The sequence below is a fragment of the Actinoallomurus sp. NPDC052308 genome, from assembly GCF_040679195.1.
Taxonomy (GTDB): Bacteria; Actinomycetota; Actinomycetes; order Streptosporangiales; family Streptosporangiaceae; genus Actinoallomurus; species Actinoallomurus liliacearum.
On the sequence record NZ_JBFAUM010000010.1, the window covers coordinates 168,601 to 223,413 of the forward strand.

Sequence of the window (54,813 nt, forward strand, 5' to 3'; positions counted from 1 at the left end):
ACCCGAACACCGAGGAGCGCACGGTCCAGCCGTCGCTCGACCAGTTCCTCACCGTGGTGAAGGACGGCGGTGGCAGCGTGGAGAAGGTCGACGTCTGGGGCCGCCGGCGCCTGTCGTACGACATCGCCAAGAAGTCCGAAGGCATCTACGCGGTCATCGACCTGACGGCCACGCCCGCCACGGTCAAAGAGCTCGACCGGCAGCTGAACCTGCAGGAGTCCATCCTGCGCACCAAGGTCATCCGCCCCGAGGCCCACTGACCGTTCCCCGGTCAGCCCACGACACGCACCGATCTGTAACCGGAGAGCCGCATGGCAGCAGGCGACACCCAGATCACGATCGTCGGCAACCTGGTCGCCGATCCCGAACTGCGCTTCACCCCGAACGGGCAGCCGGTCGCGACCTTCCGCGTGGCCTCCACCCCCCGCTTCCGTGACCAGCAGTCCGGCGAGTGGAAGGACGGCGAGAGCCTCTTCCTCACCTGCAACGTCTGGCGGCAGGCGGCGGAGAACGTCGCCGAGAGCCTCCAGCGCGGCATGCGGGTCATCGTCCAGGGCCGCCTGAAGCAGCGGTCGTACGAGACCCGCGAGGGTGAGAAGCGCACCGTCTTCGAGCTCGAGGCCGACGAGGTCGGCCCGTCGCTGAAGAACGCCACCGCGAAGGTGAACAAGTCGCAGCGCCAGGGCGGCGGCGGCGGTGGCGGCGGCTTCGGCGGTGGCGGAGGCGGCGGCTACGGCGGCGGTGGCGGCGGTGGCCAGGGCGGCTACGGCGGCGGCCAGGGCGGCGGCGGCTTCGGTGGCGGTCAGGGCGGATCGGGCGGCGGAGGCGGCGGCTTCGGCGGCGGCAACGCGCCGGCCGACGACCCCTGGGCGACCGGGGGCGGCGGCTTCTCCGACGACCCGCCGTTCTAAGCCCGTACGGGCATCACTCATCATCCGACCGACCATTCCCGCGTGAGCGGGGCTCTCTTCTAAGGAGCACCACGATGGCGAAACCGGCACCACGCAAGCCGAAGAAGAAGGTTTGCCTGTTCTGCCAGGAGAAGCTCTCCTACGTCGACTACAAGGACACGGCGCTGCTGCGCAAGTTCATCTCCGACCGCGGCAAGATCCGCGCGCGCCGGGTGACGGGCAACTGCACCCAGCACCAGCGTGACGTCGCCACCGCGATCAAGAACGCGCGTGAGATGGCGCTGCTGCCGTACACCAGCACGGCCCGCTGAGAAAGGAGTCACTCGTCATGAAGCTCATCCTGACTCAGCAGGTCGCCGGTCTCGGCGCTCCCGGCGAGGTCGTCGAGGTCAAGGACGGCTACGGCCGTAACTACCTGATCCCGCGCGGCTTCGGGATCCAGTGGACGCGCGGCGCGGAGAAGCAGATCGACTCGATCCGCAAGGCCCGCGCGGCCCGTGAGATCGCCAGCGTCGACCAGGCGGAGGCCATCCGCACCGACCTGCAGAAGCTCAAGGTCCGGCTGCGGACGCGCGCCGGTGAGAGCGGTCGGCTGTTCGGCGCTGTGACCCCGGCCGACATCGCCGGTGCCGTCAAGGCGTCCGGTGGCCCGGAGCTGGACAAGCGCCGCATCGAGGTGAAGAACCCGATCAAGACGGTCGGCTCTCACGAGGTGGCGGTGCGCCTCCACCCCGAGGTGAGCGCCAAGATCTCCCTTGAGGTTCTCGCCGGCTGACGTTGCTTCAGCGCAGGTGAAGGGCCGGGTCCGATGGGGCCCGGCCCTTCGCCGTATCCGGGCGTGTCAGGTGGCGTTCCACGTGAAACACCCAATCCGGCCTCCTCGCATTCCGCGTCGCGATCACTACGCTTAGCGATCAGTCGTCCACGGGGGGTGGCCGCGATCGTGCGTGAGGGGACGCTGCGCCGGGATGTGCTGCGGGGGATGCTGGGCATCGTGGCCGCCGATGTCATGATGGCCGGCGGGATGATGTGGGCGAACGCCGACGTGACACCGAAGGTGTACACGCGCAGAGAGTGGGGGGCGGTGCCGCCGAGGCGGCCACCGCGGGTGCTGGACCGCGCGCCGGACCACATCATCGTGCACCACACCGCCTCGCCCAATGCTTCTGATCTGTCCCGTTCGCACGCGTTCGAGCTCTCCCGGCAGATCCAGCGCTACCACATGAAGAGCCAGGGCTGGGACGACATCGGAGAGCAGCTGACGATCAGCCGTGGCGGTCACGTCATGGAGGGACGGGCGGGCTCCCTGCCGACCATCCAGCAGGGCCGGCTCGTCGTCGGCGCCCAGTCGCTGCACCACAACGACCACACGATCGGCATCGAGAACGAGGGCACGTACGAGAAGGAGGACGTGCCCGGCCGGTTGTGGGACGCGCTGGTCGGCGTCTGCTTCTGGCTGTGCACGGCCTACCGGCTCGATCCGTCCGTGGCGATCATCGGTCACCGCGACTACAACGACACGGACTGCCCGGGGGACGTGCTCTACCGCCGGCTGCCACGCCTGCGCGCGGAGGTGGCGCGGGCCCTGGACGACGCCGCGTCGCACGCCGACCCGCCGCACGGCGACCCGCCGCACGGCGACCCACCGCACGCCGACCCGCCGTCCGACGCACGACGTCGCCTGACGTCCCGCCACCAGCGCCGGCTGCACGGCCACGAGAAGTAGACCCTCCGGCCGCCGGCGACCGGCGCCAGGACGCCCGGGGCGGTGTCTCCGCCTGCGGGTGCTCCGGGCGAGGCCTCCGTGTGTGGGCCGGCGTGACGCGTCTGCGGGTGGGGTTTCCATGGTGGGCGTCCCCGTGTGGGGCGCCCGGCGTAAGGCCTCCGCGCGCGGACGCCGGGACGGGCGACGTCCGCACGCGGGCGTCGTTCAGGACTCCAGGGTCGAGTAGCAGGCGCGGCGGCGGGCGAGTTCGGGATCGAGGCCCTCGACGAGGGCCCAGATGCCGGCCACCCGCTCCGCCCAGGCGTCCGGCGGAAGGCCGCCGAGGCCTTCGGCGGCCAGGTCGTCGATCGCTCGGGTGAGGTGAGCCAGACGCTCCCCTTGTGTAGAACACATGTTCGAAGTCTAGCGCCCCGGGCCGACACGGGAGCGGATTTCCGCCGTACTTCGTCACGCGCGCGGCGCGCCGAACCACCGGGTGCAAGCCTCCCGCAGGCCACCGACATCCTCACCGGCCCAGGCCACGTACCCGTCCGGGCGTACGAGCACGGCGGCGGCCGGAGCGTCGTCCGTCCGCGCCGTCACCGCCTCGACGCGACCGGCCCACGGCCGTACCGCGTCCCGTACGCCGGGCCGGTCGTCGAGATCGAGCAGCAGCGCGCGCCCGCTCCGCGCCAGCCGGGCCACGCTCGTCGCCGTACCGGAGACGGTCAGGGCCAGGTCGGGGCAGTACCGGCCCGCGAGCGGGTGGTCGGCGGCCACGTCGTACCGCAGGTCGAGATCGGCCATGAGGTCGGTGAGGAGGCGGTTGGCCTCCTCGGTCGACGCGAGGGCGGTGAAGACGTCGCGCAGCGCGTCGACACGCGGGCCGGGGGCCGGCAGGAGGACTAGCCGCGTACGGCGCCCGCGACCGACCACGCGTCGGTACGGGCCCGCAGGCCCAGCGTGACCAGCCGGGCGGCCATCCACACGCCCATCGCCAGCCAGAGCGACACCAGGCCGCCGCCCAGCGCGTACGCGAGCCAGGCCACCGGCAGGAACGCCGCGGTCTGGAGCACGCCCGCCACCGCCAGGTACGCCATGTCGCCCGCGCCGATGAGCACGCCGTCGAGCACGAAGACCACCCCCGCGATCGGCTGCAACAAAGCGACGATCACCAGCGCGCCGAGCAACTGGGATCGTACGGCGGCGTCGGCCGTGAACGCGTCCGGCAGCCAGGGGCGTACCGCGAACAGCAGGAGCGCGAACACCACACCGCAGGCGACGCCCCACGCGACCATCCGGCGGGTCGCGGCGCGCGCGGCCGCGACGTCGCCCGCGCCGAGCTGGCGCCCGGTGATGGCCTGCCCGGCGATCGCGATGGCGTCGAGGGCGAACGCCGTCAGCGTCCAGACGTTCGCCGCGATCTGGTGCGCGGCGATCTGCGGGTCCCCGAGGCGGGCGGCGACCATCGTGGCGACGACGAGGACGACGCGCAGGCTGAGCGTACGGATCAGCAGGCCGACACCGGCCGTCGCCGACGCCCGCAGCCCGCCGAGGTCCGGGCGGAGCGGCGCGCCGTACGTCCGCGCGCCGCGCAGGACCATGACGACATAGGCGGCGGCGCCGCCGGTCTGCGCCAGGACCGTGCCCCACGCCGAGCCCGCGATGCCCGCCCCGAGCACCAGGACGAACAGCGCGTTCAGCCCGGCGTTGACGACGAACATCCCCACCGAGACGACCAGCGGCGTCCTCGTGTCCTGCATCCCGCGCAGCACCCCGGTGCCGGCCAGCACGATCAGCATGCCCGGGACGCCGAGGAGGCTGATGTGCACGTACGTCTCCGCCTGCGGCGCGACGACCGCCGACGCGCCCAACGCGCGGACCACCACGGGGACGAGGGGCCGCCCGACGACGATCAGGGCGATCCCGATGAGGGCGGCGAGCCAGATGCCGTCGACGCCCTGCCGTACGGCGGCGCGGTGGTTGCCGGCGCCCACCTGGCGGGAGACGGACGCGGTCGTGCCGTACGCGAGGAAGACGCACAGGTTCACCAGCGTGTTGAGGATCTGCCCGGCGACCCCGAGCGCGCCGAGGGAGACCGTCCCCAGATGACCGACGATCGCCGAGTCGGTGAGGAGGAACAGCGGCTCGGCGACGAGCGCGCCGAACGCGGGGATCGCGAGGCGGAGGATCTCCCGGTCATGGGGGTGCCGGAACGTCATGATGTGCCACTGTAACCGGCAAACGGGACTTAACGCTTACCTGCTCCTGTGGGCGACCCTGTGGATGACCGTCGTCCGAACTTTCTCGCGCCCACAGGTGGTGGACGAAGTATCCCCAGGTCAGCGCACTGATTTGGATGGCCGATCCGAGTATCCACAAGTTATCCACAGGAGATGTGCACAGCCGGATCGGCGTGTATGCACAGGTGGTCCACAGTGCCCTCCACAGATCATTTTGCCTTCCCTCCCCGACCGGCCGCAGACTGTCAGACCTGTGGGATAGACGTGGAAGACGTGAGCGACTGAGACCGTTGGGGGTGTCGGAATGAGCGTCACCGATATGCCCTCACACGAGCAGGAGTTCGAGCGCACCCCGCCGCACGACCTGGCCGCCGAGCAGTGCGTCCTGGGCAGCATGCTGCTGTCCCAGACGGCGATCGCCGAGGTCATCGAGATGGTCCAGAGCCGCGACTTCTACCGGCCGGCGCACCAGACCGTCTTCGATCGGATCCTCGACCTGTACGGCCGGGGCGACCCGGTCGACGCCATCACCGTCAAGGACGAGCTGCTCAAGCGCGGCGAGCTCAGCCGCATCGGCGATGCGCCGTACCTCCACACCCTGGTCGCCTCGGTGCCCACCGCGGCCAACGCCGGCTACTACGCCAAGATCGTGCAGGAGAAGGCCGTCCTGCGGCGGCTCGTCGAGGTCGGCACCCGTATCGCCCAGCTCGGCTACAGCACCGACGGCGCCGACGCCGACGCCCTCCTCGACCGGGCCCAGGCCGAGGTCTACGCCATCGCCGACAAGCGTTCCGGCGAGGACTACGCGCCGCTCAGCGACATCATGCCCGGCGCCCTGGACGAGATCGAGGCGATCGGCAGCCGCGGCGGCCAGATGGTCGGCGTCCCCACCGGCTTCACCGACCTCGACGCCCTCACCAACGGCCTCCATTCCGGGCAAATGATTATCATCGCCGCTCGCCCAGCCATTGGCAAAAGTACGCTCGCTCTAGATTTGGCCCGAGCTGCGGCAATTAAGCACCAATTGGCGACCGTGGTGTTCTCGCTGGAGATGGGGCGCAACGAGATCACGATGCGTCTCCTCTCGGCCGAGGCGCGGGTCGCGCTGCACGCCATGCGGTCCGGCTCCATGAACGACGAGGACTGGACGCGCCTGGCCCGGCGGATGAGCGAGGTCGCCGAGGCGCCGCTGTTCATCGACGACTCGCCGAACATGTCGATGATGGAGATCCGCGCCAAGTGCCGGCGGCTGAAGCAGCAGCACGACCTGCGTCTGGTCATCATCGACTACCTCCAGCTCATGCAGTCCGGCAAGCGGGTGGAGAGCCGCCAGGTCGAGGTCTCGGAGTTCTCCCGGTCGCTCAAGCTTCTCGCCAAGGAGCTCGAGGTTCCGGTCATCGCGCTCTCCCAGCTCAACCGTGGCCCAGAGCAGCGAACCGACAAGAAGCCCATGGTGTCCGACCTGCGCGAAAGTGGGTCGATCGAGCAGGACGCGGACATGGTCATCCTGCTGCACCGTGAGGACGCCTACGAGAAGGAGTCCCCACGGGCCGGCGAGGCGGACCTGATCGTGGCCAAGCACCGTAACGGCCCCACCGCCACCGTGACCGTCGCCTTCCAGGGCCACTACAGCCGCTTCGTCGACATGGCCCACTGAGCCGGGCGACTGTTGTAGCGTTTCAATTTTGGTGTCGTAATTTCAAAACCCGAGCTCTACGCGGCCCTGGCCTGAGCCCCCTGCAGGACGGCCTGCGCACCGCCCTGCACAGCGACTGACCTCCTCCAGAGCCGCAATGGCCGGATGGGGGCGGGCCCCCATCCGGCCTTCGTGCGGGGTCAGCCGGTGTGGCGGGTCTGGTCGGGGACGTTGAAGCCGTTGACGCGGACGTCGGGCTTGGCGGGCGTGGCGGAGTAGCGGGCGGTGATGGTCTGCTGCTCGCCGGGCCAGAGCGTGACGTCGTTGTCGCTCCAACGGATCGGCAGCACCTGCTTGCCGCCGGCGAACAGGTCGGCCCGGGTGAACAGGGCCGGGGTGCCGCCGTGGCCGACGTTGCGGACGGTCACGCTCGTCACCATCTCGCGGCCCTCGCGGCGGGTCGTCGCGCTGACCCGGATGTCGGCGGGCTTGAGGGCGCGCAGGCCGGTCAGGTCGGCGTAGCCGTCCTTCTGGAAGACCGCGAACCCGTTGGACGGGGTGTACTGGCCGGGCGCGTGCGTCTTCGGCCAGTCGACCTGGTCGGCCTTGGTGGACAGCCAGTACACGTTGCGGCTGACGACCTCGGACCCGCGGGTGAGGGTGAGCTTCTCGAAGTAGGTCTTCGAGGTCCCGGCCGGGACCTTCGGGTGCAGGACGGTCCGCACGTCCTGGCTGCCCAGCGCCCCGACGGGCGCGGTGGCGGTGGCGCGGACCTTGCCGTCGAGGTCGATGATCTGCGCGGTGGCGCGCAGGCCGTCCTGGCGGGCGCCGGTCAGGTTGGCGACCTTGATGGAGCCGTCGTCGTAGGAGTACATGACGTGCACCGGCTCGTTGGCCTTCTTCGCGCCGAAGTAGACGCCCGGCTGGTCGAAGTCGGAGCCGTACATGCTCCACTGGAGCGACGGCCACGCCTTGTTCAGCATCCAGTAGATGATCCCGGTGCTGGGGTTCGCCTTGTCGGTGGAGTTGCCGATGTACGACTCGAACTGCGCGCGGGTGACCTCGTACTCACCGATCTGGACGGTCTTCTGGTACGAGCCGGCGTCCTTCCAGGGGCCGTACCGGTGCCACAGCGGGGTGTTGTAGACGCCCATCCGGGACAGGCGCGTGTAGTCGGCGTAGAAGAAGGTGTGGTACATGTCCTGGCCGGCGGTCTGGCCCTGTGCGGTCGCCGGGTCCCAGATCTTCTTCTGCTCGTCCGAGGTGAGGAAGCGGTTCAGCGAGTCCTGCGTCGGGATGGTGTTCCCCGTGCTGACCTCGGTGTCGAACCCCCAGGCGCTGCCGGTCATGCTGAGCGTCGGGTCGTTGGTGTTGACGGTCTCCCGCCTGTTGTTCCACAGGGCGCCCGGCGGGAAGTAGTTGTAGCCGCCCTCCTTGGTGCCGGCCGGCCCGAGCTTGGGCGACGACTTGTACTCCGCCGCGGCGACCTGTGGGAGGCGGAAGTCGGCCTGCTCGAACGCCTTCAGGAAGAGGGCCTCCTTCTCTGGGTCGGGCGCGTCGTCGCTGCCCTGGAAGAAGGTGAAGACGCTCGGGTGGTCGCGGAGCCGCTCCGCCATCGTGCCCGCCTGGTTGGACGCGTTGGCCTTCACGTCGTCCGACCAGGTCGACGACTTGCTCTCCCAGAGGGCGCAGCACTGCCAGCCCGGCATGGCGAGGACGCCCGCCCGGTCGAGCTGGGCGAACATGTCGTCGGGCGGGAAGTTGCCCTCGAACCGGACCGCGTTCAGACCCATGTTGCGGATGTAGGAGATCTGGTCGGAGACGTTGGACGGGGAGTAGCGCAGGAACAGGTCCGGCGACCATCCGGCGCCGCGGATGACCAGCGGCTTGCCGTTGACGATGAACTGCCGGTAGCCGTCCTTGCCGTGGGTCTTGCCGGGGACGGGCTTGGTGAGCCGCGACGTAACCGTCCGGATGCCGAAGTCCTCGGCGGCGGCGCTGGACACCGTTCCGCCCACGGACGCGTCCAGCGCGAGGTGGTAGAGCGGCTGGTCGCCCATCTGGTAGGGCCACCACACGGCCGGGTGCTCCAGGTGCAGGCCGGGGCAGTCCGCCTTGGTGATGGCAACGGTGCGGGTCGCGTGCGCGGGCACCGTGACCGTGGCCTCGCAGGCGACGCGGGTGGAGCCGTGCGTCACCGTGCCGGACACGACCACCCGCTGCGCCGACCCGGTGTTGTTGCGCACGTCGGCCTTGACGGTCAGGTCGGCGCTGGACAGGTCGGGGGCGTCGTCCTGCAGGACGTGCGCGTTGCGGACCGAGACCGGGCCCTCCTGGACGATCTGCGGCGCGTAGTGCAGCCCGGTGTTCTGGTCAGGTGCCATGGGGTTCCAGTCGACCTGGTTTTGGGTCAGGTACCGCATGGGCGTGTCGAACTTGGTGATGTCGGCGTCGTTGCGGGAGACGTCGAGCGCGATGGCGTTCGCCCCGTCCCGGACGTAGGGCGTGATGTCGTATTCCAGCCGGGCGTACGAGCCCTGGAGCTGCGCGCCTCCGGCGATCTCCTTCCCGTTGATCCAGAGGTCGGCCTTCCCGGAGACGCCGTGCAACACCAGGAACGTGCGGCCGCCTTTCCGGGGGTGGACAGTGAGTTGCTCGCGGTACCACCAGTTCACGTCGAACTGCTTGGCCGGGACCTTCGCCATGTTGTCGTTGTGGAAGATGTTCGGGTACCGGCCGTTCTCCAGCAGGCCCGCCATCAGCGTCTCGGGCCGGGACAGCGGCAGCCAGCCCTTCGTCGAATAGTCCGGCTTGGAGATCTCGGCGCCGGTGTCGCGGGTGTCGGCGGACGACCGGATCGCCCAGCCGGAGGTCAGTTCCGTGGTCCCGGAGGACCGGATCCTCTGCACGGCGGGCCGGCGCCCGGCGAAGGCGTGGGCCGGCATCGCGGGGGCCAACGTCCCGGCGAGGGCGAGCGCGGCGCACAGCGCCGTGGTTCGAGTCCTGGACCCGCTCATGTGTCACTCCTTCGTGCGGCCGGGCCGGGCGCTTCCCGGCGGCTGATGCCATCAATGCTCGGGCCGGGGGCATCCGCCGGGCAGTAGGGCCAGGACGTCAATGGGGGTGGTGCCAAGCCCACTTCGCGGTGAGGGCGGTGGCGTCCAGGAGCCGCCTGGTCTCGGGGTGGCCCGCGTCGTGGACTGGCCCCTGCGCTCCCTCCGGGGAGCGGGAACGATCCGTCCTCGGCCGACGTGGCCGTGGTCAGCCGACGGAGAGGGCGACGTTGATGATCACCCCGATGACGATGACGATGAGCAGGATCCAGGGCCATACCCGGCGTTCCTTGGGCGGCGTCCACCCGGTGCGGTCGGAGCGGCCGTCCGTGTGCTTTCCTTCGTTCACAGTGACTCCTTCGGGTGGGATCGCAGGGCGATTCGGGCCGGGACGAGGATGGAGAGGGTTCCGAGCAGGGACGCACCGCCCGTGATCGCCACGTACAGCAACGGCGGCAGGTAGGGCATGGGGTTGCCGGTGAGGCCGTAGCCGATCGTGGCCAGGGGCAGCAGTGGCACGGCGGTCCCGATGGCGACGGCGATCACGGCGACCAGCACGGCTTCGGCGCGCATCATTCGCATGATCTGGCGGTGGGTGGCGCCGACGAGGCGGAGTAGGGCGAACTCGCGGGTTCGTTCGGTGACGGACAGGACGAGGGCGTTCGCGACGGCCACGGCGATGTAGCCGAAGATCATCAGGAGCGGCAGGGCGCTGGTGAGGATGGCGCCGTTCTGTTGTGATCGCTGCGCCGCCGCGATGCCGTCGCGGTCGTGGACGGTGAGGCCGGGGTAGCGTCGTTCGAGTTCGCCGAGTGAGGTGCCGGGGCGGGCGCGGACGAGGATCGTCTCGTCGATTCGGCGGGTGGTGTGGGGCAGCAGGTCCGGATGGGGCAGTGTGATGTCGCCGAAGCCCGCTCCGCGGCGGTAGACGGCGATGACGCGTGGGGTGACGGGCGTGCCGTCGCCGAGGTAGAGCCGGACGGTGGAACCGACGCGGGCGCCGAGAGTGCCCGCGGCGGCTCGGCTGATCGCGACCGTTCCGCCGGCGAGGTCACCGATGTTCCCGGACTGCACCCCGAGGTCGAGTGTGCGGTCGAGCCCACGCGGATCGATGCCCTGTGCCTGGTACTCGAAGACCTCCGGGTCGCCCAGCATGGTGATCGCCGCGTAGATGGTGGAGTGGACGATCGGTGTCGCCGCCAGCACGCCGGGAGTGTTCCGGGCCGCATCGAGGGCGTCGGGAGGCACCCCTCCGTCACGCGCGAGTGTCCGGTCGGCGAGGACCCCGCGGGTCGCGTCCCGGTGGGCGGCGGCGGCCATGATCGTGGGCAGGCCGAGCTGAATCAGCGCGAAGCCGACGATGAGGATCATCGGTGAGATCGCCGCCGCCAGCCGTCGCGACGAGGCCCGCGCGCCGGCCGCCGCGAGGTATCCGGGAGTGCCGAATGAGCGACGCAGCGGTACGGCCAGCAGCCGTGTCATGGCCTTGACGACGGGCGGGCCGAGCAGGACCACAGCGATGATCATGATGAGCCCGCCCGATCCGGCCCCCGCCACCGCGAACACGCTTCCGAAGAACAGCGGCAGCAGGGAGGCGGCGCCGCCGATCAGCAGGAGTCCCAGGCCGGCCGCGACACGTGCACCGCCGGTGCCGCGGCGTTCCAGCGCGGCTTCGCCGAGCGCCTCGACGGGGCGGACACGTACGGCGCGGCGGCTCGCGGCCCACGCGGCGAGTTCGGCGACGCCGACGCAGGCCCCCAGTGCGACCAGTGCGGGCAGCGGACCGGCCGAGAACGCGTAGTCGGCGGGGATCAGACCGACGGCGCCCAAAGCGCTCTTCAACGCGAACGCCACGACGACACCCGGGAGCCAGCCGAGTGCCGCCGCCACGAGCGACACGACGAGCATTTCAGCCGCGATCATCTTGCTGATCTGGCGTGGGGTGGCCGCGATGGCGCGCAACAACGCGATCTCGCGCCGCCGGCGGTGGAAGGTGAGGGCGAGCGTGCCGGCGACGACCAGTACCGTGACCAGGATGATCGTGCCGGTGAGCGCTCCGGCCATCTCTTGCAGGTCGCTGCGGGCCCGCCGTACGTCGGGGAACTCGACGCGGCTGCGTGCCGCGCCCGTGGTGACGTTCGCGCGGGTGCCGCGCAGTGCTCTGCCGATGCGTGCGGCGAGATCCCCGGTGTCGGTATGTGGGGCGGTCAGCACACCGATGGCATCGACGGTTCCCGGGCGACCGGCGAACCGTTCGGCCTCGGCGTCGGAGAAGAACAGGGCCGGGTGCCGGTCCGCGCCGTGTCGCGCCGTGACCCCGCTCACCTGGTAGGTCGCCGGTGCGCCGCCCGCCATGATCTTGACCCGGTCACCGGCCGTCACGCGTGCCCGGCGGGCGAGGACCGCGTCGAGCACGACCTCCCCGGCGGAGGCCGGCGGGCGCCCGATGGCCGGAGTGAGGGGAGTCAGGGCCGCCGAGGCCCAGCCGTGTCCGAGTGACCCGTCCCCGGCGTTGACGGGTTCGCCCTTCCGGTCGATGACCTCGGCGGGGAAGCTCACGTCCCCGATCGCCGCACGCACGCCTTGGACGTGCGCCACCCGGTCCACGAGGGCGGTGGGCAGCGTGGCCCGCTCGGTCAGCGGCTTGTGCTTCGTCTTGCCGCCCCGCGTCACCGCGACGTTCGTCGGTCCGCCGACGACGACCGCCGCGCCCGCGTACCGCTGGGGCGCGACACCGGCGCTCAGCCCCGACTGCAGGATGATCCCGCAGGCGGTGATCAGGGCCGAAGCGCCGAGCAGGGCGACGAACGCGCCCATGAGTCCGCCGCGGTGCGCCCGGATCATCTTCCAGGCCAGGTCCAGCACGGTCACCACTCCCCGAGGCGGGTCATCGCGGCGGCCACACGTTCGGGAGTCGGCGCGTCCAGGTGCCCGGCCAGCCGTCCGTCGGCCAGGAACACGACGCGCCGGGCGTAGGACGCGGCGACCGGATCGTGGGTCACCATCACCACGGTCTGGCCGAGAGCGTCCACAAGGTGCTGGAGGAGAGTCAGGACCTGGCGTCCGGACCGTGTGTCCAGCGCGCCGGTCGGCTCGTCGGCGAAGACCACGTCCGGTCTCGTGATCAGCGCCCGGGCGACCGCGACGCGTTGTCGTTGACCGCCGGACAGCTCCGCGGGGCGATGGCGTCGCCGGTCGGCAAGCCCTACCCGCTCGAGGATCTCCACCAGCCACCGCCGGTCGGTGGGCCGGTCCGCCAGCCGCAGCGGAAGCGTGATGTTGTCCGTGACGTCGAGCGCCTCGATCAGGTTGTAGGCCTGAAAGACGAAGCCGATCCGTTCCCGGCGCAACGCGGTCAGCCCGGTCTCATCCAGGTCCGACAGGTCCGTCTCTCCGAGCAGCACCTCACCGGCGGTGGGACGGTCGAGGCCCGCGGCGCAGTTGAGGAACGTGCTCTTGCCCGAGCCCGACGGTCCCATGATCGCGATGAAGTCGCCGCGCGCGACGGCGTACGTGACGCCCGCCAGGGCGGTGACCGCTCCGTCGCCGCGGCCGTAGACCTTTCGTACGTCTCGCATCCGCACGGCGGCAGCGGTCTCCTCGTGCATCGGAGTCGCCGACACGTCGCCCCTCATCCGCCCTCCCCGTTGAAACCTCGATCACCTGCGACAACGTACGGTTCGGGGGACGGGCCCGGACAGCCGATGGGCGGGTGTCTTCGGGGTACGGCCCGTGGGGGCACCGATGGTGGAGTCGGCACCACCCTGGACTCTGCGGCGAGAATGAACCGGTGATCAGCATCGACGGGTCGCGATCGGCCTCGTGGTGGTCGGTGACCGCCAAGTCCCTCCGATCCACGACGCGGTACCTGTTCGTCGGTTTCGGGACCGGCGTGCTGGCGCTGTTCGCCCTGATCGGCCTCCTGGTGGTCGGTGCGTTGTCGCTGATCGGCATCGGCCTGCCCGCGCTGCCCGCAGCGGTGGCCGGGGTACGGCGTCTGGCCGGAACCGAACGGCGCCGCGCCTCCGCATTCCTGGACGCCCCTGTACCCGATCAGTACCGGAGCCTGGACGGGGGCTTCACGGCACGGCTGCGAAGCGTGCTGGGCGATCCGGCGACCGGCCGTGACCTGGCCTGGCTCGCGATCCACGGCCTCACCGGGACGGTGGGCGGCTATCTCGCGCTCGGGCTGCCGCTCGCCGCGCTCAACGCCGCGACGATGCCACTGTGGTGGTGGGCCGTACCGGGCAGCGCGCCGTCCGTCATCGGGCTCCCGGTCGACTCATGGCCGGCGGCGCTGACCACGCCGTTCGTCGCCGTCGGCTACGCGGCTCTCGGCCTGGTCGTGCTCCCTCGCCTCGCCCGCCTTGACGCACGGATGAGCCGGGCCCTGCTGCGGCCCACCGACCGGGTACGGCTGAGCGAACGGGTCACCGAACTCACCGCCACGCGGGCGGCGGCGCTCGAGGCGCACGCGGCCGAACTCCGGCGTCTCGAACGCGACCTTCACGATGGAACACAGAACCGCCTGGTGGCCGTCGTGATGCATCTGGGCATCCTGGATCGGGCACTGGAGTCCGCGCCGGAGAGCCAGCGCGCACTCGCGGCACGAGCCCAGCAGGCCGCCGATGACGCGCTGACGCACATGCGCCGGGTCGTCCGCACCATCTACCCGCCCATCCTCGACGAACGTGGTCTGGACGGCGCCGTCGCGGCGCTGGCCGCGCACTGCCCGATCCCCTGCCTTCTGGAGAGCGCCGAGGTTCCACGCGCCCCGGCCGCCGTGGAAGCGGCGGCGTACTTCTCGATCGCGGAGGCGCTGACGAACGTCGCCAAGCACAGCGGAGCCCGGCAGGCCGTCGTCCGGCTGACCGGACGCGACGGGACACTGGTCATCGAGGTGACCGACGACGGCCGCGGCGGCGCCGACGAGCGGGTCGGCAGCGGGCTGGCCGGCATCCGCCGACGGGTCGCCGCCCTCGATGGCCGTACGGAACTCATCAGCCCGCCCGGCGGGCCGACCGCACTACGAGTGGAGCTGCCATGCGGGTCATGATCACCGAGGACGACGCGTTGCTGCGCGAAGGGCTGGTCCTGCTGCTGGAGACCGAGGGCATCGACGTGGCCGCCGCGGTGGACAACGCCGACGACCTGCTGGCGATCATCGCCGGGGACCGCCCCGACGCGCTCGTCATGGACGTTCGGCTGCCGCCGGACCATCGCGACGAAGGACTGCGCGCAGCGGTGGAGGCGCGCCGGATCCACCCGGGCCTGCCGGTGCTCGTCCTGTCCGCGCACGTCGAGGACAGTCATGCCGCCGACCTCCTGTCCGACGGCGGCGCCGGTGTCGGCTACCTCCTCAAGGAACGGGTCGGCAAGGTCGCCGAGTTCGTCGACGCGCTGCGCCGGGTCGCCCATGGTGGCACCGTCATGGACCCCGAGGTGATCGCCCAGTTGCTGGTCCGCCGAAAGGCCGACGATCCGCTGCGCACCCTCACCCCACGCGAACGCGAGGTGCTGTCTCTCATGGCCGAAGGACACGCCAACGCAGAGATCGCCGAGCAGCTCTCCATCAGCCATGGCTCGGTGAACAAGCACATCGGCAACATCTTCGACAAGCTCGGTCTGCCCCCCGATGGCAGCGGCCACCGCCGGGTACGCGCCGTCCTGACCTATCTCAGCGCTTGAGCGCGCGTCGCTCAGCCGCCGAACAGAGAGCCGAGCTTGAACCACAGAGCGTGCATGAAGTCGGACGGACCATCGATCGGAACGTAGTCCCAGGCCACCGGAGTGAGGCTCCAGAAGAGCCAGAAAGCCGCCAGGGAGAGGAGTGCGACCAGCACGGCCCGCACCGCCTTCCTGGAGTACCAAGGCGGCGATTCACGGTGCCTGGCCCGTCTACGACGCGCCGCCGTTCCCCGCTGTTCGAGGGCCGTCGCCTCGACCGGCACAGATGCCGTGCCGGCCATCTCCGTCCGCTCGGCGCCCGCTGCCGGGCGATGTGCCGGCGGGGAGCGCCGCCGTCCCCCTGACGACCGGCGTGTCGCCGTCTTCGGATTCGTCGATGGGGATCGTCCCGACTGGGGCACCGGCCCGTCCGCAGAGGAGCGGTCGTCCGCGACGCCGGAGTCCGCGGCGACGGCCGTCCGGGCCGCCGGGCTCTCCTGGCCGACCGGAGCGGGCGGGATGGGAGGCACCCGTGGATCGCTGCGGACCTGACGCGCCCAACTCGCGATCTGCGTCGCCGACGGGCGGTCCTGCGGGTCGCGGGCCAGAGCCGCTTTGACCTGAGCCTTCAGGTGCGGCGGCACGCCATCGACGTCGGGTTCGCCGGAGACGGCGCGGGCGAGGAGGGCCTGCAGCGATCCGGTGCCGAACGGCGGCCGGCCGGTCGCCGCGAACGCGACCGTCGCACCCCAGCCGTAGACGTCCATCGCCGGGCCGGGAGGTCCGCCGTCGATGACCTCGGGTCCCAGGTAGCCCGGCGTGCCGATGAACATGCCGGTCTGGGTGAGGCGAGTGGAGTCGGCCGCGTGCGCGATACCGAAGTCGATCAGAACCGGGTCTCCGCCGACGAGCATGACGTTGTTCGGCTTGACGTCGCGGTGGATGATCCCTGCCTCGTGGATCGCGATGAGCGCTTCGGCCAGGCCTGCCGACAGCCGCACCAGCAGGTCGCCGTGCAGGGGCCCGACCGCCTGGACGACGGTGTCGAGCGGCTGGCCGTCGATGAAGCGGGTCACGATGTACGGGCGTTCCCCCACGACGTCCGCGTCGATCACCTCCGCGACGCGTGGACCGCGTACGCGGCGCATGGCGTCGACCTCGCGGGCCAGCCGCCTGCGGAAGGCGGCGTCCTCGGCCAGCTCGGGTTTCAGCAGCTTCAGCGCGAAGTCGTGGCCGTTCTCGTCGGTCGCCCGGTAGACGACGCCCATTCCTCCCTTGCCGAGCGCTGCTCCCAGGCGATACCGGCCGACCCGCTGCACCGCGGAGTTCTCCAAAGGGGTTCTGCTCCTTCACAGATCAGCCCAAGATCATCCTCCGTCAGTGGTTATACGACTCGGCGTCAGCAAAGGTTGTTCGGAGCCCCGAGAAAAATGATCACAGCGGGGGAGCGCTCACCGCTGCGGAGGCGTCGCGCCCACTGCGGGAAGGAGGTTCGCCTCCTCGTAGGCGAAGTGGTCCTCCAGGCCGGTGACCACGCGGTCGAGTTCGGCGCGGAACCGTGCGACGTCGTCGCCGGACGGCGCCTCCCGCAGCAGCGCCTCGAAGTCCTCCAGTGCCTTCTCCATCACGTGGTGCTCGGCGCGCAGCCGTTCGATGACGGGTGCCAGGTGCGGGAACTCGTCCTCGAAGGCGGAGAACGCGCCGTTCTCGCGGGTGTGGTGCAGCTGCAGGCCATGGCAGAAGGTCAGGCAGTGCCCGCGCAGTTGGACGGCCAGGTCCGCCGGAGGGGCGGGGGCGGCGGACCCCGGCTCGCCGGTGAGGAGGTCGTCGAGCCGTGCCCGTACGTCGCGCAGTTGGGCGCGGAGTTCATCGTGGTGGCGCACCAGTTGCTCGCCGATCAGCCGGGCGCGCGTCGTGTCGGCGGACAGGTCGAGGAGGTGCAGGGCCACCACGGGGATCGTCCGGGTGGTCTGCTCCTGGTACTGGCGGAACGCCGGGTTGACGGCGCACTGGCGTTCGTACCAGTGGTCCCGCTCGTCGCCGTCGAGGACCACGGCGCGGGCGGCGAAGGGACGGACGTGGCCCTGCTCGGTGCCGAGCTCGATCGTCGCCTGCGGGCTGACCAGGAGGTTCTCGTACCAGTCGGAATGCTGCGGCCGGCCGGCGTTCGAGCCGAACACGAGGTACCGGTCGCCGTCGCGCAGGTGGACGACGGGGGTGGTGTGCGGCCTGCCCGTCTTCCGGCCGGCCGTGGTCAGCAGCAGGAGGGGACGCCGTCGAACATCCCGCCGACCTTCCCGTTGTTCGCGCGGAACTCCCTGATGATCGGGACGTTCGGGTTCGTGTTCGAGGCTGTCGCGTTCATGGAGTGAGACCTCCGTCGGTGAGTGTTCGATAGGGGGAAGAGAAATCGATCGCCGTCGTGAACGCCGTCAGGCCGTCACGCGGCGGGGCCGGGTGCCGGGTCGCCTGAGCCGGCATCGGATGCCTCCAAGGGCGACGGCCGCTGCGGCCGAGCGGCGGTGAAGTGCAGACGTCCGGCGGGCAGGATCAGGGTCGTGGGCGCCGCGAGCAGGTAGAGCCCGGTGACGACCAGCAGGCCGATGGCGGCCGACCGGACGGGTGGATGGCCGCCGTCGAGCAGGCCGAAGTAGACGGTCCCGATCAGCGCCACGCCTGAGGCGGCACCGATCTGCAGTGCGGTGTTCACCAGCCCTGCGGCCGCGCCCACGTGCCGGCCCGGCGTCTTGGCCACGACCGTGGCGATCAGCACTCCGGAGGCCATCGACATGCCGAGCCCACCGACCAGCAGTCCCGGAACGAGCTGCCAGGAGTGCAGGTCCCGACCGTAGTGAACGACCGTCGCGGTGGTCAGGCCCATTCCGGTCGCCAGCACCAGGCACCCGGTCATCGCCAGCGGCCGGCCGAGGCGCCGCAGCCTGGTGGCGAACGGGGAGAACAGGCCCACGCCGACCGCGGCCGGAACCAACGTCACGGCGGTGTGCAGCGGAGAGAACCCGACGGTGCTCTGCAGGTGGACGGTGAGCACCACCGGGTATGCGGCGCCCGCGAAGAACAGCACTGCGACGGTCAGCCCACCGACGACCGACCGCTCGCGCAGGATCGCCGGGTCGATCAGCGCGCCGCCCCGCCGTGCGACGACCGTCCGCTCGTACCGGACGAAGAGCCAGAGCGTCGGCGGGCAGGCCGCCATCATCGCGAAGACCCACCACGGCCAGCCCAGGGCGCGGCCCTCCACCAAGGGATAGAGCAGCGCCAGCAGGCCGGTCGTGGCGAGCAGCGTGCCGGGGACGTCGATGCCCGCGGCGTGCTCGGATCGGGAGTCACGGCACAGCAGCACGGTGCCGATGAAGGCGGCGACGCCCACGGGGACGTTGACGAAGAAGATCGGCCGCCAGCCCCAGCCGAACAGGTCGGCGTTCAGCAGTACGCCCCCGAGCAGCGGGGCACCGACGCCGCCGATGGAGAACGTCAGCCCGTACACCGTGGCCGCCCGCTGCTGCTCCTCCGGCGGGAACTCCACGCGGAGCATGGACAGGACCTGCGGCACCATCAGCGACGCGGACGCGCCTTGGGCGATCCGGGTGACGACCAGCATGGCCGGGCCGGTGGCCAGGCCGGTGAGCAGTGAGGTGACGACGAAGGCGGCCAGTCCGCCCTGGAAGACCCTCAGGCGGCCGTAGCGGTCACCGAGCCGGGAGGAGGTGATCATCCCGGCGGCGAAGGCGAGGGTGTAGCCCGCCATGGTCCACTCGAGCTGGGCGGAGGACGCGTGGAGTTCGCCGCGCAGCGACGGGAGCGCGACCTGCAGCACCGTGCCGTCGATGAGGTCCATGACCGTGGCGGCCATGGTCACCACCAGGGCCGCCCACCGGCGCGGGTCGTACTCGTCGGGCGAGGGGCGTGGAGCGGGCACGGGCGACCCCTTCCGGGTACGGTGAAGCGACGAAGAGAAAGCTTTGCTTTAAAAGCAAAAATAATTTGATCGCAAACGTATAGGAATGATCTCGGGGATGTCAACGGAGCAACTCCCAGAGCCCGGCCTGCGCGCGGACGAGGCGGTACGGGCCATGCTGTTGCTGATGCCTCGGCTGGCCGCCAGGCTCAAGCGCACACCGATCCCCGAGCGGCTCCGCTCCTTCAACCTGGCGCCCAGGCATCTGTCCCTGCTGTCGTCCCTGCTGTTCGACGGGCCCATGGCGGTCGGCGAGCTGGCCTCCCGCCTGCAGGTCGCCCCGACCACCGTCAGCCTGATGGTCAGCGACCTGACCAAGCAGGGCGTCCTGGTCCGGCGCTCGGACCCGGCCGACGCCCGGCGTACGATCGTCGACCTCACCGAGGACGCGGAGACCCGTGCCGCGATCGAGAGCTGGCTCGCCGGCGGGGCCAAGGCCTGGCGCGCGGCGTTCGACCCGCTGTCCCCGGACGAGCGCGCGATGTTCGTCCGCACCATCGAGACGTACGAGCGCCTGACCGGCTCCGCCGACTGACCGGGGATTTGACCTTCGAGCCGCTCGAAGGCCCACGATGTCCGGCATGGACGACACCGAAGCGCTGGCCGGCATCGGGACCTTCGCCCGCCGCGTGGGACTGACGCCGAGCGCCCTGCGGTTCTACGACGACTGCGGCATCCTTCGGCCCGCCCACGTGGACGGCGCGACCGGCTACCGGTACTACGCCCCGGACCAGGAGCCGCGCGCCGCGCTCGTACGACGGCTCCGTGCGGCCGGGCTGCCGCTGGTCGACGCGTCGGTGGTGCTCGACGGCGATCCGGAGGAGGCTCGCGCGGTGCTGGCGGCGCACGCGCGCCGGACCCGGGACACCGCCGCGGCGGCCCAGGCCGCGATCGACGGCCTCCTACGTGATCTCTCCGCTGACGGGGAGAGGGCGGCGGCCCGCGTCGGCGGGGCGGAAGTGGCCGGCGCGGTCCGGCAGGTGGCGCCGTCGGTCGCCCGCGACGCCGTACGGGCGGAGTTCCCCGTGCTGGGGTGCGTGCTCGTCGAGCTCACCGACCAGGAGGTACGGCTGGTGGCGACCGACCGCTACCGGCTCGCCGTCCGAGGGTTGCGCCCCGGCGACATCACCGGCGTCCCGCGTGACCTGCTGGTCGACGCCGACACGATGAAGGAGATCGCGTCCTGGGCCGTACGCCTGCCGGAGGTCGTCATCGAGGTCGACGACCGGGGCGCCCGCGTCCACGGCGGCGGCGAGCAGCGGTCGCTCCCCGCCGTCGACGGGACGTTCCCCGACTATCGGATCGTCCTGGACGACCTTCCGGCGGTCCGGCACCGGCTGATCGTGGACCGCGACGCCCTTCGTACGGTGCTCGCCGACCACGAGGGCGGACCGGTCATCCTCCGGACCGACGAGCGACATCGGCTCGTCGTCTCCCATGGAACGACCGAGACCGAGGTCCCCGCGATCGACACGGGACCGCCGGTGCGGATCGCCTTCGCCCCTCAGGTGCTGCTGCCGGCGGTCGAGGCGAGCGTGGGCCCCGACGTGCTGCTCGAGATCTCTTCAACAACGCGCCCGGTCGTCGTCCGCTCCGCCGACCAGGGCGGTTTCACCACCCTCGTCATGCCCGTCCTCGGCTGAAGGAGACAGATGGATCCCGCGAACCCCGTCGTACGGCTGTGCTCCGAGGGCATGCGCGCCGAGGCCGAGGGCAGGCCGGCCGACGCGCGCGACCTCTTCCAGCAGGCATGGGAGACGGCCACCGACGACTACGAGGCCTGCGTCGCGGCGCACTACCTGGCCCGCCATCAGCCGACTCCCGAGGACGCGCTCCACTGGAACCGCGAGTGCCTCGCCCGAGCCGACCGGGTCGGCGACGAACGCGTCCGCGGCTTCTACACGTCCCTGCACCTCAACCTGGCCACGGCGTACCGCGACCTCGACCGGCTCGAGGAGGCGCGAGCCCACTTCGAACGCGCCGCCGCGTGCCTCGACGACGTCCCGGCCGGTCAGTACGGCGACTGGAACCGCTTCGCGATCGCGGAGGGTCTGCGCTCGACCGGCGGCCCGGCGCGTCGCCCCGCCGACGACCTCCTGGCGGACCTGCTGTCCCGGCTCTGCGCCCGCCGCGACCTCAAGGCGCTCGGCCTCATCCTGCCCGCCTACCTGGGCGACCTCGGCACGGACGATGACCGGGTCCGCCTCGCGACGGCGCTGCACATGGTCCACGCCGCCCGCTGGCTACCCGAGGAGGACCAGACCGCACTCGGCCGAGCGATCACCACCCTCAACGCGGCCTGACAGGCCCATCGGCCGGTCTGGAACGCGGGACCGGTCGGGGCCCCAAGGGACACGGCCGGCAGACGACACGCCCGGCGTACGACACGGATATCAGCGCGCAGATACTTAGCGCAACTATTCGAGTGCGGAGGGTAGTGTCGCCCGTGAAGTCGATCTACGAGGACATCACTCACGGCAGAGCGGGAGTTCACAGCAGATGTCACAACGATCCAGATCCGCGTTCGCCGCGTCGGCCTGCGCCCTGTCGGCGCTGCTGGCCGCGGGCGCGCAGGCGGCGGCCGGTGTCGACGCGCACGCCGCCACCACGGCACGGCACGCGACCACCCGGACCGTCTACGCGCCGTGTGTCCGGCAGGGGCAGGCGAACTACCCCGTCGAGTACTACTGGAAGAACTTCATCGGGATGCGGCTGGGCCGCGGCTCGATCTCGGTCACCACCTCCCCGTCCCTGTGGGGCGGGCAGATCGCGCCGGGCAGCACCTTCACCCTCACGCTGAGGCACCAAACGATCCAGTGGCCGCTGGTGGTCTCCCAGTACCGCACCACGTGGGACGTGTCGTCACTGCTGGCCAACGCCGACGTGGTCGGCCAGTCCGGGGCCGGCTCCATCAGCGGCACCACCCTGACGATCCCCTCACCGGGCGGCAAGGCCGACGCGCCACCGCAGGTGATCACCTTCCGGGTCAAGCCAGGCACCGTCGGGCGCAGTATGACCATCCGGCCGGTCGGGATCTGGAGCAACAACTCCGCTCCGGGCCAGCTCGGCAACGGCACGCCCGCTCCACCGATCCAGATCGTGAACGGGCAGTCCATCTCACCCACCAACGCCGCCGACGACACCGCCACCACACCGGGCAAGCCCGTCAGCGTGCCCGTCCTGGCCAACGACACCGGGAGCGCACCGACGATCACCGGCGTCACCCAGCCTAAAGCCGGCACCGCGACGATCTCCGGCGGCAACATCGTCTACACACCCGCTCCGGGCTTCGTCGGCACCGACACCTTCACCTACACCATCACCACCGACTGCGGAACCAGCACCGCCAAGGTCACCGTCGATGTCCCGTGCACCGACACACCGGTCCACCTGGTCAACGGCAGCTTCGAAGCACCACCCGTGACCGGATACCAGATGCTCCCCGACGCCTCGACCAATCCGGCCATCGGCTGGCACACCACCGCCACCGACCATCTGCTGGAGTTCTGGCGCGGCGGCTTCCAGGGGGTCCCGGCAGCCGATGGGCAGCAGTTCGCCGAACTCAACGCCAACCAGGTCTCCACGCTGTACCAGGACCTGCCGACCGTGCCGGGAACACGGCTGACCTGGTCGCTGTACCACCGAGGCCGCCTGGGCACCGACGTGATGCGGGTGCTCATCGGCACTCCCGGCTCGACCGTGGCGCAGACCCCGACCGGGGCCTCCTCCCCGGACATCTCCGACGGCAACACCGCCTGGCGCCACTACACCGGCGTCTACGTCGTCCCAGCAGGACAGACCACCACCCGGTTCTCCTTCGAATCGGTCTCGGCCGCAGGCGGACAACCGAACCTCGGCAACTTCATCGACGGCGTGACCTTCGAAACGCCGTCCTGCCCGCCCACGGCCAAGACCGCCACGAAGGCGAGCTGATCACCGGGCGATAGCAGCGTCACGATAAGGCGGCCTCCGTCTCACTCCGTGCGGCACGCAGCCACGGAGGGAATGACGGAGGCCGCCGAGTCGCAACGCGTGCACTCCGCGCACGGGCCGGTGCCGGTAACGCCGCCCGGGCCGAGGGTCGGGCGAGAGGATCTCGCTCAGCCGAGCGTCCTGCTCCAGGGCAAGGCGCCGCGTTCCGCGCCGTCTACTGGCAGTAGAAAACGTCTCCCCTCAGTAGACACCTGTGGAAGACAAGCCACTCCGGAGCGGGCGCGGCCTGACGAGGCCGCCGATCACAGGTCCCTTACCTCCTGTGACCAGCGGCCTCGCGTCCCGGTCCGAGCCGGCCGGGACATCTGGGCGGAAGCGCGTGCGGGGGACAGCTGAGCGTGACTCGCCCGGCGTCGGTACACGCACTCGGTGATCATGGTGATCGCTGCAACGGACCTCCCAGTTGCCGTACCCGTGTCCGATGGCACCTCTGCTCCAGGTCACGGGCGATCTGAATGGCGTTGGCCTCCGGGGGTGCCAGGGTCGTTCCCCGCCCGCCGCGCCTGGTCTTCATTCGCGGGTTCTCAGAACTCGCCGGATCGCCGCGACGGCACTGGGGACGTCCGTGGCTCGCCCGATCTGGCCGCCCCATGACCAGCAGAGCCACCAGTCGCCGGGATGCAGTTCCCTGCAACTGATCTCTTCTGAAAGCTGATGAGCGTTCTCTGGAAATTCGGCCGCCCCGTCTCGCTCGACGGCGCGTAGCGGCTGGTCAGGGGCGGGTGGTGTGGTGGGCGACGACGCGGGCCAGGAGGCGCGTCAGTTGCTCGCGTTCGGGGGCTGAGAGCGGGGCGAGCAGGGCGTCCTGGATCTCGGCCACCACGCCGGCCAGGTGGTCGAGGTGGTCGGCGCCGGCCGGAGTGAGCGTGATGATGTTGCGCCGGCGGTCGTCGGGGTCGGGTGAGCGTTCGATCCGGCCCTTGGCGGCGAGCTCGTTGAGTGCCGCGACGACGTCGCTGCGGTCGATGCCCGTGCAGCGGCCGAGCGTGGCCTGGCTGGCCGGGCCGAACTCCTGGAGCGCGGCGAGTAGCCGGTAGTGGTAGCCCCGGGCGTCGGCGGCGGCGAACCGCTCGGTCAGGATCCGGTGACCGTGCATCGCGGCCTGGCCGAGCAGCCAGCTGGGGGTGCCCTTCAGGCGCGTGGGCGTCGTGTCGTCCGCCGTCATGGCCCGCAGTCTAACCGTTGGCAAGGCCCACGATTTGAGATATCGTTGGCTCTGCCAATGTTGGAGTCGCCAACGAATGAGGTATGTCATGGCCCAGAACGACCCCGCGCTGCTCATCGACCTGGTCACTCGCCTGGGGCGGTGGCTGGACGACAAACGGTTCGACGAGGCGCGTACGGTCTTCACCGAGGACGCGACGGCCGACACGCTGGGCGGCTCGGTGCGCGGCGTCGACGCGCTCGCCGCGCAGGCACGGCGGAACCACCCGGCCGACGTGGCGACCCAGCACTTCATCACCAACCCCCTCATCGAGGTGGACGGCGACCGCGCCACCATCGACGCCAACCTGCTCGTCGTCTTCGCGTCCTCGACGGACCGGCGCGTCCTCGGCGAGCGGTACCGGCTCGAGGCCGCCCGTACGCCCGACGGTTGGCGGATCCGCCGGGTCGCGGCCCGGATGATCTGGGAGACGGCCTCGGTCTGATCGCGGTTGACCTTGACGTTACGTCAACTCCTATCGTCGAAGTCGTGGCCGGAACGTCCGGCCGCACCGGTGGATGGGACGGTCATGGCCTGGTCGATCGCTCAGGTGGCCCGCATGTCGGGGATCACCTCGCGGACCCTCCGGCACTACGACGAGATCGCCCTGCTCACCCCGGCGTACGTCGGGGACAACGGCTACCGCTACTACGAGCAGGAGCAGTTGCTGCGGCTGCAGCAGATCCTCGTGCTCCGGGAGCTGGGGGTCGGGTTGGCCGAGATCGCGGAGGCGATCGACTCGGAGCCGAGCACGGTCGCGGCGCTGCGCCGCCACCACGCCCGCCTGCTGGCCGAGCGTCAGCGGCTCGGCATGCTCGCCGACACCGTGGCCCGCACCATCGCCGAACTCGAGGGAGAAGGAGGTGACATCGTGTCGCCGAAGATCAACCGGCCGGAGAACCTGTTCGCCGGGTTGGACTCCGCTCAGCACGAGGACGAGGCTCGCGAGCGGTGGCCGGAGCAGTACGAGCAGAGCCGGCAGGCCGTGAACGAGTTCACGCCGGAGGAGGTGGAGGCCTGGCAGCGGGACCTGACCGCGCAGATGGTCCGGATGGCCGAGCTGAAGGTCGCGGGCGCGGCGCCCGACGACCCCGTCGTCCTGGACGAGGTGGACTGGAACTACCGCGCGGTCAGCCGGTTCTGGCAGCCGGACGCGTGCGCGTTCACCAAGCTCGGGGAGATGTACGTGAACGACCCGAGGTTCCGCGAGAACTACGAGAAGATCACCGAGGGGCTGGCCGAGTTCCAGCGTGACGCGATGGCCGCGTACGCCCGCGCCCGGCTGAGCTGACCGGCCGGGAAGGCCGGTCGCCCGGAGGAGCTGCAGATCCTCCGGGACGCGGTGCGCCGGATCGGCCGCCGGAAAATGAGCTGCGGTCTCCCGCCCCCCTTGTTAGTCTCCGGCCGCATCGGCGTCGGTGAGGACGCCGTCGTCCGTACGAGTCAGGGGGCTTGCGATGCGCCAGTGGTCAGAGGTCATCACGACGGAAGATCACTCGGCGGCATCGAGGACGACACCCTATGACGACCCTGAACCTGGGGGTGCTCGCGCATGTTGACGCGGGCAAGACGACGCTCACCGAGCGGCTGCTGTTCGACGCCGGGGTAATCGACGAGCCCGGCAGCGTCGATCACGGCACGACCCAGACCGACTCCATGGAGCTGGAGCGGCGGCGCGGCATCACCATCCGGTCGGCGGTGGTCTCGTTCACCATCGACGACCTGAAGGTCAACCTGATCGACACTCCCGGCCACTCCGACTTCGTCTCCGAGGTCGAACGCGCGGTACGGGTCCTGGACGGCGCGGTGCTGGTCCTGTCGGCCGTCGAGGGCGTTCAGGTGCAGACCAGGATCCTCATGCGCGTGCTGACCAGGCTGCGCATCCCCACACTGATCTTCGTCAACAAGGTCGATCGGACCGGCGCCAGGTACGACGACCTGCTGGCGGAGATCACTCAGCGGCTGACGCCCGGCGCCGTGCCGATGAGCACGGTCACCGGCCTGGGTACCCGGGACGCCGCCGCACGGCCGTACGCCCCGGCGGATCCGCCGCACCTCGAACGGGTGGCGGAGGTGCTGGCCGACGGCGACGATGCGTTCCTGGCGGCCTACGTCCGCGCCGACGGCCGGATCGACGCGGCGGACTGCCGGCGGCGGCTGGTCGAGCGGACCGGCCGGGCGGCGGCGCATCCGGTGTTCTTCGGTTCGGCCGTGACGGGCGTGGGCGTCGCCGACCTGGTCCGCGGCATCCGTGCGTTCCTCCCGCCGGCCGGCGGCGGCCGGGACGAACCGCTCTCCGGCACCGTGTTCAAGATCGAGCATGACCCCTCCGGCCGGAAGACCGTGTACGCGCGGCTCCGTACCGGGTCCGTCGGCGTCCGGGAGCACGTCGGCGTGCACCGCCGCGTCGGCGGACGGCCGGACGCCGCCGGGTGGGAGGAACGGCCGGGGAAGATCACCGCGCTGGAGGTCTTCGACCAGGGCGGGGCGGCGCCGGCGGACCGGGCGGGCGCGGGCGACATCGTGAAGCTCTGGGGACTGAAGGACGTCAGGATCGGCGACCGGCTCGGCCCCTCCGGCGACCGGCTCGGCGTTCCCGGCGGTCGGCTCGGCGCTTCCGGGCACGAGGCGGACGGCGGAGATCGGTGCGGCGGGCCCGGAGAGGGGCCGGACGAGGCGCAGTTCGCGCCGCCGGCCCTCGAGACCGTCGTCCGCAGTGTGCGCCCGTCCGACGGTCCGCTGCTGCACGCCGCGCTGCGGCGGCTCGCCGAGCAGGACCCGTTGGTCGGCGTCCGCTTCGACGACCGGAGCCGCGAGATCTCCGTGCTCTTGTACGGGGAGGTGCAGAAGGAGGTGCTGAAGGCACAGCTCGAGGAGCAGGAGGGCATCGCCGTCGCCTTCGCGGAGACGCGGATCGTGTACCTCGAACGACCGGCCGGCGTCGGTGCGGCGGTCCACGAGATCGACCGGCACGGCGACCACGAGGTGTGGGCGACCGCCGGCCTCCGGATCGAGCCCGCCGCGGCGGGCGCCGGGGTGCGGTACCGCCTGGAGGTCGAGTCGGGATCGCTGCCCGCGGCGTTCCACGCCGCCATCGAGGAGAGCGTGCGCGCCGCCCTGCTGCGCGGGCCGTACGGCTGGGAGGTCACGGACTGCGTGGTCACGTTGACGCACTCGGGCTACGCGAGCCCGGTCACCACCGCCGGTGACTTCCGGACGCTGACGTCCCGGCTGGTGGAGCGGGCGCTGCGCCGCGCCGGGACCCACGTGTACGAGCCGGTCGTCCGCTTCGAACTGGAGGTGCCGTCCGACGTCGCCGGCGGGGTGCTGGCCACGCTCGCGGAGCTGGCCGGGGCCCCGCACGACCTGGCCGTTCGATCCGACACCACGTACGTGACCGGCGTGCTCCCCCTCGGCCGGGTGCACGAGCTCGGGCGGCGGCTGCCGGGGCAGACCCGGGGCGAGGGGGTGTTCCTGTCGGAGTTCGCCGGGCATCGCCGCGTCGTGGGGACACCTCCGCGCCGGGCGAGTCCGGCCACCGTCACCGGGTGATCGGGCGGCGGGTCCGCGCCCGCTTCAGCTCGAAGAAGCCGTCGGTCCCCGCCACCAGGAGCACGCCGTCCCACAGCCGCCCGGCCTCCTCACCGCGGGGGATGGGGCTGACGACCGGCCCGAAGAAGGCGATCCGCTCGCCGTTCGGTCCGGGTACGTGGATCGCCGGCGTGCCGAGGTCCTCCCCGACCGGGCCCAGGCCCGCGTGCTGGCTCTCCCGCAGGGCCTCGTCGTAGTCGGTGACATCGGCCGCGTCGGCGAGGTCCGCGGGCAGGCCCACCTCGGCCAGCGCGTCGAGGTACAGCGGGCGGCCGACCGGGGTCTTGTCGTGGTGGATCCGGGTGCCGAGCGCGGTGTACAGGTCGCGCAGCACCTCGCCGCCGTACTTCTGCTCGGCCGCGATCGCCACGCGCACCGGACCCCACGTGTCCCGCAGCCACTCCGCGTACCACTCCTCGAGGCCCTCGCGGCCGTCGTTGAGCATCGCCAGGCTCATGACGTGGAAGCGCACGCGGACGTCGCGCACCTTCTCCACTTCGAGCAGCCAGCGGGAGGCGATCCACGCCCACGGGCACTTGGGGTCGAACCACATCTCAACATCGATCACGCCGTCAGCGTAGGGAGCGCAATGGCCGGTCGTAAGGACCAATAGGGCGGGAATCGATTGGGCCAATCCTGGAACTCGCTCGGTCCGGCTCCGGTCGGCTCCCTAGGATTGCCTCCGATGGACAACGATGAGCCGACGCGGCCCGATACGACGGTGATCGAGGTGCCGCAGTGGCAGGGGTCGTCCTCCGCGACGGCGCACCGGCTCCGCGCCGGGGCCCGTCTGCTGGCCGACCTCCTGCCCACCGCCGACCGGATGAGCGTCGACGTCGCGGACGGCGCGGGCGCGACGGCACTCACCGGCAACGCGCTGCGGATCCGCGCCGCCCTGGAGCGTTCCGGCGGCCGGTTCGCCGTCACACTCGGCGGCGACTGCGGCGTCGAGCTCGAGCCGATCGCCGCGGCGGCACGCCGGTACGGCGACCGGCTCGCCGTCGTCTGGTTCGACGCGCACGGCGACCTCAACACGCCGGCCTCGTCGCCCTCCGGCGCCTTCCACGGCATGGTCCTGCGCACCCTGCTGGGCGACGGTCCCGCCGACCTGGTGCCCGACCGCCCGCTGAAACCGGGCCAGGTCGTGCTCGCCGGCGTCCGGGACCTCGACCCGGCCGAACACGAGTACGCGACCGCCGCCGGCATCCCCGTCGTCGGCGACCCGGAGGCACTCGTCGAGGCGGTCGGCGACGCGTCGGCCGTGTACGTGCACATCGACCTCGACGTCCTCGACCCGTCGGTCTTCCGCTCCGTCGGCTCGCCCGCCCCAGGGGGGCTGACCCCCGACCGGCTGCTCGCGATGGTGCGCGCCCTCGCCCGGCGGTTCGAGATGGCCGGTCTCGGCATCACCGAGTACGAGCCCGCGCGGCCGGAGGATCAGGACCTCCTCGCCGACCTGGTCGGGCCGATCGCGGACGCCTGCCGCTCATCCGTCGTCGACCTGGTCGAACGCCGGGCCCGCGCGGCCTGGCCGGCCGAGTTCGTCGAGGAACGCGCGGGCTGGCTGCTACGGCACACCTCGGATGTCCGGCGCCGCCGCTCGAACTCGGCCGTGCCGCCGCCGACCGGCGCGGAGCCGGCCGTCCGCGACGTCGAGCGCTTCTACCGGGAACGTTCCCGGCCGGTCATCGTGCAGATCCCCACCGGCTTCGAGAACGTCGACGCCCTGCTCGAGCACCGCGGGTACCGGCTCGAGGCGCCGGTGGCCGTGCTCACGGCGTTCACCGAGGACGTGGTCGCCGCGACGGAGGACGCCGCGGCACGGGTCCGCATCGGCGAGAGCCCCGAGGCGTGGCTGCCGGTCTTCACCGAACTCGACGGCCACGCCGACTCGGTGGCGGTCGGCCGGCAGGTGATCTCGCGCATCGCCACACCGGCCGGGTTCGCGGCCGCGGTACAGGACGGAAGGCCCGCCGGCATGGGCCTGTTCGTGGCCGACACCGGCTGGGCGGGTGCCTTCTGCATGGCCGTCCATCCGGAGCGGCGGCGCCAGGGCCTCGGCGCCGCCGTCCTCGGGGCGGGCGCCCGCTGGGCCGCCCGCCAGGGCGCGCACCGGATGTATCTCCAGGTCGAGATGGACAACGACGCGGCCTGGCGGCTCTACGAGAAGGTCGGCTTCACCCGGTCGTACGGCTACCACTACCGGATCGCGCCATAGGGGGGCGCCCGGTGGACCTTCGTCCTGGCGGCACCCCCCTGACCGGTCAGCGGCCGGCGCGGTCGGGGGAGCCGTCCGCCACCCAGGCGTAGACGGCCGCGAGGCCGTCGGCGACCGTCGTGCGGGGCGTCCAGCCCAGGTCGCGCGCCGCGCTGTCGTTCGCCAGCGCGCTGCGCTGCAGCTCGCCGGGGCGGGCCGGCACGTACTCCGGGTCCAGGTCCCGGCCCGAGGCGTGGCCGAGCAGGTCGATCAGCTCGCGGACGCTGGTCTCGTGGCCCGTCCCGACGTTCCAGACGCCCGGCCGGTCCGTACGCGCGGCCGCGACGAACGCGTCGGCGACGTCACCGACGTACACGTAGTCGCGGGTCTGGTGGCCGTCGCCGAAGACCGTCGGCCGCTCGCCGCGGAACGCGCGCCCGCAGAAGATGCCGACGACTCCCGCCTCGCCCGCTGGGTCCTGCCGGGGCCCGTAGACGTTGGCGAGCCGCAGCGCCGCATGCCGGGTGCCGTACAGCCGGTTGTACAGGCCGAGGTACTGCTCGGCGCAGTACTTCGCGGTGCCGTACGGCGCCTCCGGGCCTGGCAGGACGTCTTCGGACGTCGGCACCGGCGCGTCCACGCCGTAGATCGCGCCGCCGGTGCTGGCGAACAGCACCCGGGCGCCGACCGCGCGGGCGGCCTCCAGCACGTTGACGGTGCCGACGACGTTGACGACCGCGTCGTCGGCCGGGGCGTCCACCGAGACCCGTACGTCGATCTGCGCGGCGAGATGGCAGATCAGCTCGGGCCGTACGCTCTCGACGACGGCCCGCAGCGCCGGAGCGTCCGTGATGCTCACCTTGTGGAGGGCGATCGACGGGTCGAGACGCCCCGGCCGGCCCCGGGACAGGTCGTCGAGAACGGTGACCTCGTCGCCGCCCGCGACGAAGGCGTCCGTCAGATGAGAGCCGATGAACCCGGCGCCGCCGGTCACGAGAATGCGCATGTTCGAAGAGCGTAGTGCCGTGCGGTCGGGGTCGGGTTCGGCTCCGGGTGGGTAGGTCGCGACGGGCACCTCGGCGGTCACCTTTATGAACAGCCGAGCGCCCTCAGCCAGAAGTGTGATCGACCGGACCTGGTCGACCGGATAGGGAATCTTCCGGTCCAGACGCACCCACAGCGGCGGGCAGCCCTGGGCGGTCGCCAGCCGTACTCGCTTTTCCTCGAGGGTGAAGCTGCCGTATCGGAACCGCACCGGCATCAGGCGGCGTTTACGGCGCGGGAACCGCGCCGAAGTATCACCGCCGGTGCGGCGTTCGGCGGCGGCTAACCAGGCATCGCTGAAGCGGCGAAGCACTCCCTCGGCGCAGGTGGAACTCAACTCTCCGAAGAGCCCGGGTCCGGCCTGCAGTTCCCGACACAGATGCGGGAAGTTCACGATGGACGGCAGCACGCGCTGGCGCCCCCACCGCTTCATATCCAGCACACATGCCCACACGTCCCCGGCCGCCACCAGCAACTTGAAGCAACGCCGCCGCTGCGCCGTGGTGACGCGCAGCCCAACCCGGGCGGTGCGCATCACCGCCCGGGGAGCAGCAGGATAAACACGTTGGGTCATGGACTGATTACAGCACTCGCCTACGACAGAAGAGGTTCGCCCCTGATCGTGCGTCGGGGCGTGGCGGCGTGGGCGGTGGTCAGACGGCGGGGACCTTGTCCAGGAAGCCGTGGACGTGCTGAATCCGGCCGTCCTCGGCGATGACCGCCACGTCGAAGCCGATCACGACCGCCTCGGCGCCCTCCGGGCCGAGCTCCCAGGTGAAGCGCGCCAGGTTGTGGTGGGCGTCGACCGTCGGGCCGAGCCGGAAGACGAAGTCGGGGAACTGTCCCTGCACCGCGCCGATGACCGCGTCGATGCCGTCGTGGCCCGCCACGTCGGCCAGCGGGTCCACGTAGGTGCCGTCCTCCGTCCAGAGGCCCTCGACCGCGGCGCGGCGGGCGGCGGGGTCCTTCTCGTTCCAGGTGTCGATGTAGCGGCCGACCAGCTCGTTGATGTCGCTCATGGCGTTTCCTCTCCCTGTGGATCCGACCCCCGTCGGATCCGATGGCCCTAACAATGCCGGTGCGCCGGCGGAAGATCGATTACGTGGGAGGTAACGGCCGGGCCTCCCGCCCGGGCGCGGCTCTCGGCGTCGGATCCGCGCGCCCCGGGTATACCGAGACTCCCTGCGCCCGACGCGGCCGTGCCCGCGCGGGAGGCCGTGGCCTGACCCCAGGAGGGACCCGGGATGAGGAGATTCGCGGACCGCAAGGTGGGCGCGGTCGGACTCGGCTGCATGGGGATGAGCTGGGCGTACACCGAGTCCGAGCGGGACGATCGCCGATCGGTCGCGCTGGTCAGGGAGGCCGTGGACCTGGGCGTGACGTTCCTGGACACCGCCGACGTCTACGGCGCCGGGCACAACGAGACGCTCGTCGGCCGGGCCCTGCGCGGGATCCGGGACCTCGTCGTGGTGGGCACCAAAGTGGGCCTGGTCGTGGACCCGGAGACGCGCCGGGCGACCCGTGACGGCACGCCGGAGCACGTCCGCGCCGGCGCCGCGGCGAGCCTGCGGCGCCTGAACGTCGACGCCATCGACCTGTACTACCTGCACCGCGTCGACCCGGACGTGCCGCTGGCCGAGACGTGGGGCGCCATGGCCGGCCTGGTCGCCGAGGGCAAGGTCCGGTACCTGGGCCTGTCGGAGGTGACCGTCGCGCAGGCCGAGGAGGCGCACCGCCTCCACCCCGTGGCGGCGATCCAGTCGGAGCTGTCGCTGTGGACCCGGGACGCGCTCGGCGCGGACGGTCAGGGGAACGTCGTCGGCTGGTGCGCCGCCAACGGCGCGGCGTTCGTGCCGTTCGCGCCGCTCGGCCGGGGCTTCCTCACCGGCGCCGTCGCGACGGCCGAGTTCGAGGAGAGCGACCTGCGCCGGAGGCTCCCGCGCTTCCAGCCGACCGCGTTCCGGCAGAACCTGCGGATCGTCGACGTCGTACGGAAGGTCGCCGCGCGGCACGGGGTCACGCCGGCGCAGGTCGCGATCGCCTGGACGCTCGCCCAGGGCGGCCACGTCATCCCCATCCCGGGGACCAGGCGGCAGCGCTACCTGTACGAGAACACCCGGGCGGCGGGCGTGGACCTCACCGAGGAGGACCTGGCCGAGCTCGACGCCGCGCCCCCGCCGGTCGGCGGCCGCTGCTGAGCGTCCGCCACTCTCACAGGTCCATGACGGCGAGGACGAAGCGCACGTCGTCGTCGCCCTCGTTGGCGTACGAGTGCGGCCGGTCGCCGTGGAAGACGGCCGTGTCGCCCGCCCCGATCTCCGTACGGCTGGCGTCGACGGTCAGGGCGAGCCGCCCGGAGTCCACCGTCACGATCTCGCGGGTGCCGGGGGTGTGCGGTTCGCTGTCGCGGCACTCGCCCGGGCGCAGCACCCAGCGCCAGAGCTCGACCGAGGGACGTGGGTCGCTGCCGGCGAGGAGCGTGCCGGTGCCGCCGGACGGCCCCTGCCACAGGACGACCTGACGGTCGGCGGGGAAGAACTGGATCGGTGGCTCCTCCTCCACCTGCACGATTCTGGTGAGGGGGACGCCGAGCGCCTCGGACACGCGGATGAGCGTGCCGAGGTTGGGGTTGCCGCGGGCCTGTTCGAGCGCGACGAGGACACCCTTGCTCACCCCCGCCCGTGCGGCGAGCTGATCGAGGCTCCAGCCGTGGGCCGCGCGGAGGGAGCGTACGGTGCGGGCGACCGCGTCGCCGACCTTGTCCGTCACGGAGGACACCCTAGAGGGTCATTCTATTGCACCGCACGGTATGCTGAACCGACCGATAAGGAGAGGGAGTTGTCCGATGCTCGACCAGATCGTCATCGATGAGGCGGTTCAGGCTCTGCGTCCCGACTTCGCGGTCCTGCTGATGACCGCGGAGGGGCTCGCCAACGGGCCCTCGGACGGCCCTACCGGTGACGTCACGCCGGCCGACGGCGTGGCCGGCGGCCACGTGGAGGCCTGGCGCGAGGCCTACCGCGGGTTCGGCGTGAATCCCAAGCGGGCGCGGCCGTCGGTGGACGCCCTGCTGCGCCGGGGCGACCTGCCGGAGATCAACCGGGTCGTGGACGCCTACAACGTGGTCAGCGTCCGGTTCGAGCTGCCCATCGGCGGCGAGGACCTCGACGCGTACGACGGGCCGGCCCGGCTCGTACGCGCCACCGGGGACGAGCCCTTCGCCACGGTGAAGAACGGCGAGCCCGTCGTCGAGCACCCCGAGCCCGGCGAGGTCATCTGGCGGGACGACACGGGCGTGACCTGCCGCCGCTGGAACTGGCGCCAGTGCACCCGCACCCGCATCACCGAGGACACGAAGAACGCCCTGTTCATCCTGGAGCGGCTGGAGCCGTACCCACTGGACCGGCTGCGCGCGGCCGGTGAGGCGCTGAGCGGCATGCTCGCCGAGATCTCCCCCGACGTCGTCATCCGCACGCGCCTGCTCGAACCGTGACCATCCTTCTGGCCCTCGCCTCCGCGATCGCGTTCGGCGCCGGTGACTTCTGCGGAGGCGCGGCGACACGTCGTTCCGACGACCTGAGGGTCCTGCTGGCCAGCCTCCCGGCCGGACTGTGCCTGCTGCTGCCCGTGGCCGTCTTCTCGGGGCACTGGCACGCCGTGCCGCTCGCCTGGGGCGCGGCCGCCGGAGTCGCCGGCGGCGGCGGACTGCTGGTCTTCTACCGGGCGCTGGCGATGGGGCCGATGAGCGTCGTCGCGCCGGTGTCCGGGCTGATGGCCGCGGTCCTCCCCGCGGTCGTCGGCGTGGCCCGCGGCGACCGGCTCAGCCTCACGACGATCGCCGGGATCGTCCTGTGCCTCGTGGCCATCTGCTTCGTCAGCGTCGAGCGCGGTTCCGGTCCGGTCCGGCTGACCGGCGGTCCGGTCCTCGCCGCCCTCGCGGGGGCGAGCTTCGGCCTGTTCTTCGTGATCCTCAAGCTGGGCGACGACGGCACCCTCTGGCCGCTGGCGGCTTCCAAGGTGTCGGGCCTGCTGGTCGTCGTCATCGTCGCCGCCGTGAACCGGCGCGGCCCGCGCGCGCTGCTCCGGGACCGCCCGACGTTCGGCATCGCCCTGCTGGCCGGCTGCCTCGACATGCTCGGCAACACGCTGTACGTCCTCGCCGCCCGGGCCCGGAACGCTCAGCGTGGCCGGCGTCCTCAGCTCCCTCTACCCGGCCAGCACCGTGCTGCTCGCCCGCGTGGTGTACGGGGAGCGGCTGCGGCGCGTCCAGCGCGTCGGCCTGGTCATCGCGGTCGTCGGCGTCGGCCTCGTCACCACCGGCTGACCCTAGGGTCTGCCTCAAAGCCCCGCTGTCCTACTGCGCGCCGCTCGCTACGGACGGGGACTTTGACGAGGCAGACCCCAGGGCCGGCCGCTCGGATCGGCCGGCCCGCCGGGTCAGTGGCTGCCGAGGTTGGCGACGACGCTGGAGTGCTGCGGGCTGGAGCGCAGACCGGCGGACTCGAGCGCCGTCCGGTAGGCGTCCATCATCGCCTCGCTGTCGCCGGCGGCGCCGAACAGGTCGCCCAGTTCGCGCCACACCCGTGCGGTCGCGCGCGACGGGGTGAGCATGCGGAGCTGGTCCCCGGTGGCGCGCAGCGCGGTCAGCGCCTCCGCGCGGTCCCCGGTGGCCACGAACGCCTGGGCGAGCATGAGCCGGGCCCGGATGCCGGTCACCGAGCCGCCGGGGTGGGCGCTCAGCTCGGTCAGGACCCGCTGGGCGATCGTGACCGCCGCACCGGGCTCGCCGAGCACCATCTTCGACCGGGCGGTCTCGATGAGGCACTCGGCGGCGTCGACACCGCTCAGGGACTCCTCGGCCGCGCGCAGGAGCTCCAGCGCCTTGGCCGCGGACTCCGCCGAGGCGTCATCCGGCAGCAGGCTGCGCGCCGACGCCACCCGGAGCCGGGCCTGCGCCCTGGCCAGGGTCTCGCCCGCGTGCAGCGCGAGGGCCTGGTCGGCGAGGTAGAGGGATTCGCCGCCCGCGCCTTCATCCAGCGCGCGCTGGCTGGCCTTGCGGTACGCGGTGATCATGACGCTGGGGTCCGACTCGGACGCGGCGAGCAGGCGATCGGCGAGCGTCCGCGCCTGCGCCGTGTCACCGCGGTCGAGGTAGGTGGCGATGAGCGTGCGCCCGACCTCGGCGGCCTCCTCGCCGCCGAACAGGCCCAGCTCCGCGAGACGCTCGAGCGCGGACTCGCCGAGCGCGATCGTACGGCCGAGGTCGCCGGCGGCGCGGTAGCACCGGGCGAGGACCACGATCACCGGCAGCCAGCCCGCCCGGCCGCGGTCGCGCGCGGCCTCCTCGCGAAGCTCCTCCAGCGCCTTGATCGCGTCTTCGCCGTCGCCCCGGGCCTCCAGCGCGCGAGCCTGTCCCCAGCGGGCGCGCTTGGCCAGGTCGGGGTCGTTGTCGATGGCGGAGAGGATGTCCGTGAACAACCTGAGCGCCTGGTCGGCGTCTCCGGCCAGCAGGGCGAGCTCCGCGTGGCGTACGCGCACCTGCAGGTGGAGGCGCTCCTCCGGCTCGATGCCCTCGGAGAGGTACTCGGGGAGACAGCCCAGTCGGCTCGCGAGCAGCCGGACCACGGCGGGCGTCGGGGTGCGCTTCCCCGACTCGATCAATGAGATGTAACTGTCGGACAGCTCCGTCCCGGCAAGCTGCGCCTGAGATAGATGTTTACTCAGGCGTAGGTTACGGACCCGCTCACCGACGCTTCCTTGACCCGGCATCTCGACTCACTTACCGAAGGGCTTCACCCGTAATGGGTTACGTCTTGTTTGTGGGGTGCACTACCTCACACATGGAGAGTAACCCAAACAACAAGGACAACATGGATAAGTTTTGGTCAAGTCGTTGGTCGAATCAGTCGTCAGCGTCGTCCTTGCTCGGAAAGATCATGCTGCAGACCTCGAGGTAGAGCTGTTCGGGGTACGGGAGGAAGCTGACGACGCGGAACGCCTGGTCCTGCCCCGCGGACTCCAGGACGAACTCCCCGTAGCCGAGCATCCGCCCGGTGATGGACCGCTGGAAGCTCATGTCGGTGACCTTGGACAGCGGCATCATCGCCACCTTACGCGTCACCAGGCCCGTGGTCAGGAGCATGCGCTGGTTCGTTATCACGAAGTAGTCGACCGACCACTCGGCGACCTTCAGGACGAACCAGGCGAGCAGCAGGAGCCAGGCCCACCAGATCCAGCTGACGACGGCCCCGCCCTGCTTCGCCAGCAGGTTGCTGAGGACGCCGGCGATGATGAGGCCGCCGAGCACGAAGCCGATCGGGGTCATCAGCACCGCGGGATGGCGCCGAACGGTGATCACTTGATGCTCGTGCGGCAGGAGGTAGCGGTGGATGGATGCGGGCGCCGAATCGCCCGGCGTCACCAGTCTCATGGCGCGGTCACGAATTCGGCCACCGAAACGCTCGTCGACGCGGAGCCGCCGCGTGCGCTCCGGGGGAAGTGCGGCGCATCATGGGACTTCGGCGAGCACGGGCCCGTCAAGGCCCCGCCCGTCCGAGTGAGGTACTTCTTCAAGGAAACCCCGCCTCCCGAAGGCCGACACACTGACCCATTAAATTTGTACACCACGCAGCGATCCAGTAGCAAAGAGCCGCGCGTCGAGAGCGCGTCGAGAGCTCACACCACGCCGTACAGGCGGTCCCCCGCGTCGCCGAGGCCCGGCACGATGAAGCCCTTCTCGTTCAGGTGAGAGTCGACCGCGGCGGTGACGACACGGACCGGGACCGGGCAGTCCGCGAGCTTCTCCTCCATGTGCGCGATGCCCTCCGGGGCCGCCAGCAGACAGATCGCGGTGACGTCGTCGGCGCCCCGGCCCATGAGGAGCCGGATCGCCGCCGCCAGCGTGCCGCCGGTGGCCAGCATCGGGTCCAGGACGTAGCACTGCCGGCCCGACAGGTCGTCCGGCAATCGCGTGGCGTACGTCGTCGCCTGGAGCGTGCCCTCGTTCCGGACCATGCCCAGGAAGCCGACCTCGGCGGTCGGCAGCAGCCGCGTCATCCCGTCCAGCATCCCGAGGCCGGCGCGCAGGATCGGCACGACCAGAGGCTGGGGGCGCGTCAGCCGTACGCCCTCGGCCTGGGCGACGGGTGTGGTGACTGTCACATCGGCGACGCGGACGTCGCGAGTCGCCTCGTAGGCGAGCAGGGTGACGAGCTCGTCGGCGAGCCGGCGGAAGGTGGGGGAGTCGGTGGTCGCGTCGCGGAGCGTCGTGAGCTTGTGCGCGACGAGGGGGTGATCGACGACGAGGGTCTTCATGTCCGAAACGGTATCTGAATGGATGTCTGAGCATTGGGAACGTACCCGGCCATGAGCGAAGGGACGAACCCCGACGACCGAATGAGCCCCGAGGAGATCCGTGACCGACTGCGCCGTAGGGCGGTCTTCCTCCGCGAGCTGGCCGAGGCGCGGGAGCTCCGCAAGCGCGTGACCCCACGTCGAGCACGCCATGAACGCGTCCGCGAGGCGGTCCGCATGCGCACCTTCCGAGCCAACTGACAGGACCCGGGTTTTCCCGTGCCGCGATCCTTCGGCCCCCGCATCTGCCAAGATGCCCGAGCAGGACGCGCGCGGGTGGGGTGAAGATGACTGAACTGGACACGGCGGACTTCGCTGTCGTGGTCTATCGCGAGGACGACGCGTGGGAGGTGGAACAGCTTCCCATCGCACTGACGGAAGACCTCGAGGGGCTGATCCATGCCCTCCGGCAACAGCCCAGTCTGGGCGGCACCGTCGGGCTGGTCGCGGTCGGCGACGACTTCTTCGCGGCACTACGGGTGCTCGGCGACGAGGTGATCGTCTTCCTCTCCGACGTCACCGCGTCCGTGGACTGGGAGCTGGCGAGGCAGATCGTCGAGTTCCTCGAGCTCGACATCCCCGACGACGAGGAGCTCGACCAGGTCCTCCCGGCGGGCGACATGTCGATCTTCGCGGACCTGGGCCTGGACGAGATGGAGCTCGGCGCCCTCTCCGGCGACCTCGACCTGTATCCCGACGAGATGCTGTCGAGCATCGCCAAACGACTCGGCTTCGCCGCGGCCTTCGAGCGCGCGATCGAGTAGCGCCGGTTTCGGGAGAGAATGGAACCGTGCCGTACTTCTGCGGGGTGTTCGCGCGCAGCGACGCCGGATGGATCGCGACCGAGCCGGACCTCACCGAGGTCACCGGCCTTGACGACATCGCCGACATCATGCGGGAGACCGTCGTCGAGACGGCGGCCGACACGGTCCTCCTCCTCGTCGAGCAGGAGGACGAGTGGTTCGCCGTCGTCCGCCTCGACGACGGCGAGGACCCCCGCGTCTTCCTCTCCGACGGCAGGGCACCCCAGGGCAGCGAGCTGGCCGAGATGCTCAGCGAGCAACTCGACGCCCCCGCGGAGACGACGAGCGAGGAGCCGATCGGCGACCCGGAGCTCATCGCCGACTTCGGAACCAGTCGCGAGGCCCTGACCGCACTCGGCGAGCGCACCCTCCCCGGCGACGCGCTCTCGGTCATCGCCGAAGGGGCCGGGTTCGCCGAGGAGTACGACCGGCTGCGGTGACAACGGCCGGGACGGACGCCGGAGGTCCGACGATGGACGAGGCCGAGGCCATGAGGCTCGCGCTCAAGGAGGCGAGACGGGCCGCCGCCGACGTGCCCGTCGGCGCCGTCGTGCTCGCGCCCGACGGCCAGGTCATCGGCGCCGGCCACAACGAGCGGGAGCGCGCCGGCGACCCCACCGCGCACGCGGAGATCGTCGCCATCCGCCAGGCCGCCGCGCGCCGAGGCGAGTGGCGCCTGTCCGGCTGCACCCTCGTCGTCACCCTCGAGCCCTGCACCATGTGCGCCGGAGCCGCCGTCCTCGCCAGATTGGACCGGATCGTCTTCGGCGCCCACGATCCCAAGGCCGGCGCCGTCGGCTCACTTTGGGACGTCGTACGCGACCGGCGGCTCAACCACCGCCCCGAGGTCGTCTCCGGCGTCCTCGCCGACGAGTGCGCCGCACTGCTCACCGAGTTCTTCACCGCCCGACGTGACCGAGGACCGTCCGAGTTCCGGTAGGCTGCCCTCTTGGTGGAGTCGCCTAGCGGCCGAGGGCGCACGCCTCGAAAGCGTGTGATGGGGCAACTCATCCGTGGGTTCAAATCCCACCTCCACCGCTCTGTTCGGTGGCCCCCCTTCGGGGGGCCACCTTCCCGTTTCTCCGCTTCCTTCCGGGGGGACGACCCCCCGGACCCCCCGGTGCGCGGCTTCGCCGCGCGCTCCGTGGGGTTCGGTGGCCCCTTTACGAAGGGCACCCTCTCGTCTTCTGGATTCCTTCGGGGGCTGGCAGCCCGAGTCGCTTGCGTGATTCGATCGTGATCCAGGTTGGGGAATCGGTGGGTCCCTCAGGAGGGTCTCACCGGGGACCATCCGGACGATCGAGGGGGACCGTGCGCGTCATCCGTATCCGGTTCGCGGCGTTGGTGGCGGTCGCTGGTGTCCTGTGCGGTGGTTGCGGCCACGATCGGTCCGGTCATCGGTCCGCGGTCGGTCCGTCGGTCACCCGGACCTCGCCCACCTCGGTGACACGATCCTCGCCGAGGAGCCTTACCGGGGTGATGGTGGGGGCGGACGGTGTGGCCGGGCGTACGCGGGTGACGTATCGGCCGGCCAAGATCAGGCATGTCGTGGACGATTACTCCGAGTACCTCAAGGTCACGGTCACCGGCCCGCAGACGACCCTCGAGTTGCGGCCTGACGCCCGGATTCTGCTGCGGGTCCCGCTGCACGGGCTGGACCCGACCGCCGATTCGGTGACCCCGGCGGCCTTCGTGGCCGCTCTGGCGCGGAACAAGAGCCAACTACCGGGCATCGGCTTTCAGATCCGGGTCGGTGCGGACGGGCGGATCACCTACCTGGAGCAGATCTATCAGCCGTGAGGCTCGATCGGAAGCCGCTGTACCTACTGGTTTGTACGATGGTCGCATGGACACCAGGGAACGTCTGATCGAGAGCACGCGCGAGCTGCTGTGGGAGCGCGGGTATGTCGGGACGAGCCCGCGGGCGATCCAGCAGCGGGCCGGGGTCGGTCAGGGCAGTATGTATCACCACTTCACCGGCAAGCCGGACCTCGCGCTGGCGGCCGTGCGCCGTACCGCCGAGGACATGCGGGCCAAGGCGGAGGGCGAGCTGTCCGGGCCCGGCACCGCGTACGAGCGCATCGAGGCCTACCTGCTCCGCGAACGGGCGGTGCTGCGCGGGTGCCCGGTCGGGCGCCTGACCCAGGACCCGGACGTGATCACCGATGCGGTGCTCCGGCAGCCGCTGGAGGAGACCTTCGACTGGCTGCGGCGACGGCTGGGCCGGGTCCTCGCGGAGGGGCGGGAGCGGGGCGAGCTGGCGAGCGACCTCGACCCCGTGGCCACGGCGGCGGCGATCGTCGCCACGCTGCAGGGCGGCTATGTGCTCGCCCGGGCGGCCGCCTCCGTCGAGCCGTTCGAGGACGCCGTCAAGGGCGTGCTGGGCCTGCTCGCCGCCCGGGTGACGTCCTGAGGGCGGGACCGCCCGCGTCCCGGAGGCGTGGCGGAGATCGGCCACGCGCGGCTGAGCCGACGGCGAGCGGGTAAAGGAAACTTGGTGTTCGGCCCGCCTCCAGCGGGATCTATCGCGTTGCCGCAGACGTCATGCTTACTGACCGGAGACATCCGGCCTGGCGAGGTGGCCACGGGTAGGGAGGGGCGTGTTCGGTCCGCAAGGCTTCCTGACCTTCACCGTGCTCGTGATCGGCTTCATGGGTGCGCTCTACTGGCTGGTCAAGACGAGGATGCTCGCCCTGAAGGCGGTCGCCGGAGTGGTCGCGTTCGCCCCGGCGATGCTGTTCGGCGTGGCGCTGGTGAACAAGTTCTACGGCTACTACCAGAGCTGGGACGACGCGTGGCGGGACCTGACCAACCAGGCTCCGGCGAGCGTCGCGCGGGTGCCCGACCTCGGTGACCGCCTGGACCAGGTGCTCGGCGAGGCGGTGAAGAAGCGGCAGGCGCGTAAGAACGGCTTCGCCATGGAGACCGTGCTGACCGGCGCGAAGAGTCACATCGTCCGCCAGGGCATGATCTACCTGCCGCCCCAGTACTTCCAGCGGCAGTACGCCGCGGAGCGGTTCCCCGTCATCGAGCTGATCCACGGCGCCCCCGGCAACCCGGGTGACTACGAGGGCCGGTTGAAGATCTCCGGCATGTTCCGCGGGCTGATCGCGGCTGGGAAGGCCAAGCCCGCGGTGCTCGTCATCCCCGACGTCGGCGGCGGCCGGGACCGGGCCACGCAGTGCCTGGACACGGTGCGCGGCGAGCAGGACGAGACGTACACCGCCTATGACGTCCCCGATCTCGTCGCCGCCCGGCTGCGCGTGCAGCCGCCCGGTCCCGCGTGGGAGATCGCCGGGCTCTCCGAAGGCGGGTACTGCGCGGCCAACCTCGCGCTGCGCCATCCCGACCGGTACGGGATCGCGGCCTCACTGAGCGGCTACTACGAGCCGCTGCGGCACAACCGGCTGCCGCAGCCGGTGGACCCGTTCGGCGGTGACAAGGCGCTGCGCGACGCGAACTCCCCGCTGAAGGTGCTGGCCAAGCCCGGGGTCGACCGCCGGCTGCCGCACTTCTGGGTGATGACCGGCAGCGGGGTGCAGGTCGACCTGGTGCAGGCGCAGGCGTTCGTCGACCTGGTGAAGCGGTATCAGCCGGACGCGCCGTTCCTGATCGTCAAGGGGGGCCAGCACAACTACGGGGCGTGGCGGGAGGCGTTCCCGAAGATGTTCATGTGGGCGACGCCGCGGCTGTGGAGCGCGGTGCCGTGTACGCGGACCCCCGGCCGCGCGACCTGCTACTGAGCCGTTCCCCCGTCCATGTCCAGGACGCGGGCGTGGAGGACGAGACGCTGGTGCAGGGCCGCCCGCAGCGCCCGGTGCAGGCCGTCCTCGAGGTAGAGCTGGCCGCGCCACTGGACGACGTGGGGGAACAGGTCGCCGTAGAAGGTGGAGTCCTCGGCCAGCAGGGAGTTCAGGTCGAGGATGGCCTTGGTGGTGATCAACTGGTCGAGGCGGACCTGGCGCGGGGGAACGTTCGCCCAGTCCCGGGAGCTGAACCGGTGCTCCGGGTAGGGGCGCCCTTCGCCCACTGCCTTGAAGATCACCCTATGCAGTTTAGTGCCGCACCGGCCGACCTTTGCCTTTTTTGGTGGGGCGCGGTGGGCGATCCGCGCCGTACGGGCCCCGTGGGACGGGCCCGGCACGGCGTCAGGGACGCCGTGCCGGAAGGAGGATCGGACTCAGCGGCGCCTGCCCCGCCAGGACCGGCCGCGCGCCCGCCAGTCGTACCCGGCGCCGAACCCGGCGAAGTGCAGCGCGAGGAGCAGCAGCCCGAGCGTGTCCAGCGTGGGGTAGTTGAAGAAATCCGAACTGGCCCCGAGCCAGTCGGCGATGAGAGCGACCGCGAAGCAGATCGCCGCGACGATGGCCAACATGATGAGTGCCTCCTGAGGTTGATCCGCGTCCCCCGAGACGCCCAAGTGATCTCCCGGAGGAAGGAGGTCAAACCTCGGTTTCGGATCCCCTCCGCCGCGCGCGCCGAGTCGTCTTCTTCGCGCGGTTGCCGCACGTCCCCATCGAGCACCAGCGGCGGGTGCCGGGCCGCGAGCCGTCCAGGAACAGCGCCCCGCAGCGTGGGCCGGCGCACTCGCGGACGCGCGTGACGGCGGGCGAGGTGACGAGGTCCAGCGCGTCCCGTGCGATCAGGGCGAGCGTGGCCGTGACCGGGTCGTCCGCCCGCCACCGGATCTCCCCGGACGCGTCCAGGACGGGTACGGGAACGGGCGCGGCGGCGGCCCGGTTGAGGTGCTGCCGCGCGTCGTCGCCGCAGGCCGCCGGGTCGCCCGTACGGACGGCGGCGATGACGAGCGCATGGACCGCCTCGCGCAGCTCGCGGGCGCGGGCCGCCTGCGCCGAGTCGGCCACGACGTCGAGAGAGCAGGGCCCGCACTGCCGGACCCAGGCGGCCAGGGCCGGGCCGTCGGGCAGTTCCTCCGACGCCGTCGGCGTCCCGCGGTACCGCAGGGTGCGGATGAAGTCCAGGCACAGCCGGCCCGCTCCTTCGCGGAACCGGACGCTCGTCGTCGTCATGGACCCACCCTAACGGGGGGAACCGGTTTAACTGGTACCTTTTGCAGGAACTCCCGGACCGTCCCCCGCATGTGAGGTTCCGTGTCTCTCCGCCCCTCTCCCGACACCGAGGCGTCTCCCGCCCGCTCCACGCCGGAGTCCGGCCCGCCGGGCTGGCTGGTGCTGCTGCTCGCGGTGTCGTGCGGACTGACCGTCGCCAACCTGTACTACGCCCAGCCCCTCCTGGCCGAGCTCACCGGCTCGTTCCACATCGGCGGCGTCGCCGCCGGGGCGCTGATCACGGTGACCCAGCTCGGTTACGCGGCCGGAATGCTCTTCCTCGTCCCCCTCGGCGACCGCCTGGAGAACCGGCGGCTCGTCGCGACGCTGCTGGGGATCACCTGTGCGGCCCTGCTCGTCGCCGCGACGGCCCCGGCGTTCCCCGTCCTCCTCGTCGCCTCGCTCGTCAGCGGGGCTACCTCGGTCGTCGTCCAGATCCTCATCCCGTTCGCCGCCGACCTGGCGCCGGACGCCACGCGCGGCCGCATCGTCGGCCGGGTGGTGAGCGGGCTCCTCGCCGGCATCCTGCTCTCCCGCGCGCTGAGCAGCGTGCTGGCCGACCTCGCGGGCTGGCGCGTCATCTACTTCGCGTCCGCCGTTCTCATGGCCGTGCTGGGGCTCGTCCTCCGTACGACCCTGCCGCCGCACCCCGCGAAGACGGGTCTGTCGTACGGCCGCCTGCTGCGCACGACCGTCCAGTTGGTGCGCGTCCACCCGGCGCTGCGGCGGCGGGCGCTCTACCAGGCCGCGATGTTCGGCGCGTTCAGCGCCTTCTGGACGACGATCGCCTTCGTCCTCACCGGCCCGCCGTTCCACTACTCCCAGCTCGGCGTCGGACTGTTCGCCCTGGTCGGCGCGGGCGGCGCGCTGATCGCACCCTGGGCCGGGCGCTGGGCCGACCGGGGGCTGACCCGGCCGATGACGGCCGTCGGCCTGGCGGGCGCGGCCGTGTCCTTCGGCGTCGCGGCGCTGGGCCGGCACAACGTGATCCTGCTCGGCCTCGCGGCGGTCCTCATCGACATGGCCGTGCAGACGACCCTGGTCCTCGGCCAGCACACCGTCTACGCGCTGGACGCCACCGCCCGCGCCAGGCTGAACAGCGCTTACATCGCGACGTTCTTCGTCGGCGGGGCGGCGGGGTCGCAGCTCGGGTCGTTCGCCTACCACGACTGGGGCTGGGGCGCCCTGACCGCCTTCGGCGCGGCCCTCCCCATCCTCGCCCTCCTCGGCTGGTGCACCGAACGCCGCGGTTAGCGCGAACGCCGCCCGGTCAGAGCGAGAGCACCCGCAGCACGAGGACCGCGGCCGCGGCGATCAGCATCACCAGCGCGTTGGGCAGGCCCTTGAAGTCGCTCTTGCGCAGGTGGGCGCCCACGGCGCCGATGAAGTAGAGAACGACGCCGATCGCGGCGGCGACGCCCAGCGGGCCGTACCAGAGTCCGATCACAAGCCCCGCCGCGCCGGCGATCTCGCAGGCGGCCAGGAACGGGAACATGCCGAGCGGCACGCCGATGCCGGTGAGGCCCTCGACGATCTGCTTGTTCTTGGTGAGCTTAGCCGCCGCGGACGCCAGCAACATGATCGCCAGCAGCACCCCGACGATGGCATAGGCGACGAACATGAAAGCTCCCAACGGTTGAGGGCACGAGAGCATGGACGCTAGCAGATGATTGAAAACATTCAACTATCTAGAGTGATGGATCGTTCAACGCTTGTATGATCGGGCTGTGATTCCGAACCGCCCCGGCATGGTCCTGGCCTACTCAGGCCAGATCGCCGGCGGTCGGATCAAGGAGGCGCTGGCGGCGCACGGCCTCAAGCCCGCGCACGCCCACGTCCTCATGCTGCTCTCCGACGAGGGGCCGAGGGGACAGCAGGCCCTCGTCGAGGAGCTCGGCGTCGACCCCAGCGTGCTCGTCGCCATCCTCAACGACCTGGAGAAGGACGGCCTCGCCGAACGCCGCCGCGACCCCGCCGACCGGCGCCGCCACATCGTGGAGATCCGCGACCGGGGCACCGAGCTGGTCGGCGATGTCCACACCGCCGTCGCCGCCGTCGAGGCGGAGCTCTTCGCCGACCTGACCGCCGGCGAGCTCGCCACCCTGCAGCGTCTCCTCGCGCGCGTCAGGCCCGGCGCCGACGACGAAGGCTGCCCCGGCGACGACTGATCGCCCGGCCCGCCGTCGACGTCAGTGACTGCTCCAGCGGGCCCGTCGCGTCGACGACGCGATCGGCCCCGGCCGCCGGTCAGGCTCCGTACCTCCTCCGACCACTCGGGGTTCCGCCGGTGGTCGATCACCTCATCGGCCCCGAGCGCCCGTAGCCGCTCGGCCTTCCGCGGCCTCCTCGAACGACAGGTGCTCCGGAATGAGGACCACGCCGGCCTCGCTCAGCACCGCCCGTCGGGTGATCCTGCGGAGCGGCCATGACGCGCGGCAATTCCTCCCGGGGAATCGCCGACGCGCGGAACGCCCGATAGAACTGCCTCGTGACCATTACGACCGAGCGGACCGGCGTCGGGGCGGAGCTGCGGCGCTGGCGACGCGTCCGCCGGATCAGCCAGCTGGAGCTCGCCGTGCTGGCGGGCACGACGCAACGCCATCTGAGCTTCATCGAGAGCGGCCGATCCCAGCCGGGCCGCGCGATCGTGATCCGGCTGGCCGAGTCGCTCCGCCTGTCGCTGCGGGAACGCAACGGCCTGCTCGCCGCGGCCGGCTACGCACCGGTCTTCAGCGAGTCCGGCTTCGACGAGGAGGCCCTGCGCCCGGTCCGTACGGCGCTGGAGCAGATCCTGTACGGCCACCTGCCGTATCCGGCGTTCGTCGTCGGACCGCACGGCCGGGTGGTCGCGGCCAACGACGCCGTCGAGGTGTTCACCGAGGGCGCCTCGCCCGAGCTGCTCACGCCTCCGGTGAACATGTTCCGGCTCATGCTGCATCCGGACGGGATGGCGCCCAGGGTGCGGAACTTCGCCGAGTGGGGGCGGCACGTCATCCAGGGCCTCAACGCCCGGGCGCACCGCAGCCCCGACCCACGCCTCGACGAGTTCGTCGCCGAACTGGCCGGATACGTGCCCGACGCCCCGGTCGGCCCGGACCACCTCGGCTTCGCCGTACCGATGCGCCTGGCCTCGGTGGACGGCGAGCTGCGCCTGATCACCACGCTGACGTCGTTCGCCACCGCCACGGACGTCACGCTCGCCGAGCTTCACCTGGAGGCGTTCCTGCCCGCCGACCAGGCCACCGCCGACCTCCTCCGCCTCCGCGCCGAGCGCCGCGCGGCGACCTGAGCATCTACGATTCCGGCGTGCGCACTCTGGTCCTGTGGGACGTCGATCACACGTTGGTCCGGATCCGCGGACTGAGCGCGGAGATCTACGCGACGGTGTTCCGCCAGGTCACCGGCCGTGCCATGGAACGCCTCGCGGACCTGGCGGGCAAGACCGACCGCGCGATCATCACCGAGACGCTGCGCCTGCACCGGATCACGCCGACCGAGAGCCTGCTCATGGCCTTCCACGACGCGCTCGTGGCGGCCTTCGCCGACCGCGCGGACGAGATCGGACGCAGGGGAGCGCCCCTGCCGGGCGCCCGCGAGGCGCTGTCCGCGCTCGCGGCCCGGCCCGAGGTCGTACAGTCCGTCCTCACGGGCAACCTGCCGCCGATCGCCCTCGGCAAGCTCAGCGCCTTCGACCTGCACACCTTCGTGGACCTCGAGGTCGGGGCGTTCGGCTTCGACGACCTCCGGCGCCCGCCGATGGTCGGGATCGCCCGCAAACGCGCCACCGACAAATACGGCGACTCGTTCGACCCCGCGCACACGGTCGTCATCGGCGACACGCCGCACGACGTGCTCGCCGGCCACCAGGGCGGCGCCCGCGTCGTCGCCGTGGCGACCGGCGCCAGCGACGAGGCCACCCTCCGCGCCGCCGGCGCCGAACTGGTCCTGGAGAATTTGAGCGACACGGAGAGGGTGGTCCGCTCGGTGCTGGGCGTCAGCAGCCGGTGATCACTGGCGTTCACTGCGCTCTACGGGCACCGAACGCCAGTGATCCGTGAGTCTCGGAAACCTGTGTTCTCAGGGCGACTGACGAGCTGGGTGTCCACAGCCTGTGGACACACGAGAGCCGATGGCATACGCCACGGCACCGCTGATCACTGGCACCTACTGTTCCCTAAGAGCACCGATCACCAGTGATAAGCGGCCGGTCCCCGGCCGGGACCGGCCGGGGACCGGCACCTGCGTCCACGACCGCTTAGCTTGGTTCCTCACGCGGTGGCGACTGTCGCCGCGTCGAATGGGGGCTCTCATGAAGGTCGTACTCGCCGGGGGATCCGGCGCGCTGGGGCGGCGGATCGCCGCCGACCTGACCGCGCGCGGTGATGAGGTCGTCGTGCTGACGCGTTCGCCGCGCCCGGACGACCCGGGTCGCACCGGTCGGCAGGTCGGCTGGGACGGCGCGAACACGGGTTCGTGGGCGGCGGAGCTGGCGGGCGCGGCCGTCGTGAACCTGGCGGGTGAACTCGTGGACCGCCGGCCCACCCCGGCCAACATCGAACTGCTCACCAGATCACGTGTTCAGCCGACCCGGGCCCTCGCCGAAGCGGCGTCCCGCATGGACGAGCCGCCCATCGCCTGGGTTCAGATGAGCACGCTGGCGATCTACGGCGACGGTGGTGAACAGGTGATCACCGAAGACCATCCGCCCGCCGACGAGCCGCCGCAGATGGCCGGCGTGGCGCGGGACTGGGAGGCGGCCGCCGCCGACGCGGCCGCCGACCGTCAGGTCATCCTGCGCACGGCGGTGGTCTTCGACCGCGACACCCCGGCGCTCGATCGCCTGACCGGCCTGGTGCGCTGGGGACTCGGCGGCCGGATCGCCTCCGGCCGCCAGTGGATCAGCTGGCTGCACATCACGGACCTGCTCGCCATCGTGCGCCGGTGCCTGGACGATCCGTCGATGACCGGCGTCGTCCACGCGACCAGCCCCCATCCGGTCCGCAACGACGAGCTCATGGCGACGCTGCGGCTGCTCCAGCACCGCCCGCCGGCCCCACCGACCCCGACGCCCCTGCTGCGGCTGGGCGCACTGGTGCTGCGAACCGACCCGGCGCTGGCGCTGCTCGGCCGACGCTGTGTACCCGCCCGCCTGAGCGACGCGGGTTTCACGTTCGCCTTCCCGGCGCTCAGGCCCGCGCTGGCCGACCTGCTCTGATCACGGCCGAGCCGTCAGGGCCTGCCCCCGCGGGGCAGGAGGGTCGGCTATCAAGTCCGAACATCACGAAGGGCCGGTGTCCGTGGGACACCGGCCCTGGCGTTCTGCCCGGTGCCGGGCTCAGTCGGTGCCGAGCACGCGGGAGAGAAAGGCGATGCCCTGCTGGATCGCCTCCTGGGCGGCGAAGGTGTGCCGCAGCGGGTTGAGGCCGACGAAGTCGTGGATGATTCCGCCGTACCGGACCGCGGTGACGGGCACGCCGGCCGCGCGGAGCTTGGCCGCGTAGGCCTCCCCCTCATCCCGCAGTACGTCGGCCTCGGCCACGATCACCATGGCCTGGGGCAGACCGGCGAGGTCGTCACCGGTGGCGCGGAGCGGCGAGGCGGTGATCTCGGCCCGCTGAGCGGGGTCGGTGGTGTACTGGTCCCAGAACCACTGCATGCCCTCGCGGGCGAGGAAGTAGCCGCCGGCGAACTGATGGTAGGAGCCGGTCTCGAAGTCGGCGTTGGTGACCGGGTAGTACAGCAGTTGCCCGGCGAACTGCACGCCACCGCGCTGCTTGGCCAGGATGGTGGCGACGGTGGCCATGTTGCCGCCGACGGAATCCCCGGCGATGGCGATCCGCGAGCTGTCGAGCCGGTAGTCCGCGCCGTTGGCCGCGACCCACTCGGCGACGGCGTAGACCTGCTCGATCTGGGTCGGGTACTTCGCCTCCGGCGCGAGGTCGTAGTCGGGGAACACCACGGCGGCACCGGTCCCGGCGGCCAACTCCCGGATGAGCCGGTCGTGGGTCACCGGGCCGCCGAACACCCAGCCCAGGCCGTGCACGTACACGATGACGGGCAGGACGCCGCTTGCGCCGGCCGGGCGGACGATGCGCACCCGGACGCTGCCGGTCGGGCCCCCGTCGACCTCGATGTCCTCGACATCGGCGGGCGCCACCGTGGGTACGGGGTCGGTCTGCACCTTCACCGCGATCTTCCGCCCTTCCTCGGGCGGCAGCTGGAACAGGAACGGCGGCGTGGAGTTCGCATCGGCGAACGCTTGGGCGACGGGCTCGAGCACGGGCTTGACCTGGTCGGTCATGATCATTCTCCTTGGAATCTGTGTGTGGAAGAAGGGCCGAAGGTCTCAGGCCTGGGCGGACAGCAGGACCTTGGTCCGCAGCCCGCCGTTCTCCAGGTCGCGGTGGACCTGCGCGGCGTCCGCCAACGGGGCGACGGTCTGCGAGCGCAGTGTCAGCTTCCCGGCGGCCAGCAGCGCCATGACGGCCTGCAGCCGTTCCGCGATGCGGGGGCCGTCCGGTCCGGACAGCCGGACCGCGAAGTCGGCGGCGTGCGGGTCCGACAGCGTGACCACTCGGCCGGGTCCGCCGGCCAGCTCGACCGCGGCGCCGAGGACCCCGGCGCCGGAGGCGTCGATGACCGCGTCCACCGACGGGACGACCGCCCGGACGTTCGCCGCCATCTCGGGACCGTAGGCGACCGGGGTGGCGCCCGCCTCCGTCAGAAGGTCGAAGTCACCGGGGCGGACCGCGGCGAGCACCTGGGCGCCGCAGGCGACGGCGAGCCGGCTGGCGATCAACCCGACCGATCCGGCCGCTCCGGCGATCAGCACGGTCTCCCCTGCGGCGACGCCGACCTCGTCGACGACCCGCGCCGCCGCCTCACCAGAGGCCGGCAGCGCCGCGGCGTCCTGGGTGCTGACTGACTGCGCCACCCGCACCCAGTAGCGGGCCAGCACCTGACCAGCGTAACCACCGAGTTCGGGGAGGAAGACCGCGACCGTGTCGCCTGGCCGCACGTCGCTCACCGAGGGGCCGACCGCGTCCACCACACCGGCCGCCTCGAAGCCGAGGACAGACCCCGGTCGGGCGCCGAACGCGCCCTTCAGACGGCCCGACCTGATCGCCAGGTCCGTCGGTCCCACCCCGGCGAACTGGACGTTCACCCGGATCTGCCCCGGCCCTGGCAGACCGACCTCGACCTCGCCCGGGACCAGCACGTCCGGGGTTCCGTAGTCGCTGAGCACTACCGCCTTCGTCACTTCTGCCTCGATTCACGGGTCGTTCTTGCGTGATGTGTCACGCTTTTCCGTAACGTGACGTATCACGTAAAATGTTCCCAGTCCGACGCCCGCGCATCGGGGATGGTCGGCCTGAGCGCCGGCCCCCGGCGACGCCATGTGAAGGAGCCCGCATGCCGAAGGACCTGCCGGACAGCGCGGACGGGTCGGTGACGCGGCCGGCTCGGAGCGGGCTGACCGCCGAGCAGGAAGCGACCTGGTTCGCCTACATGCGGGTGGCGCTGTGGCTCAACTACGAGATCAACCGCGAGCTACAGGCCGACGGCGACGTCTCCCTTCAGGACTTCCACGTCCTCAATGCGCTGGCCGACTCCCCCGGCCGGCGGCTGCAGCTCAGCGCCCTGGCGATCCGCATCGGCTGGGAGCGGAGCCGGGTCTCCCACCAGGTGCTGCGCATGGAAGCACGCGGCCTGGTCGAACGATGCCCGTCGAGCACCGACGCCCGGGCGACCGACGCCGTGCTCACCTCGCAGGGCGGGGACGCGCTTCGCCGGGCCACGCCGGGCCACGCCGCCCTGGTGAAGCAGATGTTCTTCGACGGACTCGACCCCGGCCTGCTCGCACCGCTGCACCTGGCCCTCGACCAGATCCACGAGCAGATCCTCGCCCACGGCACACTTCCGCGGCCCTCCGCCCGCCAGACACGCTGGACCGTCACCGACGATGACTGATGCCTGGAATGGCGGCCCCTGACCTTGCCGACCGGACCGCGCTCCGGACGCTCTTAAGTCGGCATTGCCGTGGCGACGGTCATGAGCCAAACGGGCGGCCCCCTTCACCGGGGGCCGCTTCGCTTTCAGAGCGGGATCGGGGAGGGCTGAGGGGGCGCCGAGTCCGCTAAGACGTATAAGGCCGCTCAGGCGCCGCGTGCCCGCAGAACTCCTTCGACGCCCAGCAGGAAGGTCTCGGAGATCAGTTTCGGGTCGAAGAGGCAGCCGGCGGCCATGGCGCCATCCCGGAGCATGACGAGATGCCGGCCGGCCTCGTCGGCGGGAGCGTCGCCGACCTGCGCCAGCGCCTCGGTGACGGTGTCCAGGAACCACTGGCGGTGGGCCAGGACGGCTTGGTGGATCGGGTGGGCCGGGTCAGGGTATTCGGCTGCCGCGTTGAGGAAGGCGCAGCCGCGGAACCCGGGACCCTGGATGCTTTCAGTGATGAACCGGCCGACCGCCCGTACCGTGTCGGCTGCCGACTGCTCGCCCGCCTGAGCGGCCTCGATCCCCGCCCGGATTCCCCGGTCGGCCTGGTCGAGGTAGGCGAGGACGAGCTCTTCCTTGCCCGCGAAATGCCGGTACAGCGTGGCGCGGGTCACCTGCGCCTCCGCGATGATCCGGTCGATGCCGACGGAGTGGATCCCCTCCGCGTAGAAGATTTTGGTCGCCGTGCGGAGCAGTCGTGCTCGCGCCGCCGACGTGCCACCGCCTCCTGTGCCCTCACTCATGCGGCCAGACTATCCCGCCAGTGAGGGAGAACGTTCGGTCTTGACAGGCGCCGCCTCCGCCCTCTTGGATACACAGCGAGACCGAACGTTCTTTCTCCTTCAAACGTCGGGGCCACCTCCATGGAGGAGCACTCGATGACCCAGCCGACTGGCACCAACACGCTGTCACTGAAAGGAACTTCCGTGGACACTCTCGCCGGTACCGCTCCCACCAGCGTTCCCGCAGCCCTGCGCAAGCTGTACCTCCTGCGCTTCGCGTTCGCCGCTGTGTGGGCGGTCCTTCTGTTCGCAACCGCCGACACACTGGGCCCGCTCACTGCCACGCTGCTGGTGATCTACCCCCTGTTCGACGTGGCGTGCGCGGTCATCGATATCAGGTCCGCCCAGGTGAACGGCCGACCGGTGCGCGGCCTGTACGTGAACATCGCGCTCAGCGCCCTCACCGGCATCGGCCTCGCCATCGCCGCCACCTCCGGCATCCCCGCCGTCCTGCGGGTCTGGGGTGCCTGGGCCGTCACCGCGGGCATCGTCCAGCTCATCCTCGGCGCCGTCCGACGCCGACTCGGCGGTCAGTGGGCGATGATCGCCAGCGGCTCCATCTCCGTCCTCGCCGGCGCCTCGTTCGTCGCCCAGGCGGGCGAGGACGGCGCCTCTCTGAGCAACCTGGCCGGCTACGCCTTCCTCGGCGGCGTCTTCTTCCTCGTCTCCGCCCTCCGCCTGGGACGCACCCGTACGAAGGCGTGACCCCGGCTCCCTGTCATTTGCGGTACCAAGGCGTGTGCCGATGGGGTTAACCCCACCCGGGTCCGGCCTGCCAGCCACATGGGCGGCCGTAGGCGCCGGTGATCAGGTCAGCGGGCAGAGGCCGCCGAGGACCTCGTCCTCCCAGTCCCGATCGTCGATCATTTGGGCATGACGGGGGAGCCGAGAATCGCCGACGACGTGGCCTGGTAGCGGGCGGCCCCAGTCGGCCGACAGCGGGTCCCATTACAGGCCCAGGACTCCTACGACCAGGGCGGTGACGGCGTTTCGGTGGTCGGGGGTGTCCTCCCAGCGGAGGGCACGGCCGGCTTCGGCTACTACGCCGAGGCCTGCGTGGACCAGGACTCGGGCCTGGCGCCGGTCCAGGTCGGGGCGGGCCAGGCGGAGTTGCTGTTCCCAGACGGTGATGTGTTCGCGCTGGGCGAGGGCAAGTGGCTCGCGTACGTCCGGCGGCAGGCCAGGGATCTCGGCGCTGGCGACGCTGGTCAACGCGGTGTACTCGAAGCTGTAGGCCACATAGGTCGCCGCCAGCGCGAGCACCGCTTCGTGGGGGTCGGCCACGTCGTGCAGGTTCTGGTCGACGGCCTGGGCCAGGATTCCGGCGGCCTGCAGGCAAGCTGCGACCAAGATGTCGACCATGCCGGAATAGTGCCGATAGAGCGCGGAAGGGGCCAGCCCGACCGCCTTCGCGATCTGCCCGTTCGTGACATTGGCGAATCCGTCCCGAGCGAACAGCGGGATGGCCGCCGCGAGGATCTCCGCCCGTCGCGTACGTGGTACGGGCTGGGCGGGCAGGTCGGCGGAACGCACGCGCCCGCCCGAAGCCGGATCGGTCGCCGCCGCCCGGAGCGCGGCGGAAAGGAGC

The 54,813-nt window shown here is 71.3% G+C and carries 59 protein-coding genes, 1 tRNA gene and 1 pseudogene (2 of these 61 cut by a window edge); 35 read left to right on the forward strand and 26 right to left on the reverse strand.

Going from position 1 to position 54,813, the window contains the following annotated elements; genetic code table 11:
* The 5 genes from rpsF to AB0L00_RS24500 all read left to right on the forward strand — a co-directional run.
* On the forward strand, positions 1-260 hold the 3' portion of the coding sequence (gene rpsF, locus AB0L00_RS24480) for a 30S ribosomal protein S6 (protein WP_345366221.1). The gene continues 31 nt to the left of window position 1, outside the view; only the last 260 of its 291 coding nucleotides appear in the window; its start codon lies off the left edge, out of view; the stop codon is at positions 258-260.
* A 51-nt stretch (positions 261-311) separates the two neighbouring features.
* The gene (locus tag AB0L00_RS24485) at positions 312-911 is read left to right on the forward strand and encodes a single-stranded DNA-binding protein (RefSeq protein WP_364438333.1); all 600 of its coding nucleotides are present in this window, start codon (positions 312-314) and stop codon (positions 909-911) included.
* Between the two features lie 74 nt (positions 912-985).
* Complete coding sequence (gene rpsR, locus AB0L00_RS24490) at positions 986-1,222, forward strand: 30S ribosomal protein S18 (protein WP_252781265.1); 237 nt, start codon at positions 986-988, stop codon at positions 1,220-1,222.
* A gap of 17 nt (positions 1,223-1,239) precedes the next feature.
* Positions 1,240-1,686: a 50S ribosomal protein L9 gene (rplI, locus tag AB0L00_RS24495; protein ID WP_364438335.1), complete on the forward strand. Its 447-nt coding sequence runs from the start codon at positions 1,240-1,242 to the stop codon at positions 1,684-1,686.
* A gap of 168 nt (positions 1,687-1,854) precedes the next feature.
* The gene (locus AB0L00_RS24500; RefSeq protein ID WP_364438337.1) at positions 1,855-2,637 is read left to right on the forward strand and encodes a peptidoglycan recognition family protein; all 783 of its coding nucleotides are present in this window, start codon (positions 1,855-1,857) and stop codon (positions 2,635-2,637) included.
* Between the two features lie 204 nt (positions 2,638-2,841).
* Here AB0L00_RS24500 and AB0L00_RS24505 read toward each other — a convergent pair whose 3' ends face one another.
* From AB0L00_RS24505 to AB0L00_RS24515, 3 genes are read right to left on the reverse strand one after another with little or no spacing between them, the layout of a single operon-like run.
* Positions 2,842-3,030, reverse strand: coding sequence for a hypothetical protein (locus AB0L00_RS24505; RefSeq protein ID WP_345366212.1), 189 nt, complete (start codon positions 3,028-3,030; stop codon positions 2,842-2,844).
* Between the two features lie 54 nt (positions 3,031-3,084).
* A complete protein-coding gene (locus AB0L00_RS24510) occupies positions 3,085-3,552 on the reverse strand; it encodes a hypothetical protein (protein WP_364438340.1) in 468 nt (155 codons plus the stop codon).
* Positions 3,522-4,838, reverse strand: a complete 1,317-nt coding sequence (locus AB0L00_RS24515) for an MATE family efflux transporter (protein ID WP_364438342.1) — start codon at positions 4,836-4,838, stop codon at positions 3,522-3,524. Before AB0L00_RS24515 ends, AB0L00_RS24510 begins: the two co-directional genes overlap by 31 nt.
* Positions 4,839-5,163: 325 nt before the next feature.
* Here AB0L00_RS24515 and dnaB point away from each other — a divergent pair, with 325 nt between their 5' ends.
* Complete coding sequence (dnaB, locus tag AB0L00_RS24520; RefSeq protein WP_364438344.1) at positions 5,164-6,516, forward strand: replicative DNA helicase; 1,353 nt, start codon at positions 5,164-5,166, stop codon at positions 6,514-6,516.
* Between the two features lie 179 nt (positions 6,517-6,695).
* Here the strand turns inward: dnaB and AB0L00_RS24525 are convergent, their stop codons facing one another.
* The 4 genes from AB0L00_RS24525 to AB0L00_RS24540 form a co-directional block, all read right to left on the reverse strand.
* The gene (locus AB0L00_RS24525) at positions 6,696-9,512 is read right to left on the reverse strand and encodes a sugar-binding domain-containing protein (RefSeq protein WP_364438346.1); all 2,817 of its coding nucleotides are present in this window, start codon (positions 9,510-9,512) and stop codon (positions 6,696-6,698) included.
* 244 nt (positions 9,513-9,756) lie between these two features.
* Complete coding sequence (locus AB0L00_RS24530; RefSeq protein WP_364438349.1) at positions 9,757-9,897, reverse strand: hypothetical protein; 141 nt, start codon at positions 9,895-9,897, stop codon at positions 9,757-9,759.
* The gene (locus AB0L00_RS24535; RefSeq protein ID WP_364438351.1) at positions 9,894-12,419 is read right to left on the reverse strand and encodes an FtsX-like permease family protein; all 2,526 of its coding nucleotides are present in this window, start codon (positions 12,417-12,419) and stop codon (positions 9,894-9,896) included. Before AB0L00_RS24535 ends, AB0L00_RS24530 begins: the two co-directional genes overlap by 4 nt.
* A complete protein-coding gene (locus AB0L00_RS24540) occupies positions 12,416-13,183 on the reverse strand; it encodes an ABC transporter ATP-binding protein (protein ID WP_364438354.1) in 768 nt (255 codons plus the stop codon). The genes AB0L00_RS24535 and AB0L00_RS24540 overlap by 4 nt, the downstream gene beginning before the upstream one ends.
* A 155-nt stretch (positions 13,184-13,338) precedes the next feature.
* On the opposite strand from AB0L00_RS24540, the gene AB0L00_RS24545 reads away from it, so the two are divergent.
* Positions 13,339-14,604 carry a sensor domain-containing protein gene (locus AB0L00_RS24545; protein ID WP_364438356.1) on the forward strand — a complete coding sequence of 422 codons (1,266 nt, stop codon included), beginning with the start codon at positions 13,339-13,341 and terminating at the stop codon, positions 14,602-14,604.
* Positions 14,592-15,236, forward strand: coding sequence for a response regulator transcription factor (locus tag AB0L00_RS24550; RefSeq protein WP_364438359.1), 645 nt, complete (start codon positions 14,592-14,594; stop codon positions 15,234-15,236). The genes AB0L00_RS24545 and AB0L00_RS24550 overlap by 13 nt, the downstream gene beginning before the upstream one ends.
* An 11-nt stretch (positions 15,237-15,247) precedes the next feature.
* On the opposite strand, the gene AB0L00_RS24555 is transcribed toward AB0L00_RS24550, so the two are convergent.
* From AB0L00_RS24555 to AB0L00_RS24565, 3 genes are all read right to left on the reverse strand, one after another.
* Positions 15,248-16,549, reverse strand: a complete 1,302-nt coding sequence (locus AB0L00_RS24555; RefSeq protein WP_364438362.1) for a serine/threonine-protein kinase — start codon at positions 16,547-16,549, stop codon at positions 15,248-15,250.
* A 117-nt stretch (positions 16,550-16,666) separates the two neighbouring features.
* Complete coding sequence (locus AB0L00_RS24560; RefSeq protein ID WP_364438480.1) at positions 16,667-17,479, reverse strand: nitroreductase/quinone reductase family protein; 813 nt, start codon at positions 17,477-17,479, stop codon at positions 16,667-16,669.
* 176 nt (positions 17,480-17,655) lie between these two features.
* The gene (locus AB0L00_RS24565) at positions 17,656-19,152 is read right to left on the reverse strand and encodes an MFS transporter (protein ID WP_364438365.1); all 1,497 of its coding nucleotides are present in this window, start codon (positions 19,150-19,152) and stop codon (positions 17,656-17,658) included.
* A 97-nt stretch (positions 19,153-19,249) separates the two neighbouring features.
* Between AB0L00_RS24565 and AB0L00_RS24570 the strand changes: the two genes are divergently transcribed.
* From AB0L00_RS24570 to AB0L00_RS24585, 4 genes are all read left to right on the forward strand, one after another.
* Positions 19,250-19,726, forward strand: a complete 477-nt coding sequence (locus AB0L00_RS24570) for a MarR family transcriptional regulator (RefSeq protein ID WP_345366180.1) — start codon at positions 19,250-19,252, stop codon at positions 19,724-19,726.
* Positions 19,727-19,772: 46 nt separating this feature from the next.
* On the forward strand, positions 19,773-20,834 hold the full coding sequence (locus AB0L00_RS24575; RefSeq protein ID WP_364438367.1) for a MerR family transcriptional regulator: 1,062 nt from the start codon (positions 19,773-19,775) through the stop codon (positions 20,832-20,834).
* A 9-nt stretch (positions 20,835-20,843) separates the two neighbouring features.
* Complete coding sequence (locus tag AB0L00_RS24580; RefSeq protein ID WP_364438369.1) at positions 20,844-21,494, forward strand: hypothetical protein; 651 nt, start codon at positions 20,844-20,846, stop codon at positions 21,492-21,494.
* 196 nt (positions 21,495-21,690) lie between these two features.
* Complete coding sequence (locus AB0L00_RS24585; RefSeq protein ID WP_364438372.1) at positions 21,691-23,124, forward strand: Ig-like domain-containing protein; 1,434 nt, start codon at positions 21,691-21,693, stop codon at positions 23,122-23,124.
* Between the two features lie 772 nt (positions 23,125-23,896).
* Here AB0L00_RS24585 and AB0L00_RS24590 read toward each other — a convergent pair.
* A complete protein-coding gene (locus AB0L00_RS24590) occupies positions 23,897-24,349 on the reverse strand; it encodes a MarR family transcriptional regulator (RefSeq protein WP_364438374.1) in 453 nt (150 codons plus the stop codon).
* A gap of 88 nt (positions 24,350-24,437) precedes the next feature.
* On the opposite strand from AB0L00_RS24590, the gene AB0L00_RS24595 reads away from it, so the two are divergent.
* From AB0L00_RS24595 to AB0L00_RS24605, 3 genes are all read left to right on the forward strand, one after another.
* Positions 24,438-24,833 (forward strand): nuclear transport factor 2 family protein, encoded by a 396-nt coding sequence (locus tag AB0L00_RS24595; protein ID WP_364438377.1) that lies wholly within the window; start codon positions 24,438-24,440, stop codon positions 24,831-24,833.
* A gap of 84 nt (positions 24,834-24,917) precedes the next feature.
* On the forward strand, positions 24,918-25,679 hold the full coding sequence (locus AB0L00_RS24600; RefSeq protein ID WP_364438380.1) for a MerR family transcriptional regulator: 762 nt from the start codon (positions 24,918-24,920) through the stop codon (positions 25,677-25,679).
* Between the two features lie 230 nt (positions 25,680-25,909).
* Positions 25,910-27,940: a translation factor GTPase family protein gene (locus tag AB0L00_RS24605; RefSeq protein ID WP_364438383.1), complete on the forward strand. Its 2,031-nt coding sequence runs from the start codon at positions 25,910-25,912 to the stop codon at positions 27,938-27,940.
* On the opposite strand, the gene AB0L00_RS24610 is transcribed toward AB0L00_RS24605, so the two are convergent.
* Positions 27,930-28,532: a DsbA family protein gene (locus AB0L00_RS24610; protein WP_364438482.1), complete on the reverse strand. Its 603-nt coding sequence runs from the start codon at positions 28,530-28,532 to the stop codon at positions 27,930-27,932. The two genes, AB0L00_RS24605 and AB0L00_RS24610, sit on opposite strands and share 11 nt — an antisense overlap.
* Positions 28,533-28,664: 132 nt before the next feature.
* Here AB0L00_RS24610 and AB0L00_RS24615 point away from each other — a divergent pair, with 132 nt between their 5' ends.
* Positions 28,665-30,197, forward strand: coding sequence for a GNAT family N-acetyltransferase (locus AB0L00_RS24615; protein ID WP_364438386.1), 1,533 nt, complete (start codon positions 28,665-28,667; stop codon positions 30,195-30,197).
* Positions 30,198-30,243: 46 nt separating this feature from the next.
* Here AB0L00_RS24615 and AB0L00_RS24620 read toward each other — a convergent pair whose 3' ends face one another.
* Together AB0L00_RS24620 and AB0L00_RS24625 are read right to left on the reverse strand one after the other, a co-directional pair.
* Positions 30,244-31,437: an NAD-dependent epimerase/dehydratase family protein gene (locus AB0L00_RS24620; protein ID WP_364438389.1), complete on the reverse strand. Its 1,194-nt coding sequence runs from the start codon at positions 31,435-31,437 to the stop codon at positions 30,244-30,246.
* Positions 31,438-31,873: 436 nt separating this feature from the next.
* Complete coding sequence (locus tag AB0L00_RS24625; protein ID WP_364394730.1) at positions 31,874-32,239, reverse strand: nuclear transport factor 2 family protein; 366 nt, start codon at positions 32,237-32,239, stop codon at positions 31,874-31,876.
* A 225-nt stretch (positions 32,240-32,464) separates the two neighbouring features.
* On the opposite strand from AB0L00_RS24625, the gene AB0L00_RS24630 reads away from it, so the two are divergent.
* Positions 32,465-33,418, forward strand: a complete 954-nt coding sequence (locus tag AB0L00_RS24630) for an aldo/keto reductase (protein WP_364438391.1) — start codon at positions 32,465-32,467, stop codon at positions 33,416-33,418.
* Between the two features lie 13 nt (positions 33,419-33,431).
* Here AB0L00_RS24630 and AB0L00_RS24635 read toward each other — a convergent pair whose 3' ends face one another.
* A complete protein-coding gene (locus tag AB0L00_RS24635) occupies positions 33,432-33,989 on the reverse strand; it encodes an XRE family transcriptional regulator (RefSeq protein WP_364438393.1) in 558 nt (185 codons plus the stop codon).
* 76 nt (positions 33,990-34,065) lie between these two features.
* Between AB0L00_RS24635 and AB0L00_RS24640 the strand changes: the two genes are divergently transcribed.
* From AB0L00_RS24640 to AB0L00_RS24650, 3 genes and pseudogenes are all read left to right on the forward strand, one after another.
* Positions 34,066-34,713: a phenylalanine--tRNA ligase beta subunit-related protein gene (locus AB0L00_RS24640; RefSeq protein ID WP_364438395.1), complete on the forward strand. Its 648-nt coding sequence runs from the start codon at positions 34,066-34,068 to the stop codon at positions 34,711-34,713.
* A pseudogene (locus tag AB0L00_RS24645) lies at positions 34,710-35,039 on the forward strand (hypothetical protein); the annotation flags it as partial. The gene AB0L00_RS24640 and the pseudogene AB0L00_RS24645, both read left to right, overlap by 4 nt.
* Before the next feature lie 364 nt (positions 35,040-35,403).
* A complete protein-coding gene (locus AB0L00_RS24650; RefSeq protein ID WP_364438397.1) occupies positions 35,404-35,544 on the forward strand; it encodes an EamA family transporter in 141 nt (46 codons plus the stop codon).
* A gap of 113 nt (positions 35,545-35,657) precedes the next feature.
* Here the strand turns inward: AB0L00_RS24650 and AB0L00_RS24655 are convergent, their stop codons facing one another.
* The 3 genes from AB0L00_RS24655 to upp form a co-directional block, all read right to left on the reverse strand.
* Positions 35,658-36,989 (reverse strand): helix-turn-helix domain-containing protein, encoded by a 1,332-nt coding sequence (locus AB0L00_RS24655; protein WP_364438400.1) that lies wholly within the window; start codon positions 36,987-36,989, stop codon positions 35,658-35,660.
* Between the two features lie 133 nt (positions 36,990-37,122).
* Positions 37,123-37,650: a PH domain-containing protein gene (locus AB0L00_RS24660; RefSeq protein WP_364394742.1), complete on the reverse strand. Its 528-nt coding sequence runs from the start codon at positions 37,648-37,650 to the stop codon at positions 37,123-37,125.
* A 245-nt stretch (positions 37,651-37,895) separates the two neighbouring features.
* Complete coding sequence (gene upp, locus AB0L00_RS24665) at positions 37,896-38,534, reverse strand: uracil phosphoribosyltransferase (protein ID WP_345366144.1); 639 nt, start codon at positions 38,532-38,534, stop codon at positions 37,896-37,898.
* A 51-nt stretch (positions 38,535-38,585) separates the two neighbouring features.
* Here upp and AB0L00_RS24670 point away from each other — a divergent pair, with 51 nt between their 5' ends.
* The 8 genes from AB0L00_RS24670 (at position 38,586) to AB0L00_RS24705 (ending at position 43,119) form a co-directional block, all read left to right on the forward strand.
* On the forward strand, positions 38,586-38,774 hold the full coding sequence (locus AB0L00_RS24670) for a hypothetical protein (protein WP_345366142.1): 189 nt from the start codon (positions 38,586-38,588) through the stop codon (positions 38,772-38,774).
* 86 nt (positions 38,775-38,860) lie between these two features.
* Positions 38,861-39,337, forward strand: coding sequence for a tRNA adenosine deaminase-associated protein (locus tag AB0L00_RS24675; RefSeq protein WP_345366140.1), 477 nt, complete (start codon positions 38,861-38,863; stop codon positions 39,335-39,337).
* A gap of 26 nt (positions 39,338-39,363) precedes the next feature.
* Positions 39,364-39,816, forward strand: coding sequence for a tRNA adenosine deaminase-associated protein (locus AB0L00_RS24680; protein WP_364438403.1), 453 nt, complete (start codon positions 39,364-39,366; stop codon positions 39,814-39,816).
* Between the two features lie 32 nt (positions 39,817-39,848).
* Positions 39,849-40,316 (forward strand): tRNA adenosine(34) deaminase TadA, encoded by a 468-nt coding sequence (tadA, locus tag AB0L00_RS24685; RefSeq protein ID WP_364438406.1) that lies wholly within the window; start codon positions 39,849-39,851, stop codon positions 40,314-40,316.
* Positions 40,317-40,327: 11 nt separating this feature from the next.
* Positions 40,328-40,414: transfer RNA gene (locus AB0L00_RS24690), tRNA-Ser, on the forward strand.
* Positions 40,415-40,924: 510 nt separating this feature from the next.
* A complete protein-coding gene (locus tag AB0L00_RS24695; RefSeq protein ID WP_364438408.1) occupies positions 40,925-41,176 on the forward strand; it encodes a hypothetical protein in 252 nt (83 codons plus the stop codon).
* A gap of 46 nt (positions 41,177-41,222) precedes the next feature.
* On the forward strand, positions 41,223-41,789 hold the full coding sequence (locus tag AB0L00_RS24700; protein ID WP_345366134.1) for a TetR/AcrR family transcriptional regulator: 567 nt from the start codon (positions 41,223-41,225) through the stop codon (positions 41,787-41,789).
* Between the two features lie 187 nt (positions 41,790-41,976).
* Complete coding sequence (locus AB0L00_RS24705; protein WP_364438411.1) at positions 41,977-43,119, forward strand: alpha/beta hydrolase-fold protein; 1,143 nt, start codon at positions 41,977-41,979, stop codon at positions 43,117-43,119.
* On the opposite strand, the gene AB0L00_RS24710 is transcribed toward AB0L00_RS24705, so the two are convergent.
* From AB0L00_RS24710 to AB0L00_RS24720, 3 genes are all read right to left on the reverse strand, one after another.
* Positions 43,113-43,421, reverse strand: coding sequence for a type II toxin-antitoxin system VapB family antitoxin (locus AB0L00_RS24710; RefSeq protein ID WP_364438414.1), 309 nt, complete (start codon positions 43,419-43,421; stop codon positions 43,113-43,115). The two genes, AB0L00_RS24705 and AB0L00_RS24710, sit on opposite strands and share 7 nt — an antisense overlap.
* Positions 43,422-43,556: 135 nt before the next feature.
* Positions 43,557-43,751 (reverse strand): hypothetical protein, encoded by a 195-nt coding sequence (locus AB0L00_RS24715; RefSeq protein ID WP_345366127.1) that lies wholly within the window; start codon positions 43,749-43,751, stop codon positions 43,557-43,559.
* Between the two features lie 67 nt (positions 43,752-43,818).
* Positions 43,819-44,406 (reverse strand): ABATE domain-containing protein, encoded by a 588-nt coding sequence (locus tag AB0L00_RS24720; protein WP_364438417.1) that lies wholly within the window; start codon positions 44,404-44,406, stop codon positions 43,819-43,821.
* 81 nt (positions 44,407-44,487) lie between these two features.
* Between AB0L00_RS24720 and AB0L00_RS24725 the strand changes: the two genes are divergently transcribed.
* Positions 44,488-45,699 carry an MFS transporter gene (locus AB0L00_RS24725; protein ID WP_364438420.1) on the forward strand — a complete coding sequence of 404 codons (1,212 nt, stop codon included), beginning with the start codon at positions 44,488-44,490 and terminating at the stop codon, positions 45,697-45,699.
* 16 nt (positions 45,700-45,715) lie between these two features.
* Here the strand turns inward: AB0L00_RS24725 and AB0L00_RS24730 are convergent, their stop codons facing one another.
* A complete protein-coding gene (locus AB0L00_RS24730; protein ID WP_364438423.1) occupies positions 45,716-46,066 on the reverse strand; it encodes a DoxX family protein in 351 nt (116 codons plus the stop codon).
* Between the two features lie 106 nt (positions 46,067-46,172).
* Here AB0L00_RS24730 and AB0L00_RS24735 point away from each other — a divergent pair, with 106 nt between their 5' ends.
* The 4 genes from AB0L00_RS24735 (at position 46,173) to AB0L00_RS24750 (ending at position 49,660) form a co-directional block, all read left to right on the forward strand.
* Positions 46,173-46,613 (forward strand): MarR family winged helix-turn-helix transcriptional regulator, encoded by a 441-nt coding sequence (locus AB0L00_RS24735; protein ID WP_364438425.1) that lies wholly within the window; start codon positions 46,173-46,175, stop codon positions 46,611-46,613.
* Between the two features lie 320 nt (positions 46,614-46,933).
* Positions 46,934-47,734: a helix-turn-helix domain-containing protein gene (locus AB0L00_RS24740; protein ID WP_364438427.1), complete on the forward strand. Its 801-nt coding sequence runs from the start codon at positions 46,934-46,936 to the stop codon at positions 47,732-47,734.
* A 17-nt stretch (positions 47,735-47,751) separates the two neighbouring features.
* Entirely contained in the window at positions 47,752-48,453 is a 702-nt protein-coding gene (locus AB0L00_RS24745) for a haloacid dehalogenase-like hydrolase (protein ID WP_364438430.1), read from the forward strand.
* Positions 48,454-48,754: 301 nt separating this feature from the next.
* Positions 48,755-49,660 carry a TIGR01777 family oxidoreductase gene (locus AB0L00_RS24750; RefSeq protein ID WP_364438433.1) on the forward strand — a complete coding sequence of 302 codons (906 nt, stop codon included), beginning with the start codon at positions 48,755-48,757 and terminating at the stop codon, positions 49,658-49,660.
* 120 nt (positions 49,661-49,780) lie between these two features.
* Here AB0L00_RS24750 and AB0L00_RS24755 read toward each other — a convergent pair whose 3' ends face one another.
* Both AB0L00_RS24755 and AB0L00_RS24760 read right to left on the reverse strand, forming a co-directional pair.
* Complete coding sequence (locus AB0L00_RS24755; protein WP_364438436.1) at positions 49,781-50,746, reverse strand: alpha/beta hydrolase; 966 nt, start codon at positions 50,744-50,746, stop codon at positions 49,781-49,783.
* 45 nt (positions 50,747-50,791) lie between these two features.
* The gene (locus AB0L00_RS24760; protein WP_364438439.1) at positions 50,792-51,706 is read right to left on the reverse strand and encodes an NADP-dependent oxidoreductase; all 915 of its coding nucleotides are present in this window, start codon (positions 51,704-51,706) and stop codon (positions 50,792-50,794) included.
* 152 nt (positions 51,707-51,858) lie between these two features.
* Here AB0L00_RS24760 and AB0L00_RS24765 point away from each other — a divergent pair, with 152 nt between their 5' ends.
* The gene (locus AB0L00_RS24765) at positions 51,859-52,416 is read left to right on the forward strand and encodes a MarR family transcriptional regulator (RefSeq protein ID WP_364438442.1); all 558 of its coding nucleotides are present in this window, start codon (positions 51,859-51,861) and stop codon (positions 52,414-52,416) included.
* 185 nt (positions 52,417-52,601) lie between these two features.
* Here the strand turns inward: AB0L00_RS24765 and AB0L00_RS24770 are convergent, their stop codons facing one another.
* Positions 52,602-53,186: a TetR family transcriptional regulator gene (locus AB0L00_RS24770; RefSeq protein ID WP_364438444.1), complete on the reverse strand. Its 585-nt coding sequence runs from the start codon at positions 53,184-53,186 to the stop codon at positions 52,602-52,604.
* Between the two features lie 183 nt (positions 53,187-53,369).
* Between AB0L00_RS24770 and AB0L00_RS24775 the strand changes: the two genes are divergently transcribed.
* Positions 53,370-53,930, forward strand: coding sequence for a hypothetical protein (locus AB0L00_RS24775; RefSeq protein ID WP_364438447.1), 561 nt, complete (start codon positions 53,370-53,372; stop codon positions 53,928-53,930).
* A 243-nt stretch (positions 53,931-54,173) separates the two neighbouring features.
* Here AB0L00_RS24775 and AB0L00_RS24780 read toward each other — a convergent pair whose 3' ends face one another.
* Positions 54,174-54,813, reverse strand: the 3' portion of a protein-coding gene (locus tag AB0L00_RS24780; RefSeq protein ID WP_364438450.1) for a TetR/AcrR family transcriptional regulator. The gene runs 521 nt beyond the window's last position; the window shows 640 of its 1,161 coding nt (coding positions 522-1,161); its start codon lies off the right edge, out of view — the gene reads right to left on this strand; it ends in the stop codon at positions 54,174-54,176.

What these genes read in the sequence shown, in the direction of transcription:
- AB0L00_RS24485 (WP_364438333.1), top strand. Translation starts at nt 312, where the DNA reads ATGGCAGCAGGCGACACCCAGATCACGATCGTCGGCAACCTGGTCGCC.
- rpsR (WP_252781265.1), top strand. Translation starts at nt 986, where the DNA reads ATGGCGAAACCGGCACCACGCAAGCCGAAGAAGAAGGTTTGCCTGTTC.
- rplI (WP_364438335.1), top strand. Translation starts at nt 1,240, where the DNA reads ATGAAGCTCATCCTGACTCAGCAGGTCGCCGGTCTCGGCGCTCCCGGC.
- AB0L00_RS24505 (WP_345366212.1), bottom strand. Translation starts at nt 3,030, where the DNA reads ATGTGTTCTACACAAGGGGAGCGTCTGGCTCACCTCACCCGAGCGATC.
- AB0L00_RS24515 (WP_364438342.1), bottom strand. Translation starts at nt 4,838, where the DNA reads ATGACGTTCCGGCACCCCCATGACCGGGAGATCCTCCGCCTCGCGATC.
- dnaB (WP_364438344.1), top strand. Translation starts at nt 5,164, where the DNA reads ATGAGCGTCACCGATATGCCCTCACACGAGCAGGAGTTCGAGCGCACC.
- AB0L00_RS24525 (WP_364438346.1), bottom strand. Translation starts at nt 9,512, where the DNA reads ATGAGCGGGTCCAGGACTCGAACCACGGCGCTGTGCGCCGCGCTCGCC.
- AB0L00_RS24540 (WP_364438354.1), bottom strand. Translation starts at nt 13,183, where the DNA reads ATGAGGGGCGACGTGTCGGCGACTCCGATGCACGAGGAGACCGCTGCC.
- AB0L00_RS24550 (WP_364438359.1), top strand. Translation starts at nt 14,592, where the DNA reads ATGCGGGTCATGATCACCGAGGACGACGCGTTGCTGCGCGAAGGGCTG.
- AB0L00_RS24570 (WP_345366180.1), top strand. Translation starts at nt 19,250, where the DNA reads ATGTCAACGGAGCAACTCCCAGAGCCCGGCCTGCGCGCGGACGAGGCG.
- AB0L00_RS24575 (WP_364438367.1), top strand. Translation starts at nt 19,773, where the DNA reads ATGGACGACACCGAAGCGCTGGCCGGCATCGGGACCTTCGCCCGCCGC.
- AB0L00_RS24580 (WP_364438369.1), top strand. Translation starts at nt 20,844, where the DNA reads ATGGATCCCGCGAACCCCGTCGTACGGCTGTGCTCCGAGGGCATGCGC.
- AB0L00_RS24585 (WP_364438372.1), top strand. Translation starts at nt 21,691, where the DNA reads ATGTCACAACGATCCAGATCCGCGTTCGCCGCGTCGGCCTGCGCCCTG.
- AB0L00_RS24590 (WP_364438374.1), bottom strand. Translation starts at nt 24,349, where the DNA reads ATGACGGCGGACGACACGACGCCCACGCGCCTGAAGGGCACCCCCAGC.
- AB0L00_RS24595 (WP_364438377.1), top strand. Translation starts at nt 24,438, where the DNA reads ATGGCCCAGAACGACCCCGCGCTGCTCATCGACCTGGTCACTCGCCTG.
- AB0L00_RS24600 (WP_364438380.1), top strand. Translation starts at nt 24,918, where the DNA reads ATGGCCTGGTCGATCGCTCAGGTGGCCCGCATGTCGGGGATCACCTCG.
- AB0L00_RS24605 (WP_364438383.1), top strand. Translation starts at nt 25,910, where the DNA reads ATGACGACCCTGAACCTGGGGGTGCTCGCGCATGTTGACGCGGGCAAG.
- AB0L00_RS24610 (WP_364438482.1), bottom strand. Translation starts at nt 28,532, where the DNA reads ATGTGGTTCGACCCCAAGTGCCCGTGGGCGTGGATCGCCTCCCGCTGG.
- AB0L00_RS24615 (WP_364438386.1), top strand. Translation starts at nt 28,665, where the DNA reads ATGGACAACGATGAGCCGACGCGGCCCGATACGACGGTGATCGAGGTG.
- AB0L00_RS24620 (WP_364438389.1), bottom strand. Translation starts at nt 31,437, where the DNA reads ATGCCGGTGCGGTTCCGATACGGCAGCTTCACCCTCGAGGAAAAGCGA.
- AB0L00_RS24625 (WP_364394730.1), bottom strand. Translation starts at nt 32,239, where the DNA reads ATGAGCGACATCAACGAGCTGGTCGGCCGCTACATCGACACCTGGAAC.
- AB0L00_RS24630 (WP_364438391.1), top strand. Translation starts at nt 32,465, where the DNA reads ATGAGGAGATTCGCGGACCGCAAGGTGGGCGCGGTCGGACTCGGCTGC.
- AB0L00_RS24640 (WP_364438395.1), top strand. Translation starts at nt 34,066, where the DNA reads ATGCTCGACCAGATCGTCATCGATGAGGCGGTTCAGGCTCTGCGTCCC.
- AB0L00_RS24655 (WP_364438400.1), bottom strand. Translation starts at nt 36,989, where the DNA reads ATGCCGGGTCAAGGAAGCGTCGGTGAGCGGGTCCGTAACCTACGCCTG.
- AB0L00_RS24660 (WP_364394742.1), bottom strand. Translation starts at nt 37,650, where the DNA reads ATGAGACTGGTGACGCCGGGCGATTCGGCGCCCGCATCCATCCACCGC.
- upp (WP_345366144.1), bottom strand. Translation starts at nt 38,534, where the DNA reads ATGAAGACCCTCGTCGTCGATCACCCCCTCGTCGCGCACAAGCTCACG.
- AB0L00_RS24670 (WP_345366142.1), top strand. Translation starts at nt 38,586, where the DNA reads ATGAGCGAAGGGACGAACCCCGACGACCGAATGAGCCCCGAGGAGATC.
- AB0L00_RS24675 (WP_345366140.1), top strand. Translation starts at nt 38,861, where the DNA reads ATGACTGAACTGGACACGGCGGACTTCGCTGTCGTGGTCTATCGCGAG.
- tadA (WP_364438406.1), top strand. Translation starts at nt 39,849, where the DNA reads ATGGACGAGGCCGAGGCCATGAGGCTCGCGCTCAAGGAGGCGAGACGG.
- AB0L00_RS24700 (WP_345366134.1), top strand. Translation starts at nt 41,223, where the DNA reads ATGGACACCAGGGAACGTCTGATCGAGAGCACGCGCGAGCTGCTGTGG.
- AB0L00_RS24715 (WP_345366127.1), bottom strand. Translation starts at nt 43,751, where the DNA reads ATGTTGGCCATCGTCGCGGCGATCTGCTTCGCGGTCGCTCTCATCGCC.
- AB0L00_RS24720 (WP_364438417.1), bottom strand. Translation starts at nt 44,406, where the DNA reads ATGACGACGACGAGCGTCCGGTTCCGCGAAGGAGCGGGCCGGCTGTGC.
- AB0L00_RS24730 (WP_364438423.1), bottom strand. Translation starts at nt 46,066, where the DNA reads ATGTTCGTCGCCTATGCCATCGTCGGGGTGCTGCTGGCGATCATGTTG.
- AB0L00_RS24750 (WP_364438433.1), top strand. Translation starts at nt 48,755, where the DNA reads ATGAAGGTCGTACTCGCCGGGGGATCCGGCGCGCTGGGGCGGCGGATC.
- AB0L00_RS24755 (WP_364438436.1), bottom strand. Translation starts at nt 50,746, where the DNA reads ATGACCGACCAGGTCAAGCCCGTGCTCGAGCCCGTCGCCCAAGCGTTC.
- AB0L00_RS24765 (WP_364438442.1), top strand. Translation starts at nt 51,859, where the DNA reads ATGCCGAAGGACCTGCCGGACAGCGCGGACGGGTCGGTGACGCGGCCG.
- AB0L00_RS24770 (WP_364438444.1), bottom strand. Translation starts at nt 53,186, where the DNA reads ATGAGTGAGGGCACAGGAGGCGGTGGCACGTCGGCGGCGCGAGCACGA.